Raw genomic sequence first — 57,318 nt, forward strand, 5'->3', positions numbered from 1 at the left:
GGAATCATTAAGATTCTAGGCGGACTCATCTTTTTGCCACAATCCGCAGCCCGTGTTCAATTAAGATTTTGAGCCTAGGTCTCAAAATCTCCGAGAGGCAGAAACTCAATGTTTCTGCCTCTTTTGCTACATCGGAAAGTATCGGATTAGGCTTTGATCATTTCTATATCATCTTACAAAAGCGAAAAGTGATACAATTCTATGATGAAATTTTAGAGAGAATTTAGTTTTGGGAGTTTGTCTACAACCTGATCACTATGTTTTTACTGCGGTAAGAAACAAGTGCCAGGACACAAAGAGCAAGCAAGACTAAAATGAACCGAATTATGCTCATAAACTAAGATCACCTTTTCTAAAATTTGTGCTGATACTTTTAAATGAATTCAATATACACCTGCTTTGGTCAGTGCACCACCAAGCTAATTTATTATTTTTTTCGATTCTTTAGATTTAAGAGCGTTAATACAAGCAGTGCTGTAATTGCTCCAACGATAAAGTACTCCATATTGATATCCTATCATAAATATTCATGGGCTAAGTAGGTCACCCCACCACCAATTGCGCCAGTTACAGCTCCTATAAATCCTTCTCCTACACCACATGCCACTGCCCCTGTTACAGTCCCTACACCAGGACAGACCGAGGTACCGCCAATTGCACCAGTATATATTCCATGAGCTGCTCCAGCAGCTGCTCCTCCAAGTCCACCCACACCAATTGCGTCGCTGAAACCTCTCTAACTAAAGCTTCCACCATCAACAATAGACAGATAATCCAGACCTATTGCTTCAAAGTTATCAAAAGCCATTGAATTCAAACTTGATGTATGCATAAAAATCTCCTTTTTGAAATTACGTGAATATTTTAACGTTTATATTTTTCTTTCACAAGATATTTTGTAACATTTAACACAAATAACAACACTGCGAAACAAACCGTAATTTTTCGAATCATTATTATTGTTTTTTAATAAAAGTTAACCTACATTCTCATTCTAAAAACCAACCCAAAAAAGCACTGGCTCTCCTTGACACTGCTGAAAAGGAGGGTTCAGTGCTTTTTATCAGCTCAACTGCTGTTTATTTTGGAAAAACTTTAGCTAAGCGCTCACAGGCTTCCTGCAGGACAGCTGTGGGAGCAGCGAGGTTGAGGCGGGCATGGCCTGCTCCTTCCTTGCCAAAGGTCGATCCGACATTGAGAATAAGCTTGGCTTCTTCTTTGATTTTTTGGTGAAGTTCCTCGTCTGATAAGTTATAGGCTGAGAAATCCAGCCATACGAGATAGGTTCCTTCCGGCTTCATGACCTTAATCTTAGTATGCTGCTCCAAATAGTCTGCGAGAAAATCGCTGTGTTTTTCCAGAAGCTCCTTTAATTCCGTCAGCCAAGGTTTGCCGTAACGAAAGGCGGTTTCTGTTGTTATAAGGCCGATAGTCGGCACTTCATGCTGATTATTGGCTAATTGCCGTTTTTTGAACTGAGCTCGCAATGCCGGATTTTCAATAATGACAAAACTATTTTTCGTTCCGGCTACGTTAAAGGTTTTAGTCGCACTGGAAAGAACCAGACTGAACTGACCAAAGTCGCCGACGGTATTGATACTGTAGTGTTTATGACCAAACAGGGCTAAATCCTGATGGATCTCATCAGAAACAAGAATAACACCATACTTTTGGCAGAGCTCAGCTACTTTTCGCAATTCTTCAGGTGTCCAGACCCGTCCCCCTGGATTGTGGGGACTGCAAAAGAGATAAAGTTTGACTTGATTTTCTACGATGTCTTTTTCTAATTGGGTAAAGTCAATTTCAAAATGGCCGTTTCTTTCCACCAAAGAATTTTCAATCAAGCGGCGGTTGTTGAGCTTGACAGAGCGGGCAAAGGGAGGATAAACCGGCGTATTAATGAGCACTGCATCCTGCTCTTGGGTGAAAGTCTGAATGGCTACTGATATAGCAGGGACGACGCCTTCAATAAGGACAATAGCTTCCTTATCCACCTGATAACCATGTTCTGTTTTTTCCCAATCCTGAATCGCTTCAACTACACCATCCCAAACATAAGGATAGCCGTAAACGCCAAAATCGGCATAGCGCTGAATAGCAGCCTGCATTTCCGGAAAAGCTAAAAAATCCATATCTGCTACCCATAAAGGCAGCAGCTCCTTGTCCTTTTGGACTTCCTGCCATTTTACCGAGTGCGTTTTGATGCGATCAGGCAATGTTGTAAAATCAAATTGACTCATTTTTATCTCCTATGTTTCTAAAACTGTTTTTAAATCATTGATCAAGTCTTCTGCGTCCTCAATTCCGATTGACAGCCGCAGTAAGTCATCCGTCAGACCGTAAGAATGGCGGACCTGAGCAGGTATATCCAAGTGTGTCTGCGTTGCCGGATAGGTAATCAGGCTTTCGATACCGCCCAAGCTTTCCGCAAAAGTAAAGACCTCTAAGCCGTTAATAATCTCCGGTATCCTGTCTTCGTCAGCTACTTTGAAAGAGACCATGCCTCCCTTGCCGGTGTAGAAAACATCTTTGACTGCGGGTGATTGTTCCAAATAGGCTGCAATCGCCTTGGCATTTTGTGTTGACTTTTCCATGCGCAGTTTTAATGTTTTGAGACCGCGCATGAGCAAATAGGCATCAAAAGGCGACAGTGTTGGTCCCGTTGTGTTTTGATCATAAAACAGTTTATCATAAATGTCCTGATTGCTGGTCATCAAAACACCGGCTAAGACATCGTTGTGGCCCGACAGGTATTTGGTAGCCGAATGCAGGACAACATCCGCCCCTAAAGGGATGGGATTTTGATAAATCGGACTGTAAAAGGTATTATCAACAATCACTTTGGCACCGTGAGCATGTGCAGTCTGGGCAATCTTCTTGATATCAAATTCAATCATCAGCGGATTGGTCGGTGTTTCAATATAAACATAATCTGTGTCATCTGAAACAGCTGCAATCAGCTCATCTTCCGTATTGGCATAGGTAAAGGAAAATCTGCCCCTTGCTTCCTGCTCGTTAAACCAGCGAAAAGAGCCGCCATACAAATCACGCGCAGCAACAATTTTGCTGCCGGCAGGAAAGCCATTAAAAAGCAGCACCAGAGCTGCCATACCGGATGCTGTTACAATCGCATGGTCTGCTTTTTCAATCTTAGCCAGCGTTTCTTCTAAGACAGCGCGGGTAGGATTTTTAGTCCGCGTGTAATCAAAACCGGTAGACTGACCAAATTCCGGATGCTGGTAGGTCGTTGAAAAATGAATGGGCGCAATCAAAGCGCCTGTTGTTTTATCTGTATTAATGCCTGCATGGGCTAAAATGGTTTCTAATTTATAATCTTTATCATTGTCCGTCATAGTTTTTGCCTTTCAAACCTAATGAGTTTATTTTACCACTTATTCCTTGCTGCAGCGGCTTTTGCCGCTATTCTATTTCTTAATAGTCAGCTATAAAAAATAACTATAGCGGTCTTTAATTCTCCATGATAAGCAAAAATCTCCCAGCAGCCTGTGCTGCTGAGAGATAGGGAGGAAAGATTATTCCAGATGTAGTTTTTGGCGAAGAAGCTGAGCTTTTTCTCCCAGCATCTTATCCAGCAAATGGCTCATAAGGCCTAAAATACCATAGACGCCCACACCCACGCAGCCTATTAAAATCACGTAAATGAGGCTTGATACTCTGCCGCTGTCAGCCAAGAAGAGGCTGAGCAGCCAGACAGCTATACCAACAGCAAGGCTCATTAGAGCGGTTAAAATAAGCACCAACAGGCTTGTCCTTCTGACAGCCCTGCGGCTAAAGCCTGTAATCTTGTGAATGCGCAGATACATGAGCACAATAGGCACCAGCAAGGCAAGACTTGTTGAAATAATCGGGCCGTAAGCATGAAACAGATAAATCAGAGGAACTTGCAAAAGCAATTTGATGATGACCCCATAAGCAAAATATCTGATTGCTTTGCGATTTTCAAACAGAGCCTGCAGCATAGGCGCCAAAACAGTATAAATAGCTAAAATGACCGTCTGTAAAAGAGAGGCCGTAAACAAGCCCAAAGACTGCCCCTGCGGAATACCGTAAAAGACGGTATAGAGAGGCCTGGCCAAAATAACAGAGCCAGCAATAGCCGGAACAATAAAGGCCATCAGCATTTGCAGATTATTAACCACCAGACGGGCGGAAGCTCTTCTGTCCTTTTTGACAAAGTTTTCCGTCAGCAGAGGGATACCGACACCGGCAATAGCGGTCGCAACCGCAATCAAAATCATGGTTACCTTGCCCGGATTGGTTGAGAAATAAGCAAACATCACTTTTAATTCTCTATTGGAATAGGCGGTAAAGAGGGCCATGGTATTGCCAAAGGTAAATTGGTCAATCAGCTTGAAAACCTGAATGGCCGATCCCGTGATAATGAAAGGAACAGCTTCCTTGATCGTTTCAATAAGAAGATCTTTGGTATCAATCACGATGCTGTCAGGCTTTTTGCCAAAGAGAACTGTCAGTAAATCATTTTTCCACAGGAAATAAATGAGCACAGCAATACTGGCAAACATCCCGACAAAGGCAGCAAAGGTGGACTGCGTGACAGCTTCAACATAGTTGCCTGATCCCATTTTCATGATAAAAAAGGCCGTCAGCAGCATCCAGATGACACGGATAACCTGCTCAGCAATCTGGCTCATGGCATAGGGTTTTAGGTTGTTAAATCCCTGAAAAAACCCTCTTAGAACACTCATAGATGGAAACACAAGGACAGCCAGTGTCAGGCTTCTAAGAACCGGCACCAGATCCTTTCCTCCGCGGCTGAGAGACGCAAAAAAAGGCGATCCCAGATACATAATAAGTGCAAAAATCAAGCCTAAAAGCAGCATAAAATGCAGAATTTTACGGACAAGATAGGTACTCTTTTGCGGATCTCCCAGCGTGTTGTACTTGGAAACCTGCTTGGCAACAGCAACCGGAATACCAACCGTTGAAATCAGCAAAAACAGGGCGTAAATCTCATAGCCCATTCCAAACAGGGCATTGGCTTCAGCCGCATATCTTCCCATCCAGGCATACCAGGGAATAATGTAGACAGCTCCCAGAAGGCGGCTGATGAAGTTGCCGGCAGTCAGCCAGGCAGTTCCGCGAACCATCTGCTCCTGCTGAGTCATTTTTGTTTTTATTTCAGACATAGATTTTCTTTCTAGTTTTAATAAATTTATTATAAACTTTTGCTTGGTACTTGTAAAACACTAACTTTAAGTCTACAATAAAAGGTATGATTACATTAAAGAAGACACTCAGTATCCTCAAAGATGACGGTAACTTTCGTGAAATTATTGATGCAGATCATTACCAAAATGATTATCCTGATTTCACTTTCAGCCATATCTCTTATGACAGCAGAGATGTAAGTGACAGCACCCTCTTTTTTGCCAAGGGGCTTAATTTTAAAAGAGAATTTCTCACGGCTGCTGTGCAAGAAGGACTGCCTTTTTATGTTGCTCAAAGGGATTACCAAGTCGGTATTCCGGCAATTATTGTAAATGATGTAAAAACCGCTATGAGCCTCATTGCAATGGCTTTTTACGGCAATCCTCAGGAAAAGTTAAAACTTCTTGCTTTTACCGGAACCAAGGGCAAGACGACTGCGGCTTATTTTGCCTATAACATACTAAAGCAAAGCCACCGTCCGGCCATGCTTTCAACCATGAATACGACTCTCGATGGCCGCACTTTTTTTAAATCTAAATTAACCACGCCGGAAAGTTTGGATCTTTTCAAGATGATGGCTCAGGCTGTTGATAACGAGATGACCCATCTGATTATGGAAGTTTCCAGCCAGGCCTATCTGACCCGCAGAGTTTACGGTTTAACCTTTGATGTCGGTGTTTTTCTCAATATCAGTCCCGATCATATCGGACCGATTGAACACCCGACCTTTGAAGATTATTTTTACCATAAGCGGCTCCTGCTTGAAAACAGCCGTTATGTCGTTGTCAACAGTCAGATGGATCATTTTGAACTGATCAAGGCCCAGTTCGCTCACAAACCCCATGATTTTTACGGGCGCCAATCAAGTAATCAGATTGAAAACGCTCAGGCCTTTTCCTTTGATCTGACAGGAAAACTAAAAGGGCATTATGATATCCAGCTAATCGGTTCTTTTAATCAAGAGAATGCCTTAGCCGCAGGCCTTGCCTGCCTGCAGCTGGGAGCCAGCCCGCTCGATATTCAAAAGGGCATCGCCCAAACAAGAGTTCCCGGCCGCATGGAAGTATTAACACAGGGCAACGGTGCCAAAGTTTTTGTTGATTATGCACACAACGGTGACAGCCTCGAAAAGCTGCTGTCAGTTGTAGAAGAGCATCAAAAGGGCAAACTCATTCTGATTCTCGGAGCTCCCGGAAACAAGGGCGAAAGCCGCCGCAAAGATTTCGGCCGCATCATCAATCAGCATCCTGATTTGACCGTTATTCTGACAGCTGATGATCCAAACAGGGAAGATCCTTTTGCTATCTGCCAGGAAATCGCCGGCTATATCAAGCGTCCTGTAGAGATCATTGCTGACCGAGAAGAAGCCATTCAACAGGCTATGACCTTGACAGAGTCTGAAAGAGATGCTGTGATCATAGCAGGCAAGGGAGCAGATGCCTTTCAAATTGTCAACGGTCAGCGCTCTGACTATGCCGGTGACATTGAAATTGCTAAGACCTATCTTTGATGTTCAAAGATCTCCTGACAAAGCTTAACGAGAATCATTTTAAGCAGTAATTTGAACGATTCTAAACAAGCAGCCGCTTCGTTAAAAAATTCTGATTACCTGTCTAAAAAGGCTTTTTTAAGCCTTTTTTCTATGCTATAATAATCATAATTTTGAAGAAAGGAGGTTAGACATGTCTGATATTCGTGCTGAATCCATTCAGGTTGCTTATGACCAAACGACTGTGATTGATGATTTATCACTGCAGATTCCTCATCAAAAAATCACAACCATCATCGGTGCCAACGGCTGCGGCAAATCAACCTTATTAAAGGCTCTGACCCGCATTCAGGCCATCAACAAGGGACAGATTCTTCTTGACGGTCAAGCCATCGCACAACTCCCGACCAAAGAAGTAGCCAAAAAACTGGCCCTGCTTCCTCAGGTTTTAGAAGCAACCGAAGGGATTTCAGTCTATGAATTAATCTCATACGGAAGATTTCCCCATCAAAAATATCTGGGAAATCTTACTAAGCACGATAGGGATAAAATCCACTGGGCTATGGAAGTCACTAAAGTTGTGGAATTCGCTAAACTTGATGTTGACAGTCTTTCCGGCGGTCAAAGGCAGCGTGTCTGGATTGCCATGGCACTCGCCCAAGATACCGATACGATTTTTCTTGACGAGCCGACGACTTACCTTGATATGAACCATCAGCTGGAAGTTTTGGAACTCCTGCAAAGACTCAACTGTCAAACGCAGAAAACAATCGTCATGGTTTTGCACGACTTAAACTTATCCGCCCGGTTTTCTGATTATCTTATTGCCATGAAAAATGGCAGTATCAAATACCAAGGAGATGTCAAAGAAATAATGACCGCTCCTATTTTAAGGGATATTTTTCAAATAGATGCTCAGATTATTGAAGACCCTATCCACAAACGTCCTGTTCTGCTGACTTATCAGCTAATATAGATTTTTTAGGAGATAATATATGAACTTTAAAAAAGTTTTCGCCCTTTTGATGACATTTGCTGCAGCACTTATCCTTACTGCCTGCGGCAATACTTCAAAATCATCCGATAAAAAAGCTGCTGTTTCCAGCATGCCCAAAATTTCCGGTGTTACTTATTACGGCGATGTGCCTCAATCACCCAAGCGCGTGGTCAGCATCACCTCTACTTATACCGGCTACCTTTTGAAACTCGACCAAAACCTTGTAGGGGTTTCTTCCTATGATAAGAAAAATCCTGTTCTTAAAAACAAGGTCAAAAAAGCTAAACAAGTGACCTCTTCAGATCTGGAAGCCATTACTGCCCTCAAGCCTGATTTAATCGTGGTCGGCTCAACCGAAGAAAAAATTGATCAATTAAAGGAAATTGCTCCTGTTATTTCCATCGAATACGGCAAGCGCAATTACCTTGATGTTTTCTCTGACTTTGGCAGAATTTTCAATAAAGAAAAAGAAACCAAACAATGGCGCACTGCCTGGAAAGTAAGAACCGCCAAAGCCAAGAAAAAATTGACCAAGGCTGTTGGCAGCGACGCTAAATTTACGGTCATGGGACTCTTTGAAAAAGAAATCTATCTCTTCGGCAACAATTGGGGCCGCGGCGGCGAAGTGATCTACCAAGCCCTCGGTTTTAAGGCACCTGACAAGGTCGTTAAAGAAGTCTTCCCGGAAGGCTACTTGTCTGCTTCTCAGGAAGTCATCGGTGACTATATTGATGATTATGTCATTGTCGCTGCAGAAGATAAAAAGACCGGCGCGTCGCTCTATGAAAGTGATCTTTGGAAAAACATTCCCGCGGTCAAAAAAGGTCATGTTATCAAGGTGAACGCCAATGCCTTTTACTTTAACGATCCACTGACACTTGAGTATGAACTGAAGACTCTTCAAAAAGGTATTTTGAAGGCCGCCCAATGAGGTTGAAAATGCTTATGACATCAGTTACTCAAGAAAATAAGCCAAAAAACTTTTGGCTTGTTTTTTTCATTATTTTACTGTTTTTTTTCGGCGGCTTGTATTGCAGCCTGAAATTCGGCGCTGTCAGCTATTCCAATCAAGCCTTAATAAAAGTGCTGAGGCACCCCTTTACCTCATCTGCTGTTCAGGATGTCCTTATTGATGTCAGAGTTCCGCGGATAGTCGGCGCTCTCCTTGTCGGCGCTGCTATGGCAATAGCCGGCAGTATCATGCAGGGAGTGACCAGAAACCCAATTGCAGATCCCGGATTGCTCGGTATTAATGCCGGAGCAGGGCTGGCCTTGGTTATCGGCTATGCCTTTTTCAGGCACCTGCATTACAGTCTTATCCTGCTTATCTGTCTGCTGGGAGCAGGGCTTGCGGCTGTTCTTGTTTTTTCCCTGTCCTATACCCCCAGAAAAGGCTACAATCAGCTGCGCTTGATCTTGGCAGGAGCTATGATCTCAACGCTTTTCAATGCCTTTGGCCAAGCCGTCACTATTTATTTCAATTTATCGACAGCCATTGTCGGCTGGCAGGCCGGGGGCTTGGTCGCTACTAATTGGTCTATGATCAGCATCATTGCTCCCTTTATCATTATCGGCTTGATTCTAGCACAGGTTTTTTCCCATCAGCTGACGGTTTTAAGTCTTAATGAAACGGTAGCCAAATCACTGGGACAAAGAACCTTTTTGATGACGCTGTTCCTCTTGGGAATCGTTTTGGTGCTGTCTGCCTCTGCTGTTGCCTTGGTCGGCTCTATCGCTTTTGTTGGTCTGATTATCCCGCACTTTATCCGAATGTTTATCGGCAGAAATTACCGCTATCTTCTTCCTTTAACTGCCTTTTTAGGAGCAGTTTTCATGCTCTGGGTTGATTTTGTCTGCCGAACTATTAATCCCGGCTATGAAGCACCCTTAAGTGCTGTTATCAGTATCATCGGCCTTCCTTGCTTTTTATGGCTGATTAGAAGGGGGCAGCATTTATGAAAAAACAGTTGCAGACAAAGCAGATTTTTATACTGCTGATTCTTTTGCTTCTGCTAGTAACAGTATTGTCACTGGCCATCGGAGAGAGCAGCTTTTCTATTTTTGACGTTCTGAATGTCTTTACAGGCCGGGCCAACAGTGCTTTGACGATGATTATTGTTAAAGTGCGGCTGCCTAGGATCCTTGTTGCTCTGTTGGCAGGTGCTTCTTTGGCTTTAAGCGGTATGCTTTTACAAACGCTGACGCATAATCCCTTAGCCGATTCAGGCATTTTAGGAATCAATACCGGAGCGGGCATGGTTATCGCCCTGACTATTTCTTATGCCAGTCTGGAAGAACGCTGGGTTATTACCTTTCTGCCCTTTTTTGCCATGCTGGGGGGCTGTCTGACCATTTTAGCGGTTTATTTAATGGCCCGCAAGAAAAATAATAATATCAGCCCTGCCCGTCTTATCATCACGGGAGTTGGTGTCTCTACAATGCTGTCAGGAACCATGGTTTCTATTGTCGGCAGTATTGATCGCTACAAGGTAGATTATATTATCAGCTGGCTGAGCGGCCGCTTCAGCGGTGACAACTGGACAACCTTAGCAATCCTCTCTCCTTTCTTACTGCTTCTTTGGACAGGCAGCTACAGCCGCAGCCAGACCCTCAATATTATGAGTTTAAACGATCACACAGCTCTGGCACTGGGCTTAAAGCTGCAAAGAGAACGTCTGATAACGCTGATTCTGGCTACAAGTCTGGCAGCCCTCAGTGTCATATTAGTCGGCAACATCACCTTTATCGGCTTAGTCGCAGGCCATATTACCAGAAGAATTCTGGGGAATAATCACTTTATCAGCCTGCCAGGTGCCATGCTGGTCGGAATGATTATTTTGCTTCTGGCGGATACCATTGGACGTGTTTTTCTGATTGGTACAGGCATTCCGACAGGCCTTATCGTTTCTATCCTAGGCGCTCCTTACTTCCTTTACCTGATGACAAAGGCTGACGTGCACAGTTAAGATAATCAGCAATTCACGACTAAAAAATAAGTGGAACAGACAGCTCTAGCAACTGTTTGATCCGCTTATTTTTAGTTCTCATTGACCACAATTAAAATTATATCCTATTTTATCAGCCAAAACTGGCAGTCATAAAACTCAGCGCTCTGCCTTACAGCAGCTGTTGATAGGTCAGCAGCAAATCAGATGAATAGACTTTTGCTCTGTCAGTCTTTTTAATTTCCTGCCATAAAATGGCTGCCTTTTGTATCTTATTTTTGCGTGATCTATTTTGCGGATCAGCACAGAAATCTTTGTAAAACTGATTCCATTGACAGGCACGATTATCATAAGGAGCATAATCCGGATTCTTTTTCCCATAGTAAATATCCAGCATATCTTGAATAGTAAAATTCGTATCGTTGTCAGCCTTGACCTTGCGCCATGCCGCCATATCAGCCGTGAATTTAAAGGGATGGATGCCGGTTTGCCGAGCAAAATAATCCCGAAAGGCCTGATTAAATGAGAAACCGCAGCTCAGCAAAGGGCTGTCTAAAGCAACCGATGATTGCTTTGGGGGGAGTTTATGGCGAGAAGGCTTAACCTTAGTTCCCCTAAAGTAAGCAGCAATAACACCATTTAATTCCTGCTTGGTTCCTGTATGAGCCAAACCGAGCTGCCGGAAAATCTGTGACAGCTCCTTTCGATACCAATAATAGCGGCTAAATTCCTCATAACTCTGTATCTGTGAAAATTCCGGATGTTTCATAACACCTCACCTTTGCTTTTTTCCAAATCTCCTGTACCAAGGCCAATATACTCATCACAGCGCTTTTTTAGCTTTCAAAAACCAATTTATCCTTATCAAAAGACAGCTTCAGCTCATATTTGCCCTGCTGATTTTTTTCAATATAGCCTAATAATTCCAAAGCTTGAACAAAAATATCGGGGCGCTTTTGAGCGACTTCATCCTTTCTGCCGAATTTCAGCAGAAAAGCCGTCAGGTATTTGAGAGCATATTCCGGATTAACATCCCCCAGCAATTCATAGAGAAGTTCCTGCGGCGGCGACAAAGGCAGCTTTTCTTTCAGCTTAAAAAAGTAGTTGGACAGTGTCAGACTATCTCTGGTAATGGTCGTTTTTTCAAGCAGCACAGCTTCATTGGTCTGATTGGTTAGACGGGTTTCAAAAGTCACAGCCAGCAAATCACGATAAACAGTCGACTGATCATCCACAAAAATCTGGCTGTCCAGTGTCAGACCATCCAGACTTTCCAAAAGCTCGAAGGCATTGCTATAGCGCTTATTTTCCCGCAAAATATAGCCTGCCTGGACGTAATTTTCAATCGAGCGCTCTAGGTGTTGCTCCTGCGGAAATTCCCTTTTAATCTGGCGCAGACTCACATCGTCATGCTCCTCCAGGTATTGAATGAGCTCTTGAAAAAATGGCTGACGCGTTAATTTGCTGACATTATAAATTTTAATCATCAAGCTCTCCTACATAAGCTAAACGCTCAGACCGAGCCAGCTGGCTGGGATTGGTCCCCGCCTGATTCAGGGGCACAGCCAGTCCCAAATCATCGTAATAGGCCTGCCAGAAATCAGAAACAGGCTTTTCCTCATCGCCAAACTGCATGGGAATGGTCTCAAAAATCGGCAGAATTGCCGCAATGTACTGCGAGCAGTAAAAAGCCTGAGCTGTCGGATAAAAGCTGACATTATAAGGCTTGCCCAGATGTTTTTGGGCTTCAAGGTAAACGGCCTGTGTGTCAATTTGCGGATAGCGGTAAACAAAAACAGTTTGGTCTTCGTCAGCTAAAAACGCGGCTAAATCCTCTTTAATAACCCCGTCTTCTCCTGTTGCATGGTAAACCTCACCAGCTAAATAAATAGCAACATGATTATATTTTCCCGTTGCCGCCTTAATGGCCTCAGCTATATCAGACTGATCTGCCGTAAAAAGCAAGTCTCCGCTTTGTAAATCTTGAATTTTCATAGTTCTATTGTATCATAAAATAAACTGTTGGCAGAAAAAGCAACGCTGCTGCCATTCAGTGTTTTACAAAGTAAAAAAGCCAAAACATACGTTCTAGCTTTCTTATCTATTCTACTATTATACTAAGCATTGAAACTTTCAGTCAGCTGAGGCACCACTTGTTTCTTACGCGACACAGCTCCTTCAAGAAAAGCATGATTATTTTCAAGCTTAAAATTGAAAGCTGCTTCAACCTTATCTGTGTTGGCACCCAGAGCTAAGATTTCTGAATTTGAATTGATAATATCAGTAATCATCAAGACAAAATCGGAATAGCCATGGGCAGTCTGTGAAGCGGCAATCGCGGCTTCAATTTCGGCCTGACGGTCTAAAACTTCAGGAATATCAACTGTATTCACCTGTGCAACACGTACCTGATTGCCGTTCAACTCAAAGGTTTTAGCATCAATGTCAATCAATTCTTCCGCAGATTTGCTGGCCAAATTGGTACCGGCTTTAAGCATCGCCAGACCATACTCCTGCAGATTAACACCGGCAAGCTTAGCCAAGTCTTCAGCAACAGCCGGATCGCTGGCATGAGTCGTTGGAGATTTCAGCAAAAGAGTATCTGAAATCAAGCCTGACAGCATCAGCCCGGCAATTTCTTTAGGAATAGCCACATCATTTTCCTTATAAAGGCGGTAAACAATAGATGATGCAGACCCAACCGGCTCTAAACGCATGTAGAGAGGATTTGCTGTTTCAAAGTTGGCAACACGATGGTGGTCAACCACTTCAATCACTTCAACATCACGAATATCAGCGATAGACTGCTGAAATTCATTATGGTCGGTTAAAATGACCTGTTCTGCCCCTTCTGCTTTAGCAGACGTAACCACACGCGGTGCTTCAACACCAAAATAATCAAGTACAAAAGCTGTCTCTTCATTAGGAGCTCCAAGAGCAACAGCTTCAGTGTCAAAACCAAGCTGAGCTTTTAAATGAGCATAAGCAACTGATGAACCGATAGCATCTGTATCAGGATTTTGGTGACCAAAAACTAAAATTTTAGACATAATATTACCTCGTTTTTATTATTCATCTCATTTTACCAAATTTGATGCCATTAAGCAAAAGAAGCTTGGGGTTGGATATTGAAGCATCTACCAGCTGGTGTTTAAAATTTTAGTATCTACACATTATTGTTTTTTCATGAATAAAAATGCTTCATCAAACGATTTACATTTACTATAAGGAAGTTCTTGAAACGCCTTTTTCTCAATATTATTACCATTTTCTGAATTAAAATTTACTAAATTGTTTTCATAAAACATATTTAAAATAGATGTATCAAAAATACTAGAATCATTACCTTAAATCTTCTTTCAAAATCTTCTTTATCTTAGCTTCCGAAAATTGGTACTTATGCGCAATCTCACTCAATCTCTCCTTAAAGTTAAGATAGCTTACCATTCTGTCAATTAGGTTTTCATCTTCAATAATGCTATAAATTGACTCAATCATAGTGTTTTCCCTTTCTTACCCGTCACACCTTTTATTGTGAGAAAATAAACCAACAATGAAAAAATAAAATTAATACTAAAATTCAAAAAAAGAATGTTAGCATTTGTTAAGTTTAAATAAAAATAATCATTTGTTAATTCGATAATTGAAACTTCAAATAATAAAACTAATTGAATAAAAAAATAAACAAATTTATTCAGATTTTCTCTAAGCATATCCCTGTATACAGAAACAATCCCTAAGCTTGTTGAAAGAATAATAAACAAAATCAATTCTTCAAAAAACAGGTAATCAATTTTTAAATACACTCCATAATATACAAGTATATATACAAGACAAGCTACTATAACTTTTAAAAAAAGCAGGATATATTTTGATTGTACCTGCTTTTCAATTGTTATCGGGAATAGATTTTCTAAAATATTTGCCTTTTCTCTTTCAACCTTATTTCCAGCATATATTCCAGAAATTAGTACAATCATTATCAATAGTGTTAGTTCAGGAACTCTTTCAACAAAACTTAAAATCATTGTTATGCCAACTAACATTGCTATAATTTTCAAATTCTGAACATCTCTCAACAAAAGTAAACGACACATTGAGCGCATGACCTTATTGCCTCCTAAGTCTTTTTGGGAAACCTATCAATGATATAAAAAATGAAATGATATATACAACTATTGAAGTAATAATTAAAAGGAAAATCAAAAATCGGTACCTGTACACATCAAAAACATTATTCAATTTTAAAAAGTATTTACATAATTCCATAAATATTCTAATTGGGATTAATGTTAATGCGAAGCTAGCAATTCCTATTGTTTTTATGTTCTTATTACCCAAAACAAAAGAACCTGCTAAAACAAAAGATGCAAAAAATAATGCTACTGCAACCCCCAAACTTATTGTATTAACCTGATATTCTTGAAGTGATTCTCCTAATACCACTTTTCGAACATACGAAATTCCTAATATATAGAACAACGAAAGAGTTGTAATAAATGCATAAGTAATATAACGTGATAGGACTACTTTATATATTTTTATTGGAAAAAATAGTTCAGACTTATAGTAATCAATCTCGGTATAATTAAAAATATTTAAAAAATACATTAATGGTGCCAGAATTAAAATTAAATATGAAATTACTGGAAAATAATCCCCAAGTTTAAATACAGTTAAAGCTATTGATAATATTAAAAAAAATATACTTATCCACTGAAAATCCATTCCTGAGCTTAATAAATCTTTTTTGAATAAATTTTTCACACTATCACTCCTTTAGAATAAATACTCATAATATCTTCCAAATTTGGATAGTCGATGACTAAATTGCTATTTGATAGTATTTTATCATCTCGAGTAGATATCAAAATATCATATCCATGTGGACGTTTTTGGTATGCGAGAATCTTTTCTTGATTAATTAATTTAAAATTTGCTTCTGAACACCTAACTAAAGCATACTCATATAACAGCTTCGTGATAGGTTCAATAAACTCAATTTCCCCTTCTCTAATGTACATAACAATATCAGCTATTTGTTCAATATCTGTTGTTATATGACTTGAAAATAGAATCGATCTGCTTTCTTTTAGTACAAATTCCTGAAAAATATTTAGGATGTCTTTCCTTTTTACTGGATCCAAACCACTTGTTGGTTCATCCAATATAAGAAATTCAGGATTTGCAGCTATGGCAAGTACAATAGTAAACATTTTTTGCATTCCTTTGGAACAGTCACTAATTTTTTTCGTGGGAGAAATATTAAATTTTTTTAAAGTTTCATAAAAATAGTCTTTATCCCAGTCTTTGTACATGTCCCGATATATTCTTTCAACCTGAGATATTTTTAAATTCTTAGGTAAGTATATCTCATCAAAGCATACTCCTATTCTATTTTTCAAATCAATATCATTTATATCAAAAGACTTGCCCCAATATTGAATTTTTCCAGAGTCAATTTTTTTTAATCCTAACAAAGAATTAATAATAGTTGTTTTTCCAGAACCATTTTCTCCAATTAATCCAACAATACAACCTTTTGGAATGAAAAAGGAAAGGTCTGAAATTGAAAATCCTGAATTTTTATAAGTAGTTGACAAGTCCTTTACTTCTAGTATATTTAATCCATCTTCCATCATGACCTATTCCTTTCATCAAAAATTCGTAGACAAATATTTTTTATTTCTTCTTCAGTTAAACCATTATCTTTACTAAATGAAATCAAATCTCGTATCTTACTTTCAACAGTCTCCTCAATATTTTCCCTAATTAGCTGGCTGCTTATTCCAGAGACCACTGTCCCCTTCCCCACAACAGATGTTATTAGCTTTTCAGATTGTAATATCTCATATGCTTTTTTCACAGTTATAATACTAACACTTAGTTCTTTAGCAAGTACTCTGATAGGTGGGATAGTTGTCCCTGCCACTAATTCCCCATGTAAAATTTTCGATTTAATTTGTATTACAATTTGTTCATATATTGGTTCCTTTGAATGATAACTAATCAGTATATCCAAACAATTTTCCTCCATACAAAATTATTTACCACTTTATTATAGCAAATACTTCTCTAATCTCTTTTATAGAATGGTAAATAATATAAAACAATGTATTTTAAGAAGTTTTTATTAATACAATAAGCTTAATAATTAATACAAATTTAAGAGTTATTTACAGCCCCATCCACAAGATTTATTACATGATAAAAATGTTGTTACCGCTGAAACTGTAGGCACACAAATTTTAATAGTTGCTGAGACAATTGGTGATACTGCTTGTGGTTGACTTTGACCACGGTCAGCTCCACCAAATGCAGACATACGTTCTAGTTCGGAAAAATCAATTTTATTATTTTGTTTCATAGAACTCTCCTTTCTTCTTAAAATACATTGTACTTATTGTATAGATACATTATACACTTTGTGTTTTGTCTTTGCAACCCCTTTCAAAGAAAACTAACATTTTTAGATATTTTTTTGAATACTTTCTGTTACTGATCTTTTATTGGGGAAATTTATGATTATCCTTGGTTAGCTTCCTCCCTTTTATTTGGTGATTCTTCTCAGAACTCTCTTTGTTATAAGCAAAGTATGATGAAGTTTCTTGAATATAGTTTTTATATTTCTTATGATAGTTTTCTTCAGTAATATCCAATTGATAGTTAGAATAAAAATAAGTCCACTCCGCTTCATTCTGAAAAGTTGACTAAATCGGACACCGCCAAAAGATGTCATATCTCAGTTTTTGCTATGCAAGGCAAAGCAGTTTGCTTTAAAAGAAAGTTATGACAAGCTCCCTAAAATCTTATGCTAGGATGAATTTTCCAGAAACAAAGAGTAAACTAGCCGTTATTGCTCAAAAATTTTCATCGCTTTAAACATTAGAAAGGAACACTGAAAAGACCGGAAACTGTCATTCCGGTCTTTTGTAATCACTTATAAGCATCAAATACGTTAAAAAGCTGTTCTTTGTCTTCAAAACAGCTGCGCAGTAATAGCGACTTACTGCTTTTTAGCTGTCAGCACTGGATTTTTTAACCATTGATTCTGCGCTTGTATTCTTCATAGGTTTCTGTGTGCATGAGTTCTTTGGCATTGCGGACGCGGTCCGGCGTTGGCGGTTTGACACCTTCCAGAGCATAGGGAATACCCAGTTCATGCCACTTGAAGATTCCCATGGTATGGTAAGGCAGCACTTCAAAGCGCTCAACATTTTTCAAGGTCTTGACAAACTCACCCAGCTTAATCAAATCCTCATCGCGGTCTGTCAGACCGGGCACTAAAACGTGACGAATCCAAACAGGTTTGCCGATATCCGATAAATAGCGGGCGCAGGCCAGGATTGTTTTATTGCCGTGACCGGTAACAATCTTATGCTGTTTGGGATCAATTTCCTTGATATCCAAAAGCACCAAATCAGTGACTGCCATCAGCTTATTATATTTTTCCAGATAGCTGGGCGTATTCCTGAAGGTCAGTGCACAAGTATCCAGAGTTGTATGGATTCCTTTTTCTTTTGCCAAGGTAAAAAGGGCAATCAAAAAGTCAATTTGAAGAGTGGCCTCACCGCCTGAGACTGTGATACCGCCCTTATCGCCCCAAAATCCCTTGAAACGCAGGGCTTCCTCCAAAACATCTTCTGCTGTTCTTTCGGTTGCTCTGTCATTGGTCAACGCCCAAGTATCCGGGTTGTGGCAATATTGGCAACGCATTTGGCAGCCTTGCATAAAAACGACAAAACGTACGCCCGGACCGTCAACAGAACCAAATGATTCTGTTGAATGAACAAGTCCGGTTACCTTCCTGTAGTCAATTTCTTCTGTCATAATATTCTTTCCTGTAAACGTTTTTCTTATTCTTATTATAACACTTTAAACGAAAAAAAGACTAACATTCTGTTTAGTCTTTTTCATCTTCTGCTTCTTCAATTTCGGTTACCAGCAATTTCAGTTTGGTTACCCGGCCGTCTTTGACCTTGTCGTTAATCAGTTCCAAGTGCTTATTGTTGCTGTCAACAGTGAAATGTTCTTTTTCATCCTGACTTGGAATCGTTCCGACACCAGTCAGGTAAAAGCCGGCAATCGTATCAACATCATCGCTTTCAAGGTCTGTTTCAAAATATTCATTGAAATCATTAAGCGTCATCGTTCCAAGAACGATATAAGTATTGTCGGCAATCTCGCGGACAGAGACCGCAGCCTTGTCCGTCTCGTCATCGATTTCACCGACAATTTCTTCCAAGAGATCCTCAAGCGTCACCAAGCCTGCCACACCGCCGTACTCATCCAGCAGAATAGCCATTTGATTTTGGGTGTTTTTCAGAGCTGTTAAAAGGTCATTGACAAAAATAGTTTCCGGCACAAAAAGCGGTTCCTGTAAGATCTTGCGAAGATTAATATGGTCAAATCCTTCTTTAAAACCAGCATCTAAGAGCCTCTTTGTATGAATTAAACCAATAATCTTATCTTTATCCCCATCATAAACAGGAATACGGGAAAATCTCTCATTCAAAATAGATTGAATAATGTCACTGGTATCGTCATTGATATCCACCATGAAGGCATCAGTTCTAGGAACCATAACTTCACGCGCCATCAGCTCATCAAGTGAAAAGACGCCCTGCAGCATTTCAATTTCATCAGCATCCAGTGTTTCTTCACTGTTTGTCAGCATGTATTCGATTTCATCACGCGTCATTTTTTCATCAGCATCATCAAAAGTCATGGGCGTTATACGGCTCAGCAGATTCGTTGAAGCTGACAAAAGCCAGACAAAAGGACTGACAAGCTTACCCAGCAGAATGATAATCGGAGCTGAATAGACGGCCAAATTATCCTTCAGATTCATGGCAATACGCTTGGGATACAGCTCCCCTAAGACAATTGAAATATAGGTCAGAAAAGCAAGGGCAATGACACTGCCTGCCGTTCGTGCGGTCGCCGAATTGCCAAACCATGAAGCAACTTCACGCCCCAAAGAATCTGCCAAACTGGCCCCAGATAAAAGGGTGATGAGGGTTATGCCAACTTGAATGGTTGAGAGAAAATGATTCGGTTTTTCTAAAACCTTCAAGAGACGGATGTACTTTTTTTCACCTTCTTCAGCTTTTTGTTCAACGCGCGCACGATTCAAAGATACCAGAGCCATTTCGGTGGCCGAGAAAAAAGCATTGCAAAGCGTCAAAATAAGCAGTATTAAAAATTGTAAGATTAAGGATTGACTACCCGGGTCTTCCATTCGTTATCTTTCTCCTAAATTATATATAGTCAGTCTATTATAACACAATTTTGTTTTTCTTGTGATACTCATAAACACCAGCGATGAATTTGACGATTTCTTTGATGATAGCATAGGCCGGTACTGCAACCAACATACCAACGAGCCCGGCAATATTGCTGCCTAAGACCAAAAGCACCATGATGGTCAAAGGATGGATTTTCATGGCACTGCCAACAACACGCGGATAAACAATATTGCCATCAATTTGCTGCAAGGTCATGATATAGATAATAGCAATAATCATTTTTTTCGGATCACTGGCAACATAGGCTAAAACGACCGGTGTCAGCCCCAAATAAGGACCAACATAGGGTACAACATTAGTAATTCCCGCAACTAAGGCAAAGAGGAAGGCATACTGAATTCCCATGAAATGGTAGCCGATCAGGGCAAAGACGAAAATAAAGGCTGCATCAATGGCAACACCGCTGATATAGCGTGAGATGGTCTTATTCATCTGTCCCATAAGCTTGCTGATATTGTGGGTGTCGTTCTTTAGAATAGAGCGCTCCAGCATGGGCAGGAGCCCTTCGCCATCCTTTAACAGATAGAATAAAACAACCGGTGTCAGAATCAAAATCATCACAGCATTTGTAATCATGGAAACAATACTGGAAACACTGACGGTTACGCTGTTGAGAACATTTTCCAAAATATCCACATAGGACAAGTTGAATTGTTTCAAAAGATCGTTAATGTCAATATTTTTAAAGGCCGGGTTATCCTTCCATTCATTAACCAAATCCTGCAGTCCTACATAGATATTTTGACTGGCCGATATCAAATCCGTCAGCTGATTAATCAGATTGGGAATCAGGCTGGTAATTGAGAAAACCATCAGGGAAATTAAGGCGATAAAGATAATCAAAATGCCCCAAATCCGTTTTATTTTAAAATGCTTTTCTAGGAAGGTCACAATGGGATCAGTAATATAATAAAGAAAACCGCCCAGTAAAAAGGGCATAAAGAATGTCTTAGCAACACTGAAAAAGGGCTTAAGCAGGCTCCCCATCTGCCGCCAGGTAAAAAGAATCAGGGTCAGCAGCAAAACTTCTACTGTCCAATAGAATAGTCTGTTGTTCTTAAACATAATCCCTCCTTTTGCGCTTATTTTATCATATTTTTGTGTTATAATAAATAACAATTAAACGACAAAGAGGTAAAAGATGGCACTTATTTCAATGGAGAATGTAAGCTTGAAAAGACAGGGTAAGACGCTGCTGAGCAATCTGAACTGGCAGGTTAATAAGGGAGAACACTGGGCCATTTTGGGACTCAACGGCTCCGGCAAGACAACCTTACTGAAACTGATTATGGCTGAGTACTGGTCTTCTGACGGTCAGGTTGAAGTTTTAGGTACCAAATTCGGACAGGGAAACATCCCCGATATGCGGACTAAAATTGGTGTTGTCGGCTCCTTTATTGCTGAGCGCCTGCCTAAAAATATGCTGGCTGAAAAAATTGTTCTGACCGGAAAATACAAATCCAGCATCCTCTATAAAGCATACGGTGACAAGGAGCTGGATGAAGCGCGTGACATGCTGAAATCAATCGGCGGAGAACACCTGCTCGGCCGCACCTATGCCGGCCTGTCACAAGGCGAAAAACAACTCCTCTTGATTGCCAGAAGCTTAATGGAAGAGCCGGAAATCATCATCTTAGATGAAGCAACGAGCGGGCTTGATCTCTTTGCCAGAGAAAAACTGCTCCAGCAAGTTGACCTGATTGCTAAACTGCCGCATTCTCCCCTAATTTTGTATGTCACCCACCATGCTGAGGAAATTACCGGCACCATGGATCATATTCTGCTTTTGAAGAAAGGCAAAATTGTTGCCCAAGGCAAAAAAGAAGACATCATCACCCAAGAAGTTCTGTCAAACTTCTACGATAACCATGTCAAGATTATTCCCATTGATGAGGAGCGCTTCTTCATTAAGCCGGAAGTCTCAGTTAAATAAAGTTTAAAATACCCATTGCTTGAATTGCAATGGGTATTTTTTTAGCAACAGATTAAACATTAACAGGTATTATTAATCCCCATTTTTATTTTGAACAGTTACTGTATTATACAAAGCTTCACCAGCTTTAACATCTTCCCATGTCCCAATTTTAACACCTTCTGAATAGTAACCATCCAGTACACCTTTATGTTGTAAAACAGTTTGTTCATACGCTACTTTAGAATTCCATTCTGTGATATCAACATCTGCTAAAGATTTATGTAAAGCTGTAATTGGATCCATATTTTTCCCGCCAGATGTAAACAAAGTACCGTGAGAATTTAATAAGAAGCCATTTCGCAAGGCTTTGTCGCCAATTTTTTTAATCTCTTCAGCAACATATTCTGCCAATTCTTCAGAACACATAGGGTGCCAGTCTAATGTCCGAATTTCTTTCAATTTTTGGGTTGCTTCTGTTAAGTTTGGCATACTTAACCCGATAGTAGCCCAAAACATTGATTGATCAGCGTGTGAATGGAATACACATTTAATATCTGGATTAACATCATAAATCGCTTCATGCATATTAATTTCACGAGTGACCTTACCATTACCTGAAAGGACTTTGCGCGTATGTGGCTCAATTACTAAAATTTGATCAGCCGTTAAATGACCCAAATAAGCCTCAGACATCATTGTAGGAGTCATTACGTAGTATTCTTTTCCTTCTTCGTCCGTCACACGAATACTGATATTTCCTCCAACAATATTAGTATCACGGCGATCCATAACTGTTTTTACAACTTTTGCCAAATCTTCACGTTCATATTCAAATGGAATACGACCTGCTGGATATCTCATAACTAATCGACCTTTCTATTTTCCTTTAGATTCACGTATCGCGTTCATTTTTCTGACGCTATATTTTTCTTTTCTAAATATTTTTTAGGGAACAGAATAGACATTCCTTGCTTGTTTACTAATAAGCCTAGCACAATCACAAAAATATTCAGCCAATATAACTTTGTATAAATAGCCGTTATAAACAATAGAAATGCTAAGAAACTTAGGAAAGTCCAAAACATTTTAGATGTTACATTCATACTCAGTTCCTTCTAAAAATTTACTAATCTTTGTATTTATTTGTTGGGATTGGATTTTTCATAAATCCTCTGTACAAAATATAGAACAAGGCTAACAGTGCCACAAAACCAACAATTGCCATTACATTACCACGGCCCGCCCAAGCTGCTAAGAAACGGAAATCTGGTGCTTCAATAGAACTCCACGAAACTTCTGCCCCTTTAGGAACATTTATTGCTCCAGTGCTCTTGGCCAATTTTGTAAAGATACCTGCAAAATAAGTTGATCCATATAAAAACAGTGGTTCATAGATAATACCTAGGACAAGCATTCTCAGTAAATTGCCACCTGTCAGCAAAAGACCGCCTACACCTAGGCAATAATTAATAACACCAGCAAGAGGCAGAATTTCATTGCCTGGCAAAACCGCAGCAAACAGAATAGATACAGGAATCAAGAGCACCATTGTTACCCAAAGTTCGGTACTTTGACCAACAATTGGCCAGTCCAAGCCAATAACAAACTCACGACCTTTGACATGTTTTTTCATGAAGTCACTCATTGTAGTACCAAATGGCGTCAATGCATCCATAAAGAATTTAGCCATTACTGGAAAAATTGCCATTACAGCACCAGTTGTGACTGCAAGATTCAATGAATTAGCAATCCCATACTGTCCAATCAACCCTAGAAGCAAGCCAATAATTGCCCCCATCACGACAGGTTCACTCAAAATACCAATTTTACGTTTTAACGCATCCGCATCCCATTTTTTATTAAACACAGGGATATAGTCCATTAACTTATTTACAGGACTCATAATAACAGCAGTGAATGTTTCAATGTGTGTTACAGTTACACCTTCATAACCTAGCATATCTTTAATTTCATCTGCCCACATATCTCCCAATTTCAGAGAGATAATGACCTGAATACCAGCAACAATAAATCCCCAAACAAGATTATCAGAGAATTGATACACAATGTAACCAGTCAGAGCAACTCCCCATACATTCCACATATCTGCATTTAATGTTTTGGTCATTTTACTAAGTAGCATAACTAAATTAATTCCAAGTTCAACCGCAAAGAATGTAAATGCAAGCGGCCAAGCCCAAGTGATTGCTGAAGCTCCTGTCCAACCAAAGTCAACAACCGGCAAATTAATTCCTGTGTTTTTCGCTAAGGCTTTTGCGGCTGGGCTAACTGCTGCAGTTAACTGATTAATAGCTAAGCTCATACCAATAAAACCAGTACCTAAATAAAGTCCTGATAGCAGAGCTTTAGAAGGCTTCATCCCAAAGATCAAACCTAAGATAGCAATAAAGATAGGAATAAGAACAGTAGAGCCAACTCCCAATATTGCTTGAACAATGTCATTCCAGTTCATAATAAATTCCCCCTGAGAATTCTATATTTTTAGTTATGCTTGCTTATATTTTTCAACAATTTTTTTAATACGATCGTTTGCCTCATCTTGTCCCATACCTGTCAGCCACGGCAAGCCAACCATTCCAACGACATCATGTTCATCAAGTACCCCTTGAAGTTCTTTATTCGCTGGTGCAATTCCAATATATACAATAATACTTGGATCACTTTCGATAGTTGATTTAGCTGTTTCAATCGGTTTAGGGGTTGCTTTAGCATATCCATCTAATCCTACTGAAACCAGATATTCATTTACTTTATTTGTTACTTGAGGGCTTGTGGCAACACCCGAACCACAACACACTAAAATTGTTTTCATAGTAATACTCCTTTTTAATTTTCAAAACGACTTACAACCAAATTGTACATTTCTTCGTTAGTTGTAATGTTTTTAAATTTACTTACAAATTCACTATCCTGAAATGCTGCCATCATATTTGCTAATAATTGTGGCTGTTTAGACCCATCTTTGATTCCTAAAAACAGGAAATCTCTGGCAGACATTTCAGCTGCATCGCCCATTTGCCTAATATCCAGAACACTGTTGTTCCTTGCAATATAGATGAATGGTTCTTTAATATACTTACTATCTACATGAGGAAATGCAACTGATATTTCAGGAAATTGTAATCCTGTCGGGTATGATAGCTCTCGTTTCTCTAAACCAGTAATGAATCCTAATTCCGCAACACCTTTTTCTATAACCCTCATTCCTATTAGGTCAAACAGCTGCGCTTCATCGGATACAATGACGTCCAAGTCAATCAAATCTTCTTTGAACATTTCACTAATCATGACAATCCCTCCTTTCTAATGTGATATCGCTTACACTTCTAATTATAATCAAAATAATTCATAAGTCAATCATTTTCGAAACTTTTTTGAATGTTTTTTTCGAAATAGATTATTTATTGATTATTACTTAATTGTATACTATAATAAAAACAAATATAAATAGCGAGAGGTATAGATAGTGATAAAAAATATTCGATGGAATAAAATCATTGATTTAATCAATATGAACGGAGGAATGATGACAACCTCTGAGATTGCCGCCATAACTGGGGTGTCTGAAGTTACAATTCGCCGTGATTTAAAACAATTAGAAGAACATGGAAAACTAAAACGGGAGCACGGTGGAGCACTATCTGTTGATCGTTCAAGACACATTGAATTTTCAACAGATGAGAAACTGCTGCTTAATGTCGAAAAGAAAAATATTATAGGAAAAAAACTTGGTGATTTAATTCCCAGCAACTCCACCGTATATCTCGGTGCAGGTACCACACTTCTTTTGGCAATTCCTTATTTAGCAAGCAAAAACATACGATTTGTCACAAACAGTTACCCTGCTTTTCAAGCGTTGCTGGAATATGACAATCAAATCATATTAACTGCCGGTGAGTTTTATAAGAAAACCGGTGAGTTTCTCGGACCGATTGCCGAAGCTTCCTTTAAAGACCTGAACATTGATTTTGCTCTCTGTTCAACAAATGGTATCAGCAAAAATAGAGTAACCACAAGCAATTCTACACAGGGAAGCATACAGTTAACAGCTATGAATTGTGCGGATAAAAAAATCATTGTAGCAGATACATCAAAAATTGGAATATCTGATATGATAACATTTGCTCCTCTGGAAGCATTTGATATTTTAGTCAGCGATGATAACTGGGATCCCATAAAAAAAGAAGAGTACTCAAAATATATAAATATACTATAATGTTTGGAAAGGAAATTTTATATGATTATCACACTTACTATGAACCCTTCTGTAGACTACCTTTATAAAGTTGATAGATTATCTCCGGGGAAATTAAACAGGGTAAATTTAATAACCAAAATGGTGGGAGGAAAGGGAATTAACGCTGCACGAGTTTCTGCAATACTTGGCACAGAAACCACTGCAATCAGCATTATTGGCGGAATGAATGGAGATTACATCCTTTCCCAAACAAAAAATGATAAGTTCTCATCAGATTTTATCCGTACAAATGATGAAACCAGAAACTGCTATGTCATTTTAGATAAAGAAAATATGAAAACAGAAATAAATGAATTAGGAGCAGCCGTTGCTCAATCTGTTTTAAATGAACTTGATTCAAAAATTGAATCTTACGTTAAAACCAAAAATATCACAGCAATTTCAATTAATGGCAGCCTGCCACTAGATTGTCCGCGTTATTTTTATTCTGATTTAATACAAAAAATAAGAAAACTAAATCAAAATATAAAAATTTTGTTAGATACTTCCGGTAGTGCGTTAAAAGATTGTTTAAATTCAGGTTTTCTACCAGATATCATTAAACCTAATGAAACTGAAATTGCTGAATTACTAAATACGAAAATAACCACTGATGCGGAAACACTGCAAAAAAACATCATGGCTGATGAGCTGCTTTCTAATATTCCTATCATTTTTGTATCATTAGGAGCGAACGGATCACTTATCAAATACGAAAATGAATTCTATCAAATCACATTTCCAAAAGTTAACGCTATTAATACACAGGGATCCGGTGATGCGACAGTTGGTGGTATCCTATCTGCCATTGATAAAAATAAATCCTTTGTTGATGTATTAAAATATGGTTCCGCAGCAGGAACTGCTAATGCATTAAATGTCAAAACAGGATTCCTGAAAAATAGTGTATTTAATTCAGTTTATCAAGATGTTTCAGTAGTAAAATCGAAATATTAATTTGATCAAAGTGTGCCAACGTGTACGCTTTTTCTGTTTTCAATCAATAATAAAAAGCTATCATACTCTTATTAGATAAGATTGGCCTTTGATATACTGAGTTGTGAAGCATCTTGAAATGTTCCAATGAAAAAGTGTTTTCGAATATTTCAAAACAAAACTTCACCACTACAAAAATTTTAAGGTTTATGGACAGTTAGAATTTGACGACCGATTTTAAGATTCTGAGCGTTTCTAGAGAAAAAATGAAAAGACCTGATTCCCTTACAATTTAGGAATCAGGTCGCTGTTTCATTTTACTATTCAATTGTTTAACAGAAAAGGAATTCATTACCTTAATTAATTGAACTAGGATTTTTTACTGTTCTTTAGTCTATTTATCTTTAGAACTACCAATTAAGAGCTAATTGTTCACTCATGCCCTACTCTTTCAACTTCTCCACCATCACCAAAAACGGCGGGGTGTTGATTTGATTGACCGGCTGGTAGAGCATGGCTGTAAAGAGGTGCTGGTCCAGTTGACTGATGAAGTCAAGCACAGCGTCTTTTTCCATATTGCCGCCTTCATGCCCATAGTAAATCATGAGAGACAGGCGGCCGCCAATTTCTAAGCGGTTTAAAATTTTTTCAATAGCAGCTAAAGTTGTGTCTGGCTTTGTAATCACAGATTTGTCCGCACTCGGCAGGTAGCCTAGGTTGAAAATGGCTGCGCGAATAGGCTCAGAGACGTACTTATCCAGATTTTCATGACCGTCCAAGATTAGCTCTGCATTGGTGAAGTTCTGATTAGCCAGGCGTTCCTGAGTTTTAGCGAGAGCCTGCTCCTGCACATCAAAAGCATAGACTTTTTTAGCCAGCCCTGCTAAAAAGGCCGTATCGTTGCCATTTCCCATTGTCGCATCAACGACGATACTGTCTTTATCTAAAACCTCTGCCAAAAACTCATGGGAGAGCTGAATGGGCTTGATCATGCCATCACCTCCGTCTTACATCCCTGAAATGAATTTCGTCTTTCCATCTCCTCATCAATGGCGTTGAGGACTTCCCACTTGTTGAGGCTCCACATAGGACCAATCAGCATATCGCGCGGTGCGTCTCCTGTGATTCGATGAATAACAATATCTTTAGGAATAATTTCTAACTGGTCACAGATAATATTGACATACTCATCTTGGCTGAGCAGCTGCAGGCGTCCCTCGTGGTAGTCGCGCTGCATGCGGGTATTGGTCATGAGGTGCAAAAGGTGAAGCTTAATGCCGTTAATATCATTGTCCGTCACACAGCGGCGGACATTTTCAAGCATCATCTCATGGGTTTCACCGGGCAGGCCGTTGATGAGATGGGAGACAATTTCTGCTTTGGGCGCTAACTGCCGCAGACGTTCAACCGTCTCCACATACAGGTCATAGCTGTGCGCCCGATTAATCAGCCGCGAGGTCTCTTCGTAGGTTGTCTGCAGCCCCAGCTCAACTGTCACATGCATCCGTTCAGAAAGCTCTGCTAAATAAGCAATCGTCTCATCGGGCAGGCAGTCCGGACGCGTTCCAATGTTAACACCAATCACTCCCGGTTCATTGATTGCTTGCTCATAGCGTTCACGGATAACCTCCACTTTGTCATGGGTATTGGTGAAATTTTGAAAATAAACCAAGTACTGCTTGACCTCCGGCCACTTACGATGCATGAAATCAATTTCCTTGTAAAATTGGTCGCGAATAGGTGCTTCCGGAGCCACAATCGCGTCACCAGAACCGGACACCGTGCAAAAGGTACAGCCGCCATGGGCCACCGTGCCATCACGGTTAGGACAGTCAAAGCCAGCATCAATAGGCACTTTAAAAATTTTTTCGCCAAAAATCCTGCGATAGTAGGCGTTTAAAGTATTATAACGTTTTTCCATACTTTTCATTATAACATTTTCAGCTATTTTATATAAGGACTGTGGTGCAGGTGCTGGAAGGTTGAGTGATCGCATTCAACAGCCGACTCCACAATATGATAGGCCTGAAACAGATGATGAACGCGGTCTTTTAACAGCTGCTCATTGCAATCAGGAGCAACCAGCAGGTGAATCATGGCAATATTTTTGCGGCCGTCTAAGGACCAAAGGTTAAATTGGTTGATGGCCTGAACCCATTCCAGTGCCAAAATTTCCCTCTCCAGCTCCTGAACATCACAATTTCCGGGAGCATGTTCCAAGAATACAGACAGATTCCTGATAAATTTAGGCAGGGCCTGACTCAAAATAAAGAGGGCAATCGCCACAGACAAGAGCGGATCAAGAATATACCAGTCCGTCACTCTCAAAACCAGTGAAACAATAATAACAGCCACCCAGCCTAAAGTATCTTCAAGAAAATGCAGGCTTAAAATGGACTCATGCTCAGATTCCTCCCCATTTAAAACACGGCTGGCCACAACATTGACAGCAATAGCAATCAAACCGAGGATCAGCATCCCATTGTAGTTAACCGGCTCAGGATGCATTATTTTTTGGACATTTTCAAATAAAACTAAGGCAGATCCAATAATCAAAATAACGGCGGTCATCAAAGCTCCCAGCAGGCTAAAACGCCAATAGCCCAGCGTATACCGATAGTCACTTCTGCGCTTGGACAGGCGCTCAAAATAATAAGACAGACCAATAGCCAAGGCGTCGCCAAAATCGTGGACAGAATCAGCTAAAATGGCACTGGAATTAAAAATACCACCGAAAATCATCTCAACAATGGCAAAAACAAAATTGGACATAAAAGCGATAAAAATGCGACTGGTTGACTGATTAGAGATATCATGGTGATGCCCATGATGGCGGTGCTTATGCACGTTCATTAATAGCTCCTTTCAATTTGTTAGCAGCTTTGCGGCTAAAGCCGCTAAAGCCACTAAGGCTGCTGCGCAAAGTCCTAGAGGACTTTTAAATCTATTTTTTCAAATACAGCTCTGCTATATTAACTTTATTATAGCAGAATTGCTGCAATTACTGGAATTTTTTTAAGCAAAAAGAGCTGTTCCGCAGATACGTTTACCGTACCATGAACAGCTCCTCTAGATTATTAAGACTAATTTTCTGCTACTTCTGCCGACCTTGAAAACGCCATTCAAACCGTTTTTGATCGTAAAAAGGATAGACAAAGGCGGCAATGGCAGCGGCAAGCAGCCAGCCTCCCACTATATCAGAAGGGTAATGAACCCCCAAATAAATCCGCGACAGGGCTGTTAAGACCGCCAAGAGAATCAGTATTGCCTGTGCAATCCGATTAAGCTCTTCTTTTATCATCCGCTGCTGAACAATTAAGGCCAAGCTCAGGGCAACAATCATGGTCGATGCCGCATGCCAGCTAGGAAAGGACGGCCCCATCGGTTTGGCAATGAGGTAGTAAAGGTCAGGTCTTGCACGATGATACAAATATTTAAAAGCCGTCGAAAAAATGCCCATTAAAACAAGATTGCCAGCTAAAAAGCAGGCTTCTGCCTTCCATTTTTTCCAAAAATAAAAGATCAAGGCGATGAAAAAGACATAAACAAAAATATAAGTCTCATGTCCCAGATGAGTTACCGCTTTAAAAAACATCGTTGCGCCTTTAGGCAAATCGCCGCGTATTGCCTCCTGCACACTGCTGTCAAAAACTTTTAAAGCATCAGGATAAAATTTAACCGTATATCCCAGCAACAAAAAGAGTAAGGCAGCAAAAGAGGCTCCCAAAAGATAAAGTTGTTTATTTCTCATGAATTCTATAATTTTTCAAAATCGGCTTAGCTGCTGCATAGATGACCGCAAAGCTGACTGCAAAAATAACTCCCTCAAGAAGATTAAAAGGAATAACCATATTGACTAAGTATTTCCCAACACCAATGAATTTAGCAATATCAAATCCGGCAAACTTGGCATAAAGCGGAATGGCATAAACATAGTTCAAAACGACCATGACAGCAGCCATGGCAACTGTTCCGACAGCGCTGGCAATGACAAATGCTTTCTTCTGCTCTTTGTTCTTCCAAATAAGACCAAAAGCTAAAACAAAGACACCAAGCGCTGCTATATTCATCGGCAGACCAATGATACCGCCGGGCCCGCCATTATCCAGTAAAAGCTTGAGCAGACTTCTCACAAAGAGAATGGCATAGGCACTCCGTAAATCAAACAGCACTAATCCCAATAAAATCGGAATGATACTAAAATCAAGCTTCAAAAAATCAACACCCGGAATAATGGGAAAGTTGAAAATCATGAGCACAAAAGAAAGTGCTGATAAAATAGCAATAATAGCTAAGCTTTGTGTTTTTTTCATAAAAAAATTCCTCCAATTTTTACAAATCGAAAGAAGCTGCAAAGAGTATCAACTGCCAAGCGCAAAAACCCTTTGTCTTCTCCCATCCAGACTTTACTGTCGGTTGTGGAGTCGCACCACATCAGCTTTGCGCTCGCGGACTTCCATTGCTGGAGGATTCATGAACATCGCTGCTGAATATACAAGAAAGCATATCCAGACAAAAGCTGCTCAAAAATCATTCAGAACGGTCACCGCCGGTCGGGAATTGCACCCTGCCCTGAAGACACTTCTAGCATATCAAAAAATAAGGCCAATAACAAGTTTTCTTGCTTGATTCTGCAAAAATCTTTAGGCTTAGCTGTTTGCTTCAAATAAAATTAATTTTCTGCCAGCTATTGACAAATCGCAGGAATAGGTTTATATTTTATATATAAAATATTTATATATTATTTTTTTATATATTTAGGAGGTGTGCAGATGTATTATCCTGTCTCCGCTGTTTTGATCGAATTTCTTATTTTGTCCATCGTCAAACGGCAGGATTCCTACGGCTATGATATCAGTCAAACCATCAAACTCATAGCCAATATCAAGGAGTCCAGTTTATATCCAATTTTAAAAAAACTGGAAAAAGCCGGCTATCTCACGACTTATACTCAAGAATACCAAGGACGAAAGCGTAAATACTACCATATTACCAGTTCTGGGAAAAATCACCTTACCTTTTTAATGAGTGAGTGGGCAAGTTACAAGACAACTATTGACGGTATTGTAGAAGGGAGAATTCGCCATGACAAAAGCTGAATACCTCAGTCAGTTAGAGCATTATTTAAAAAGACTGCCACAGGCTGACTATGAAGAAGCCATGGATTACTTTACAGAATATTTTGAAGAAGCGGGTCCTGAACGCGAAGAAGAAATTATCAGGGAACTGGGAAGTCCTAAGGAAGCAGCCCATGATATTTTAAGCCAGCTGATAGAAAAAAATCAGTTGATTGGCAGCAGTCCTAAACAAACCATCTGGCTGACAATCCTTGCTGTCCTAGCAGCCCCAATGGCTCTGCCCCTGACTATTGCAGCGCTGGGTGTTATTCTTGCCATTATCATTACTGCTCTGTCAAGCATTTTAATTACTGTCAGTTTTAGTTTTGTCGGTTTTGTTTCAAGTCTTGCTTTCCTCTGGGAGGCACTCACAAAACTGTCCGACTCACTATCAACCCTGAGTCTTGGTTTAGGAGCCAGCTTCCTATCGTTGGGTATCAGCCTGCTGTTTGCTGCTGCTACTATTTTGCTGGCCCGATTGTTTAAGTTTATCTTTCTTAAGTTTAACCAATGGATTGCAAAGCGAGGTTATAAATCATGAAAAGATCATTCAAAATTACCGTAGTTCTCGGGCTGATTTTAAGCATTTTAGGAACCGTTTTGCTGGGGTTCGGTCTGTCATCCGGAGGTCTTGAGAAGCTGCAAAATGATAACCAAGCAGCTCACAAAAAGGAAATTCAGTTAGACAATGTTCAGGTGCTGGACTTTGACTTTGATGTCAAGGATATTAAGGTCAAATCTTCTTCAGATAAACATTTCAAGCTGACTTATTATGAAAAACCTAAAGAAAAAATTGCTTACCGTTTTACCAAAGGCCAATTATCCCTAAAACAGCATCTGCGTACCGGTGTCTTTCATATTGACCTTTTAAAATTAAGTGATTTCCCTGACTGGTTCAATGAGGATAACAAGCACTCAGTCATTTTGACCGTTCCTAAAAATCTGACTTTGAAGAAAGTTTCCATCAGCAATAAAGTCGGCAATATCAGTATTGAAAATCAGCTAATTTCAGCTATTAACCTGCAAGGCAGCACAAATGATCTGTCTATCAAAAACAGCAGACTGGCGCAAGGGCGCATTGCCAGCAATGTCGGCAATATCTATCTCAATAACAGCACTCTGATTAATATTAAGGGAGAAACCAATACCGGCAACATTACTGCTAAAAATGTGACTGTCTTAGACGCTGTCAGGTTAAATAATAATATCGGTGATACTAGGGTTGCACTATCTGCCAAAAGCCTTAAAAATACAGCTGTCAATGCTAAAACAGATATTGGCGATACGGACATTGCAGATAATGTCTCAAGAGGCAGTATTTTTAAAAATCAGTTAACCATTAAGGTCAACACCGGCAGCGTTAAGGTTGAATAAAAAGAAAACAAATAAGATTTAGCCTATCTTTCAAAACAGAATTACGATGCTAAAAGACTGCCCCTAGCGTAATGCCAGAGGCAGTCTTTGTCGTATCCCAAAACAAGCAACTTACTTTAATTTATCAGCAGCATAGGTATGGCTGAGCTCTAAACCAGCGAATTGCTGCTGACGAAGAGCCTCATAGACTATCATGCAAACCGTATTTGATAAATTAAGGCTTCGGACATGCTGATCATTCATCGGAATGCGCAGGGCTTTTTCAGCATGCTGACGCATAAACGTTTCTGGCAGCCCCTTATCTTCACGGCCAAAGATAAAATAATGCGCTTTATCATCATGATAATGCTCATCCGAATACGTTTTTTCAGCAAACTTGGTAATCAGATGCAGCGTGCCGGAGCAGCTATCCATAAACTCTTCCAGACTGTCGTATAAGTGCACGTCCAGTTTGTCCCAATAATCAAGACCGGCTCGCTTCATTTTCCTGTCATCAATAGGAAAGCCCATAGGGCGGATAATATGAAGAGGGCTGTTGGTCGCCGCACAAGTACGGGCAATATTGCCGGTATTGGCAGGAATTTGCGGTTCAAACAAGACAACGTGATTTTTCCCCGAAGCCGGGGAATGATTTTCTTTTTCCAATGTTTCAATATTCATCTTAGACTAACTTTCTGATGGTAGGTTTATCACAAAAAAAGAACCACGAAACCCGGAGTCATGCTCAGCAGGTAACGTGGTGTGTGGGGCCTCATTATCTTAAATCATAACAGGTTTGATTTAAAACAATGAGTAGCTTGATATATAGTATAACACTTTTGTCAAAGATGTCAATAAAATGTTAGAAAAAATTTTAAGATTTTTTTCAGAAAAGAACACTCTTTTTTCAAAAAAATAGTATCGTGTCTCAAGGGCTTTCCTCCCTTGTTTTTCTTTTGATTTTTCATAGAAAAATAGTGCATTTTCTTCTGAAAAGAGGTATGATAGTTATTATAATTTGGAGGTAAATCATGAAAATTATTGTCGTTGGCGGCGGTAAAGTCGGAAAGGCTCTCTGTCGCTCTCTGGTCGATGAAAAGCACGATGTTATTCTCATTGAAGAAAACGAAACGGTGCTTAATCATGTGACAAAACGCCTTGATATTATGGGAATCGTTGGCAATGGCGCTAATTTCAGAATTTTAGAGCAGGCTGATGTTCAAAACTGCGATATTTTCATTGCCATTACAGATAAGGATGAAGTGAACATGGTAGCAGCCGTCCTGGCTAAAAGGATGGGAGCTAAAGAGAATATCGTACGGGTTCGCAACCCTGAATATTCGAATGCTTATTTTAAAGACAAAAACTTTCTCAGTTTCTCCTTGGTGGTCAATCCAGAACTGCTGACAGCCCGTTATATTGCCAACATGGTTGATTTCCCTAATGCGCTGTCTGTGGAACATTTTGTCAATGGCCGTGTCATGCTGATGGAATTTAAAATTCTAGACAGCAACAAACTCTGTCAGATGTCTTTGAATCAGTTCCGCAAAAAATTCAGCAACATTGTCATTTGTGCTATTGAGCGCAATCATGAATTGATTATTCCTGACGGCGATGACATTATTCAGCCCGGCGATAAGATTTTTGTAACCGGCAATCGTATGGACATGATTCATTTCCATAACTTTGTCAAAAACAAGGTTATTAAAAGCTTGATGATTATCGGAGCCGGAAGGATTGCTTATTATTTGCTCAACATCCTCAAAGCGACAAACCGCCATCTGCAGGTCAAAATCATTGAAGTTGATCCTAAAAAGGCAGAACTTTTCAGTCAGGAATTCCCGCATATTCACGTGGTTCAGGGAGACGGCACGGCTAAGGATATTCTTTTGGAAGAAAGTGCTGCCAACTACGATGCTATTGCTACTCTTACCGGTGTTGACGAAGAAAATATCATTGCCTCCATGTTTTTAGAAACACTGGGCGTGCAGAAAAATATTACCAAAGTCAATCGCACCAGCCTTCTTGAAATTATTAATCCCGAGCAGTTTTCAAGTATTATTACACCTAAAAACATCGCAGTGGACTCCATGATGCATTTTATCCGCGGACGCGTTAATGCCCAAGATTCTAATCTGGACGCTCTGCATCATGTAGCTAACGGCCGAATTGAAACCTTGCAGTTTGAGATCCGTCAGGCTAATAAAATGGCCGGCAAAACCTTGTCCAATCTAAAACTTAAAAGCGATGTTTTAATAGCTGCTATTATTCGCCGCGGAAAGACCATTTTCCCAACCGGTGATGATGTTTTTGAAGTCGGAGACAAAATCGTTGTCATCACACTGCGCAAGAACATCACGCATATCTATGATTTATTGAAGAGGTAAGCTATGAATAAAAGTATGGTACGCTTTCTCTTATCAAAATTACTGCTGATTGAAGCTGCGCTTCTGATTGTTCCTTTGATTGTCGCTCTTATTTATCAGGAAGACCGAACAATTATGTTCAGTCTTTTAGGCACTATGGCTATCCTGATTCTCCTTGGAAGCCTCGGTATTGTTTTTAAACCTAAAAACCAGCATATTTATACCAAGGAAGGACTGCTGATTGTTGCTCTTTGCTGGGTTCTTTGGTCTTTCTTTGGAGCGCTGCCTTTTGTTTTCACCGGTCAGATTCCTAATATCATTGATGCTTTTTTTGAAGTCAGCTCAGGCTTTACAACGACAGGGGCCACTATCTTGCCGGATGTGTCTGTTCTTTCTCATTCACTGCTGTTCTGGCGCAGCTTCACTCACCTGATTGGCGGGATGGGAGTACTGGTTTTTGCACTTGCCATTATGGAAAACAGCAAAAACAGCCATTTAGAGGTCATGCGGGCAGAAGTTCCGGGACCTGTCTTTGGCAAGGTGGTCTCTAAGCTAAAAGACACAGCCCAGATCCTCTACATTATCTATTTGGCTATGTTTGCCATCTTTACTGTTGTTCTGTGGTTTGCAGGCATGCCGCTCTATGACAGTCTGGTTACTGCGATGGGAACTGCCGGTACCGGCGGCTTCACTGTCTTTAATGACAGTATTGCTCACTACCACAGCTCACTGATTACAAACTTGGTTTCAATAGGCATGCTGGCTTTTGGTGTCAACTTTAATCTCTATTATTTGCTGCTGATGCGCAAGTTTAAATCCTTCTTTGGCGATGAAGAATTACGGACCTATATCGGCATTGTGCTGGCTGCGACCATCTTAATCTGGCTAAATGTCAGCGGTCTCTTCTCTTCTGCAAAAGAAGGTCTGGAAACCTCGTTTTTTGAAGTTTCTACCATCATGACAACAACAGGCTTTGGTCTTACCGACTTAACCGTCTGGCCGCTTTTCTCTCAGTTTATTCTGCTCTTATTAATGTTTATCGGAGGATCGGCCGGATCAACAGCCGGCGGCTTGAAGGTTATGCGGACCTTGATTATATCAAAGATTACTAAAAATCAAGTCCTCTCCAGCCTCTACCCTAATCGGATAATGTCCCTGCATATCAACCATCAGCCGCTTGATAAGCGGATACAGCACAGTGTTCTTAAATATTTGGCTATTTATCTTGCTATTTTTATCGGTTTGGTCTTTATTCTGACACTTGACAGCAACAAGTTTATGGTCGTTGTCAGTGCAGCTGCCAGCGCCTTTAATAATATCGGACCAATGTTAGGAACAGATAAGACTTTTGCTATCTTCAGTCCCTTTTCAAAATTAGCTCTGTCCTTTGCAATGATTGCAGGACGGCTGGAAATTTATCCAATGCTCCTGCTCTTTATTCCAAAAACTTGGTCTAAAACTTAAGTATTGCCGCCATCAGTCTTTATACCTGCAGCTCCACTGCTGCTTAATACGAAAAAAAGCCCTCACTAAGTGAGGGTTTTCTGGTTGATATGCATTCAATTTTTCAAAATAGGTTAAACCTGCTCCAAACTATTGCCAAAACTGCGGAAGTTACTGACAAAAAAGACGCTGTCCCATTTTTGACAAACTGAAATCTTTAGAGCTGCCAGCGGCAAAACTAATTTACTTCTTTTTACCATTCCTCCGCAAAGTAAAATGATCCGGCACCGGATCTTGACCGCCCTTTACAAAGGGATGGCAGCGCAAAATCCTGGCAATTCCCATAAAGACCCCCTTTAAACCATGCTTTTCAATGGCTTCTATCATGTAAGTCGAACAAGTAGGGCGATAGCGGCAGGAAGCAGGAAAAGCAGGTGAGATAAACTTCTGATAGAATCTGACTGGCGCAATGAGCAATTTTTTCATCTGCTTGTTTGATTAACAGCCGCATTGTAGAGCTGACTGACTTCCTTTTTATTTAATCGTCTTGACTCTCCCGGATGAAGTCCTGATAAATCAAGCGTACCAAAGCGTGTCCGTGACAGCTTATCAACCTTTAAGCCCACTGCTTCAAACATTTTTTTAACTTGGTGATTGCGCCCTTCATGGATAGTCAGTTCAACAACTGAACGATTTTTTTGTCTGTCTGTTTTTATGATATGATAGCGAGCCGGTTTGGTGACTTTGCCATCAATACGAACACCTCGTGTTAAGGGCCGCAGATTATTCTTATCCGCAATCCCTTCCACACGCGCCACATAGACCTTATCAATTTCATTTCGCGGATGAATCATTTTATCTGTGAAATCACCGTCATTGGTTAAAATCAAAAGGCCTGACGTATCCCAGTCCAAACGTCCGACAGGATAAATTCTTTCTTTAACTTGAGGCAGCAAGTCAATAACTGTCTTTCGGCCCTTGTCATCGGAAACGCTGGAAATCACTCCGCGCGGCTTATTGAGCAGGTAGTAAACTTTTTCCTCGTTATAAATAGGCTGGCCGTCAATTTCAACCACATCACCTGATTTTACGGTTGTTGCCAGTTCAGTGACTGTTTGACCGTTAAGGGTCACAAGTCCTTGTTTGATCAGCTCTTCAGCCTTACGGCGGCTGGCAACTCCTGCATGTGCAATATATTTATTAATTCTCATTTTCTTCCTTTGCTTCTGCTTCTTCAAGCGATTCTTCTTTGCTGCTAAAAAGCGTAAATTCTTCGTCTTTCAATTCGATACCGGAAGCATCCGGCAATTCTTCCAGACTGTTAATTCCCATGTAATCCAAGAAATAATCCGTCGTTACATAAAGATTCGGCCGTCCCAGCACTTCTTTTTTCCCGTTTTCACGAATCAAATCAAAGGCCTGAAGTTTAGAAATGGCACCGCTGGAATTGACTCCCCGAATATCATCAACCTCGATCCGAGTGATGGGCTGTTTGTACGCAATAATTGACAGCACCTCAAGACTGGCTCGGGATAGGCTCTGATTAATAGGTGTTCTGGAGTACTGGCGCAAAAGCTCTGCGTATTCCTTTTTAGTGACCAGTTTATAAGTTTTTGAAGACTCCATCAGGCAAAGAGCGGAGCTGTCATCTGCTTCGTATTTCTGAGATAGTTTCTCCAGCTGCTGCAGCAAGGCCGAAACAGGCATATCCAGCAGTGCGGCCAGCTGGCGCAAACCAAGTCCATCCTCACCTGCTACAAACAGCAGCGCTTCTATCTTTGACAGAGGGGTCATGCTTTTTCCTTTCTTAAAATAATATCACTAAAATTACGTTCCTGCCGAACCGAAACACGGTGTACTTTGATTAATTCCAAAGTTGCCAAAAAGATAGTAATCATCTCATTGATCGAAACGGCTTCTTTAAACAGGAGCGACAAATTAGTCTCTTTTTGGCTGGCGACTTTTTCTTCGACAGCCAGCATCATATCTTCAATATGGTAATCATCGCTGTCGATTGTTGTATGGCTGTTTTTGATTTCTTCCTGCTTTTCAGCCATCACCTTTGAAAAGGCCAGAAAAATATCCACAACTGATTTATCCTGCCGCAGTTCAACATCATCGTAAATCAGCTCTAATTTCGGCTTAGAAAAGTGCTGGGCCCGCTCACCGTGCTTCAGCGCCAGCTGTTCTCCTAACAGCTTATAAGTCCGATATTCCTCAATTTGCTGTAATAACTGCAGTTCCGGATCTTCCTCAGGTTCAAAACTTTCGACAACTTTGGGAAGGAGCTTACGGCTTTTAATCAGCATTAATTGGCTGGCCATCACCATATATTCCCCGGTCACTTCAAGCTTCATCGCCTGCAGTGTCGCAATATAAGCCAGATACTGCTCAATCACATCAACGATTGGAACATCATAAATATCAACTTCATATTTAGAGACCAGGTGCAAAAGCAAGTCCAGCGGTCCTTCAAAATCTTTTAATTTAATATCCATCAGTTTTTAAAATACTTTTCCAGTGTTACAGGGCTTTTAAGACCGAGATGCTTGGCCAAATCCATCATGCTGACACCCTTATTTTTAGCCTTGATAATGTATTGCTCCCGCAATTTCTGAGCCGTCATTTCCTTCAAACCCACGGTCGCCAGATAATGGCTCAATTTGTTAAAAAGCCACTGACGCGAATAGGTCTCTCCCTTATTATCAAACAAGTAGACAGCTCCTTCTTCTTTTTCCGGCAGGTAGGACAGCAGCCGATCGGATAGCTCTAAAACTCTCATGGATTGGCCGCTCATGACCGTCATTACTTGAAAATCCAAGGCAATATTGTCCCATTTCAGCCGGGCAATGTCACTTGGAGAAAGCCCTAATTCCACAATTAACATAGCAATAAGCTGTCCTGTATGATCAGCAGTCTTCTCATAGAGGACAGATAAGTCTATTTCTTGATATGCAGGTCTTACAAGAGGCAGTTTTTCCTTATTTTTAATCTTGTAAAAATGATCCAGCTTCTCATGCTCATACAAAAAGAAGAGAAACTGATTGACAGCTGAAATTTTACGCTTTTTTGCTGAAACTTTTAAGTCTGCCAAAGACTGCTCATAGAGCTTAAGTTTGTTTGGATTGACTTTTCCCTTAGTAATTTCTGCAAATTGCTGCAGATCATAGAAATAAGATTTTTGTGAATTTGAAGATAAAGATTTACTGGCGATAAATTCTGGAATAAGTGTTATCATTTTTTTGTCAGTGTGTATTCGTTTGTAAATTCATGAAGCAGGCTGTTCAGTGCTTTTAAAATAACTTTTCGTGTAATGATACCCAAAAAGGTTCCATCGGCTTCAACGACCGGCAGAAAATTAGCATCCACTAATTTGTGCATCACCTCTGTCAGATCAGCTTTGGGTCCCACAGTCGCATAGCTGCCGTTCGTCATATAAGAGATGTCCAGTGCGGCCAGCTTTTCATCGTCAATGTCTTCTTCCTGCTGGTATCTGACAATATCTGACATACTGATGGTCCCAACGTATTTTTTATCTTTGGTAATGACAGGCACCCGTGAAAAGCCGTTATTAGCAAGAAGCAGCATAACATGGGCTGTATTATGGGTATCAATAAAGATTGCCAGCTCTTCAGCCGGAGTCAGAGCATTTTCCAAAAGCGGTTTTAAGAAATTTTCAAATTCTTTTGCTATCATCGTTTTATTTCCTGTGAAAGTGCTGGGTAGATCTCATGATCCCGTGTGAAATAATCTACTCGAATGCGGTCTTTACTAAAATTCACCTTCGCATAAAGACGCTCATTGATATCGCCGCGCGGCTGAGATACACTGCCCGGATTAATAAAGACAGTTTTGCCATTTTTCCAGACGGCCGGCCTGTGAAGGTGCCCATAAGTACAAATATCGGCATCTTCCTCCTGTGCCCAAAGATCCAGACGTTCAAAGCCAAAATTAATACTAAACAAATGGCCGTGTGTCTGAGCGATTGTTAAGTTGGGCAGCTCGGTCACAAGAGAATCAGGATACTCTCCAAAGTCACAATTGCCGCGGACCACCTGAATGCCTTCCCAAATGGGATCGCTCACCGGCAGCTCAGAGTCGCCGTTATGAAAAATAGCATCTACCTTGCCTAAATAGCGGTCTTTAATTTCTTTTACAATTTGCCGATCACCATGTGAATCACTCATGATAATCAATGTGCCTTCTGCCATGCCGGGAATACCTCCATAAGCTTTTTAACAGCTTGTCCTCTGTGAGAAATGTCATTTTTTTCCTGAGCCGAGAGCTCAGCTGCGGTCTTTCCGCTCTCTCCTACAATAAACAGCGGATCGTAGCCAAAACCGTTGCTGCCCTTAGGTTCCATGCCAATATAACCGGGCCAGTCCGCCTCTACAACTAAACTTTCCTTATCAGGAGCAGCAACCACTAAGGTCGTGTGAAAGTGAGCAGAGCGATCTTTGAGTTCAAAGACCATAGCTAATTCATGCAGGAGCTTGGCATTATTTTTTTGGTCTGTGGCATCAGGACCTGAAAAGCGAGCCGACCAGACACCCGGCAAACCGCCTAGGATGTCTACCTGCAGGCCCGAATCATCAGCCAGCACCATCTTACCCGTCAGCTTAGAAATCGTTTCTGCCTTCAGACGGGCATTTTCTTCAAAGGTTAATCCCGTTTCTTCTACCTCAGGAAGTTCAGGATACTGATTAAGGTTTTCAACCGTCATTCCCAGCTTTGAAAACATCTGGCTGAATTCTTGCGTCTTTCCTTCATTGCGGGTTGCAATCAAGATACTGTCTCCAAGAGCGGTAAGATTACCATCTGCTTCACCAAAGAATTCACTGACGGCCAGCCCTTCTTTAGGCAGACAGACTAAAACCAAGCGGTCTTCTTCTGTAACCAGTATCGCACCCTTATGGCTGCTGGCCTTATAGTTATGCTGCTGCTCATTATTGATAATGTCTAACAGAAACTGAACCAAGGCCATGCCTGATGCAATTTTGACAACGGTCAGCATCAAAGCACTTCCCTCGCCAAGTAAACTTCTTAGATTTTGCTCAAGCAAGGCATAGTTTTTTTCTGCCTCGGCCTGATAATAAGTTGATGAGTTTTCCTTGGAACATTGGCCAATAAACCAATTTTGCTCATCTTTGTATTCATATAGTTTTTGCTTCATAAGCTAACATGCTCCACTTCAATAGTCAAGGGCAGCCAATCATCAGCAATTTCCTTAAAACTGGTGATGCTGGCAGTTGTATAAAAACGATGTTCCAGCTGTTCTAAGCTGCGGCTGCGGTTAATTTCAAAATAATTCAGCAGTACCGAAATATCGCGGACACACTCTGCTCCGCTGTCAATCAATTTGACCGAAGGCCCCATAACATTTTGAATAATAGGCTTTAGAAGCGGATAATGGGTACAGCCCAGAACAAGCGTATCAATCTTGCCGGCTAAAGGAGCCAGATTTTCATAAACAATTTTTTTAGCGACACTTGAATGAATTTCATTGGACTCGACAATCGGAACAAACTTGGGGCAGGCCAGACTGGTCACACTCATCTGCGGTGATAAATCCAATATCTTCTTTTCATAAATATTCGATTTAATAGTCATCGGTGTCCCGATAATACCGATTCTGCCGGACACAGTAGACTTAATCGCCGCGCTTGATCCCGGCAAAATCACGCCCAGAACGGGAATGTCAAGCTCTTCCTTGACCTCTTCCCAAGCGACAGCTGTCGCTGTATTGCAGGCAAAAACAATCATTTTGACGTTTTTAGTCAAAAGAAAATTTACCAGTTCCCATGTATATTCCTTGATTTGCTCAGCCGGACGCGGTCCGTAAGGAGCACGCGCTGAATCCCCGATATAGACGACTTCTTCATGGGGGAGCTGGCGCATAAGCTCGCGCACAACGGTCAAGCCGCCCACGCCAGAATCTAAAAAACCGATAGGTCTGTTATCCATAGCTGTCTTCTTTCTAAAATAAGACTAGGAAAACCCAGTCTTATCAAAGATTTATTTCTTCTTTTTAGCCTTTGCTTTAGCTGCTTTTTGCTGTTTATTCACTTGACGGACAACTTGCTGCACCTTGGCTTCACTTGGTTTTTGTCCCATTTGGCTCATCATATTGCGAATAACATCTTCATTGAGCGGCGGATTTTCTTCTAAATATTTTTCCATTTGCTTACGAGCAATAAAAGCGCCTCCGACAAGTCCTGCCAATAGGGCAATAATAACTAATAAAATCCAAAGAATAGTGTTCATTTTTGTTCTCCTAAATTTTTTACATGAATATTATATCAGATTTGAAACCCTTTCACAAATAAAATAGCACAAAAAAGACCAGAGCAAAAAGACAAGTCCTTTCACTCTGGCTCTCAAATCGTTAGCGATCAAAATTAAAACCATAAAGTGTTGCGAAATAATCCTCAGGCGTTTCTGCACGGCGAATCATTTTTGCTGACCCGTCTTCCCGAAGGAGAATTTCAGCCGAGCGCAGGCGGCCATTGTACTGATAACCCATGGAGAAACCGTGAGCTCCCGTATCATGAATAATCAGCGTATCCCCCACACGTGCTTGAGGGAGCTCCCGCTGCTTGGCAAACTTATCATTATTTTCACACAAACTGCCAACAATATCTACCATTTGCAGCTCTCCGTCAGGGTTACTGATGTTGGTGATATGGTGATATGCATCATACATGGCAGGGCGAAGCAAATTGACAGCACTGGCATCAACGCCGACATAGTGGCGGTATGTATCTTTCAGATGAAGAACTTTCGTGACCAGATGCCCGTGCGGAGCCAGCATAAAGCGTCCTAGTTCAGTGAAGATCCGAACTTCTCCCAAACCGTTGGGAACAAGAATCTGATCAAATTTTTGATGAACCCCTTCGCCAATTACCGCAATATCATTTTGCCTGTCAGCTGGTGAATAATCAATCCCGATCCCGCCCGACAGATTAATAAAATCAAGGCTGATACCTAAATTATCTTTTAACTCCACAGCCAATTCAAACAATTGTCCGGCTAAGGTCGGATAGTAGTCATTAGTGACGGTATTGGAAGCCAAAAAAGCATGCAGGCCAAAGGACTTAACCCCTTTTGCTTTTAAGTCCTGATAACCCTGAAAGAGCTGCTCTTTTGTCATTCCAAATTTTGACTCTTCAGGATGATCCATAATATCTGTTCCCAAAGCAAAAACACCGCCCGGATTATAACGAAGCGAGACCGTTTCCGGAAGTCCTGCCGCATCTTCCAAAAAGGCAATATGCTCATAAGCATCCAGATTGATCGTCGCATTGATCCGGCGCGCTAAGCGAAATTCTGATGCCTTGGTATCATTGGAGGTAAAGCTGATAGCCGAACTGTCAAAATGCAGTTTGTCAGCCATTTGCAATTCAACATCAGTTGCACAGTCAACCCCGCAGCCTTCTTCCTGTAAAATTTTAAGAATGGTCGGATTAGGGGTTGCCTTAACAGCAAAAAATTCCTTAAACCCTTGATTCCAAGCAAAGGCCTTATTAACAGCTCGGGCTGTCTCACGGATACCCTTTTCATCATAAAGATGAAAAGGGGTCGGAAACTGTGCCGTTATCTTATCTAACTGTTCTTTTGAAATAAAGGGTGTTTTCATAGCATCTCCCAAATTAATATTTTTATCATTATACCATAAAAAAGAGCGGGACAAAACTCTGTTTCCCCGCTCATTTCAAGTTTCGTTTTGCTGTAATTAATCCAGATGATAATCAAGGGCCGCAGAACAGACAGCCAGCTAAAAATGTAAAAGGAGAGTGGGACAAAAATCGGTAAATCGTGATAAAGTCACGATTTTGATTTTGTTGTCCCACCTCCGCACAGTTGATTAGGGGTTGACATGAACTAACGTTCATATAATTGGATATCCTCCAACAGTTCCCCAAACTGTTGGAGCTATCACTTGCGTAGCAAGGGATAAGGACCGCCAATCAACCACTGCGTCAATCTAGTAAATCTGGAATAATGCTAAAGAGTTTGAGACTTTTGTCCCAAACTCTCTTTGCCTTGCTGATTTAATCATTTCTGCCAAAGATACGCAGTAAATTGAGGAATAAATTGATAAAGTCTAAGTAAAGATTGAGTGCCATTGACACTGCCCAACCGTCACCGACATTGCCGCCAGTATATTCGTAAACACGTTTAATCATCTGGTTGTCATAAGCAATGAGGCCTGAGAAAATCAATACTGAAAGAATACTGATAATATAGCTCATAGCTCCGCTACCAATAAAGATATTGACTACGCTGGCAATGATGATGCCGATTAAAGCGGCTATCAAGGCCTTAGCCATACCTGACAGATCTTTTTTCACTGTCACACCGATCAGGGACATGGCAAAGAAAACAGCTGCCGACGAGACAAAGGCCTGCAGAACGGTCGTCTGCGTATAAAGGGCGATGATAAAGCTAAGCGTAAAGCCGTTTAAGGCCGAGTAAGTAAGAAACAGCGGCAGGGCTGCAGGACTGTTCTTACGGGCAGCGCTGCTTGCAACAAAGACAAGAGCCAGTTCCCCAAAAATCGCCAGATAATAAATCCAGGAAGCATTTGACATAATGGCTATCATATTATCCTGAAAAACATAGAGCATCAGATAGGAAACCAAGGCTGACAAACCGATTCCCATTCCGACCAAGCCGTAAATTTTGGCAAAGAAACTGCTTATGTTGCTGTCGCTTTGTGTATAAATTGTGTTATTATCCATTTGTTGTTTCTCCTAAAATATTCTAATGATTGTGACTGCCCAGAAACTTACGGCGCAGAATACGGCGCTTCTGCCACTTATTGCGCAGAGGCGTTATCGCTTCCTTAACAGCCCAGTATTTATCAACCATCGTCACGATATAGCCTTCTTTATAGCGGGGCGGAGCAATCGTAGCTCCCCACATATGCTTTAAGATAATATCTTCTTCTCTTTTATTGAGCTTGGTCACTTTGCGGGCATTTTTAACAGCGATTCTGGGGTGCACCCATGCATGTCCCTTATTAAATTTGGTATCACGCCAATCATAATAAAACAAATCGTGCAAGAGCCCTCCGCGGGCTGTGCTTCTGGCATCCCAGCCAAACTTTTTGGCAATCTTATAACTGGTATAGCTGACATTAATGGAGTGCTCTGAACGCGTTGAATGCTGATGCTGAACAATCCCATCCAGTTTTTTAAAGCGCGGATGATCAATTAAATGCCCGACCAGTTTCATGAATTCTTCGTCCTGTTCGTATTTCTTCATGACTGTCACCTCTTTATCTATTATATCATACCAGCTTAAATTAAGCTAAAAATAATTACAGCAGCAGCGATAGCAACATTCAGGCTCTCTGCCTGGCCGGGCATGTCAATATGAGCTAAAATATCTGCCTGTTCAGCCATTTCGCGAGAAATTCCCTGTCCCTCATTTCCCATGATAAGCGCAAAGTTTTCTTGCTGATCTAACCTTCTGTAATCCAGTGAATTTCCCGACAACGTCGTAGCAATGGTTAGCGTTCCGGCTTCTTTCAGGAGTACCATCACATCTGACAGATTAACCCTGTAAACAGGTAGATGAAAATGGCTGCCCTGCATGGAGCGAAGGGTCTTTAAATTGTAAATGTCAGCCGTTTTTTCAGAAATAAAAACAGCATCAAATCCCGCTGCATCAGCTGTCCGAATCATGGTGCCTACATTTCCGGGATCCTGAACATCTTCTAAAAGCAAGTATTTCCCGCGAAGATTTTGCGGCAGTTCCGGCCTTGGTAAGGCTATCTCAGCGACAATTCCCTGAGGGGTTTTCGAAGCTGACAGATCTTTTAAAATGTCCTCTGAAACAATAAAAACATTAGCTAAACCCTCAGTCCTAAAAGCATATTCCTGTAAGACAAAAATATTTAAAATCACAGCCCCATGAGCCTTAGCTTCTTCAAAAAGGTGCCAGCCCTCAATCAAGTAAGACTGTCTGCGGTATTTTTTTTGTAATAATTTTTTAGTTTTTTTAACCAAGGAATTGGCTTTTGAGGTTATAATAGTCATAAGGATATTATAGCAAAAAAGGAGGCAGAAGTATGCAAAAAGTCAGGTTAGTCGTTTCAGGCCGTGTTCAGGGTGTCGGCTTTCGCTATTCGACTTACAGCCTTGCCTTGGAAATAGGTGATATTTACGGCCGTGTCTGGAACAATGATGATGGAACGGTTGAAATTTTAGCACAGTCTGAAAGTCCCGAAAAAATGGCTAAATTTATTCAGGAAGTCAGAAAAGGTCCTTCCCCTTTTTCCAAAGTAACCTATGTAGACGTCAATATGGCTAATTTTGCTGATTACCACGACTTTAGAATGGCTAATTAATTTGCCCAAAAATCATGCTTAAGAACTATTGAGAATTTTCTTAAAAAACAGTAAAATAGATAGGTATTATTAAAACAAAGGAAGATTATCGTGAAAAAAACTTATAGACGACTTTTATTTTCAGGCTTAGCGCTGTCCATGCTCCTTTTCCTATCGGGCTGTGTACAGACTAAAAACGGCAAACCAACCGGTGAGGGCTGGGTTTATAACCTCTTAGTTGAGCCTATGGGCAATGTCATCAAGTATCTGGCCAATGATTTAGGAATCGGTTTTGGCTTTGCAATCATCATTGTGACGATTGTTGTCCGTCTGCTCATCTTGCCGCTGGGTCTGAGTCAAGTCCGAAAAATGACCTATCAAACCGAAAAAATGGCCTATCTCAAACCTGTTTTTGATCCCATTCAGGAGCGAATGAAGAAAGCTGAGACACAGGAAGAAAAGCTGGCTGCGCAGACTGAACTGATGGAAGCTCAGCGCCACTACGGCATCAACATGTTTGGCGGTTTCGGCTGCCTGCCTATCCTGATTCAAATGCCTTTCTTCTCGGCTCTTTTCTACGCTACCCGCTATACTAAGGGAATCTCCTCTCACAGCTTCCTTGGTATAAACCTTGGCAGTCCAAGCTTACTCATTACAGTCATCATCGGGATTCTTTATTTTGTCCAGTCATGGCTGTCAACGCGAAGCGTCTCTGAAGCACAGCAACAGCAAATGAAGGGAATGATGCTGGTCATGCCTCTTATGATGGTCTTCATCTCCATGAGTGCTCCTGCCGGAGGCGCTCTCTACTGGCTGATCAGCGGTGTCTTCGGACTCATTCAGCAATTACTGACCAATCACATTATTAAGCCAAAACTGCGGCAGCAAATTGATGAGGAATTTGAAAAAAATCCTCCTAAGCCATTTAAATCCAATGCTCGCAAGGATGTTACTCCCCAAAAAGCAGCGAACACCCAAGCCCAAGCTATCACAGCTCCTAAGAAGCATAAAGCAAAACGTAACGCCGGCAAACAGCGCAGCCGAAAATAAGACTGCCGCAATATCCTAAAAAAATGCTTGAAATCAAGCATTTTTTTGTGTCGCTAAATTTATTTTACATACTTTCTTTTTGAAGGATAAAACCAGATAGAATATATTATCGGTAGAATAAGCCATATAGAAAATGAAATCACTATTGCTGTTTGCATATCAAAGAAGTTAGAGAGAATCAAAAGCAGACAGCTGATTGGAATACTTAAATTTGCTAAAACTTTATGAGTTGCTTCCCAGTTGGCAGCATCATTTCGCGTTGAGAAAATCCTTATCCCAATAAAGGGATTGTAAGGAATATGAGAGCACAAACCACTAATAAAAATCATGCTGCTGCACAACAAGAACAAAAAAAGTTTACTCTCTGCATCTATTTGCGAATATACAAGGCTTAAAATCATAGTGAGATCAAGAGTCACTGTTGACAGCCATTTAAGCTTTTTCTTATATTTGCTGCCCGAGTAAATGTCTGATACTAAAATCTGAAAAGTAATAAAAGCAGTATATAATAAGCCAATTATCTTGGAATATTGAGAATAGGTTAGATAATAAATAAAGATAAAAAGGGGAAAAATGGCTAACATGGGGACAATTCTTTTATTCTTTTTTAACATAGATGCCTCTTTTACTATGTATTTACTGTAATTATAGCTCCTATCTTTTTATTTTTCAATAAAAGATAAGATCTATAGTATATGTAACTAAAGTATTATGAGCATAAAATTTTAGTCGCAGCAAATCATAAATATTACACTGCTACTAATTTAAAAAAATTTGTTTGAAAATATAAAAAAGGATGGAACAAAACGAACCACAGCGGCTGTCTGTCTCATCCTCTTTTTGACTATTTCTTCTTTTATTTTGATTTTCTTACTTTGATAATTTCAACGTCATAACTGCCTGCAGGTGACTCGATGGTTACCTTATCGCCGATTTTCTTGCCAATCAGGGCTTGGGCAATAGGACTTTCGTTAGAAATTTTTCCGGCAAAAACGTCAGCACCGGCAGCTCCGACGATTGAATAAGTATCTTCGTCGGTTGTACCGACTTCGCGGACAACGACAGTTTTACCAATAGCTACTTCATTTTTAGCAACAGCATCACTGTCAACAATCTCAGCATAACGAATCTTTGTTTCAATGCTTGAAATCTGTCCTTCAACAAAGGCCTGCTCATCTTTAGCAGCTTCATATTCACTGTTTTCTGATAAATCACCGTAAGAGCGGGCAATTTTAATGCGCTCAATAACCTCTGGACGGCGAACTAATTTTAAATCTTCAAGTTCCTGCTCAAGCTTTTCTTTTTCAGCAAGGGTCATTGCATACGTTTTTTCTGACATAGTTAATCTCTCTTTTCTATATGATAAATAATTTTAGACATGAAAAGGGAGTGGGACAAGCTCCTGCAAACGCTCAAGCTGCAAAGCTTGCCGTCCACCCCTGCAAAGCTGACAAATTCCCAAAAGTCATAAGACGATTTGGGAAAATAGTTCTAAAAAGTCAGCTGCTGCTGTCTTAAGGTAAGACTGTTAATATTTTAAAGCTGGAATTAAACATTCAGCAGTTCATTACTCACTGTTTGAGTCATCAATTTTCTTGTTGATATATTTTTCAACATTGGCAGAATGTTCTTCATAAGTTTTGGCATAGTATACTTCACCTGTGGTGACGTCTGCCACAAAATACAAATCATCCGTAGATTCCGGCTCTACTGCTGCTTTAATAGCCGACAGGCCGGGATTGTCTACTGCACCGGGCATCAAGCCTTTATTGGTGTAAACATTATAAGGCGACTTGATTTTGGTATTGATATTGGCATCCTCTTTCAAGGTTGTCTTTTCACCTAATTTTCCCATTGCATAAAGAACAGCAATGTTAGACTGAAGAGGCATGTCCTGATCTATACGATTATAGAAGACACCTGCAATTTTCTTGCGGTCATCATCTGTCGAACCTTCTTTTTCAACAAGAGAAGCCATCGCTAAAATTTCATTGACCGTTTTACCTTGTGACTCAATGGTATCATAATAATTTTGCATATTGGCATCCATAGCAGCCAGCATGCTGTCAATTAAATCTTCAACACTGGTCTTCTTCTCGTAATTATAAGTGGCCGGAAACAGATAGCCTTCCAACTGATAGGTCACCTTAGAAGAATCCGGCAGACTGCCTAAGAGTTTAGGATATTTCTTTACCATTTTGCTGATAAAATCCTTGTCCTGAACGGTCTTTAAAAATTCCTTGGAGGTAAAAGGCGTCTTATCCGTTTTTTTCTTAGTGTTGGCATTGCTCGTAACAGCCTTGGCAATCTGTTTGATGGTGTACCCTTCAGGAATCAAAACCTTGCCCAAAACAGGAGCCTGAGGTGTTGTTGTTCCGCCTTTTTGAAGAGCTTTAGCGATGTCATCTAAGGACATGCTCTTTTGTAAATTATAGTAGCCGCTCTGTAGATTGCCGTAATTGCGGAATTTGGTATAGTAATTGAAAACAGCTGCATTTTTGATAACGCCGGCTTTTTCAAGAATTTTACCGATCATCCGATTGCCGGAACCGCTTGGAATCTCTACCTGAACATACTTAGTAGATTTAGCATCCAAAGGCTTGAGAGCACTGGAGACATAATAATAACCAAAGAGACCTGTTCCTATCAGTAAAATAAGGATGAAGGTAATTAAGACAGTTGAAATCTTTCTTGCCAGTCTGTTGGTTTTCTTATGGCGCTGCTGCCTTCTCTGATTCAGATTGACTGCTGTGTCCTGAGGAGTCTTTTTATCTTTAGATTGCTGAGGTTTCTTAGTAATTTTTTGCACCTCCTCCTCTTCTTCTAATTTAGGAATTTCCTTATCTTTGACTGCCTTAGCTTCCTCTTTAGGCTGAGTCTTGGTTTCAGCCTTAGATGTTAAATCGGATACAGACAGCTCTTTGGTGTCTTCCTCTATGCTGCTTTGATGCTTTTCTACAAAATCAGCAGGCAGCTGCCAGTTTTCTGCTTCTCCGTCATCAAACCAAGTTCCTGTAGATTTCACTTTTACTTCTAAATTATTAGAAGGGTCATTGGCAATCAGTGTTTCTGAAACAGATTCAGCAGGGTTTGGATTAGCTGTCTCATTTTGGACAGATTCGGAAAGCTGAGATGCTTGGGCAGGAACCTCAGCTGTTTGAGGTGTTTTTTGATCAGTTGCTTTTTTCTCGGACGGATTGCTCGAATCAGGTGAGAAAACTTCATCTAAGTTGGCTAAGACATCATCAACCACTTGATCTGTAATCTTTCCCTCGGGGACCGGCATAACAGCCGCCGCATCCTCTTTGACTGCTGGCTGACCGGATGGCTCTTTAGAAAGCTGAGCATTATCGACAGAATAATCCTCAGAACTTTCGTTGCCCGACTGCTTGGCTTCGCGTTCTCTGCGCAAGCGGCTGGCTTTCTCCATATCTGCTAAAATTTGTTCTTTAAAACTTTTCGTCTGTTGAGCTTTTTTCTTCTCTTTGTCATTAAAGATATCATCAGTCAAAGCTTAACCTCCTAATGTTTATCACAGGCTATTATAACCTAAAAACGCTTTAAAGGCAATTTTATCAATTATTTATTACAGCTAAGTAACAAAAAGTTAGATCTCAGGATTCTCCCAAACCATATTGTACCAAGTGCTGCCGCCATGATTTGACAATGAAAGCCCCTCATCTGTAAAACCATTCATTTCATAATAAGAAATTAAATTATCATGACATGTCAGACTAATACCTATACGCTTCTGAGCCACAGCCAAGTCCTTAAGCGCTGCCAGTAAAGTTGTGCCAACTCCTTGTTTCTGAAAAGGTTTAGCGACAGAAAGACTGGTTACGGCAATGTAGCCGGACTGGTTTGGATTAGGCTGAACCCTTTGAAATAAATCATCCGTCAGGTAGCGGCTGGCAACGACAGGGCCTTCGATATAGCCCGCAAGCTGCCCGTCCTGTTCAGCCACTAAAAAAGTATCGGCTATGTTTTCAATCCGCTCTTTTATGACTTTCGGAGTTGCTGCCTCAGCAGATGAAAAATTTTCAGCTTCAATGCGGCTGACTTCCGCTAAATCAGCTAACTGAACTTGTCTAATCAGCATTTTATCTCCTTTCAGAAAAAAGGTCTTTACTAAAAAGTAAAGAAACCTTTATATTATTGTGTATTTTTTGTCAAGTTAGATAAGAGTTCTTCAAATGAACGCTCGTAAAGCTGGATATCTCCTGCTCCCATAAAGACATAGACAGCATTGTCATGGTCCAAAAGCGGAGACACGTTCTCAACAGTGATTACTTTGGCAGGTTTAACAATCTTTTCTGCCAAATCTTCTACTTTGACATCGCCATGATCTACCTCACGGGCAGAACCGTAAATCTGTGCCAAATAAACACTGTCAGCTTCATTTAAGGCTTGGGCAAAGTCATCTAAGAGCGCAATAGTCCTTGTAAAGGTGTGCGGCTGAAAAATGGCAACAATTTCTTTTGAAGGGTACTTTTGCCGAGCAGCATCAAGCGTTGCAATGATTTCAGTCGGATGGTGTGCGAAGTCATCAATGACCGTCGTATCATTAATGCGTTTTTCTGAAAAACGGCGTTTGACACCAGAGAAAGTCTTCAAATGCTGAGCCACCAATGCCATGTCAACACCGGCAGTGTATAAATTCGCGATAACAGCTGTCGCATTAAGCACATTGTGACGGCCAAAGGCTGGTATATGGAAACGTCCAAGCTCTTCTTGGCCGTGTTTGACCTTGAAATCAGAGCCCTTGGTATTTCTCATAATATCATAGGCAATAAAATCATTATCGTCCTTAAAGCCATAATAATAAATCGGTGCAGGCGATGTTATCTTACGCAGGTAAGGATCTTCTCCGTAGACAAAAAGACCTTTTTTAACTTGTTTGGCATAATCGTTGAAGGCATCAAAAACATCTTCAACACTTGTAAAGTAGTCCGGATGGTCAAAGTCAATGTTTGTGATAATAGAATATTCCGGATGATAAGGCATAAAGTGACGCTCATATTCATCAGATTCAAAAACAAAGTACTGACTGTTAGCCAAGCCGCGTCCTGTACCATCACCAATCAGATAGCTGGTGTCTGTAATATTTTTCAGCACATGAGCCAGAAGGCCTGTTGTGGATGTCTTGCCGTGAGCTCCTGCCACACCGAGGCTGGTAAATTGACGCATAAAGCCGCCTAAAAACTCATGGTAGCGTTTAAACTGATAGCCGTTTTTGACAGCATAGGCAACTTCAATATTATTGTCTTCCCGAAAGGCATTTCCTGCGATAATTTCCATATCATCAGTGATATTAGCTTCTGCAAAAGGCAGGATGGCAATGCCTGCTTTTTCAAGACCGTGCTGGGTAAAATAGTACTTATCCACATCACTTCCCTGCACCTTATACCCCATTTGATGGAGCATCAGTGCCAGGGCACTCATCCCTGAGCCTTTGATTCCAATAAAGTGAATGGTTTTAGACATGTTTTTAATTTCTCCTCTAGTTGACATCTTCAAGACGTTCCAAGTTTAACTCCTGAGCTACATGGCGCTCACGGTGTTCTTGTTTTTCTTTTTGATTATAGATCTGGCTGTTTTTTAAAAAGTCGTAATTATTCTTTTTAACATCTTTTCTTGAAGGATTTTCCGGCTCTGAATAGTTCTTGGGCAGCTCAGCCAAAATATAAAAATCCTGATGTAAATGATTTGAAAAACGGCCTAATTCAGTCTTGGGAGCCGGCACCTCTTTTTCAGATGTCTTGATCATCCCTTTAGAAACTGGTCTGCTATAATCATTTGCAATGAAAGACTGACGCTTTTTTTTCAGATCTTGACGCGCTTTTTCACGGGCAATTTCAGCATAGGTTTTTCCTGCCTTTTGCGTCTTAATCCGCTCCGAAGCCACTTCTTGAGGATTGGGGTTATCAGGAATAAACTGATAACCTTGAGTTACATCGTCATAAACCTTATCTTCATAAGGACCGTGAATATTAGTGATCAGGTCTTCATTTTCATATAAACGCATTATCTTAGCAATTTCAACGACAGCCTCATCATCCGCAACCAAGGGAAATTTTCTTTTACGACCCATTAACTCACATCCTTTCTGAAACATTCCTATTATAAACTAAAAATAACATTTTTGAAAGACATCACACAGAAATTCCTAAAATTTCTTTGATTTCTTCGATGCTCATGCTGGCGCGTGTTTCATTTCCGTCTAAAACAGTGGTCACCAGATTTTTTTTGCTTTCTTGCAGCTCTAAGATTTTTTCTTCAATCGTTCCCCGCGTAATCATGCGGTAAACTTCAACATTTTCCTTTTGCCCGATACGATGGGCGCGGCTGATTGCCTGCATTTCCACAGCGGGATTCCACCATAAATCAATCAAAACAACAGTATCTGCTCCTGTCAGATTGAGGCCGACACCACCTGCTTTTAGGGAAATTAAAAAGATATCTTTGCTGCCATTGTTGAAGGCGCGTGTCATCTCCTGACGCTCATTAGCCGGGGTAGAGCCTGTCATTTTATAGCTGGTCAGACCAAGAACAGCCATTTCTTCTTCTGCCAAATCCAGCATATTGCGGAACTGAGAAAAGATTAAGGCCCTATGACCGCTTTCTTTGATCTGCTGCAGGAGTTCCCTCAGACTGGCCATTTTCCCGCTGTCTCCATCATAAGACATAAAGAGTTTTGGCGTATCGCAAATCTGACGCAGGCGTGTAATGCCGGAGAGAATCTCAATTTTCCGGCGATTGATTTCAGCATCAGAAGACTGCCGGATATTGTCCTGCATCTGGCGGAGCTGTGCCAAATAAATGGCCTTTTGACTGTCTGCCAGTTCATTGTGATAATTAATTTCAGTTAAATCCGGAAGCTCCGGCAAGACATCTTCCTTGCGGCGGCGCATGACAAAAGGCTTGATATAGCGGGCAACCCTTTGAGGCTCCATTTTTAAAAATGTTTTCTTTGCCGGCAAAAGACCCGGCAAAACAATCTGAAAAATGGACCAAATTTCTAACAGCTTATTTTCAATCGGTGTTCCAGAAAGAGCAAAGCAGTTTTTAACTTCAAAAGCACGAAGGCTCTGTGCAATCTTAGTCTGGGTATTTTTCATGACCTGTGCTTCATCTAGTATTAAATAATCAAAGCGTCTTTTTTGGTAAAGGTCAAAATCCTGGCGGAAGGAAGCATAGCTGGTAATTGTCACCTGATGGTTTTCAGCAATAACCTCATCTCTCACTGCCTTGAGGCCGTAGGAGACAGCCACATCTAAATCAGGCGTAAATTTTTGACATTCGTCCTTCCAGTTATAAATTAAACTGGACGGTGATAAAATCAAAACCTTGGAGTCCTTAGTGAGACTGCTTGTCAAGAAGGTCAGGGTCTGCAAGGTCTTTCCCAGTCCCATATCATCGGCTAAAATACCGCCAAAACCGTACTTATCAAGCATAGACATCCATCTCACACCTTTGAGCTGATAATCGCGCAGGCTGGCATTAACCTTGAAATCCGGCAGTGAAAATTCTTCCGGATGACGCAAATCCTTGACTAACTGAGCAAAATCTTGGGAGAATTGGACATTTCCTACATCCTGCAAGGCATCAGAAACTTGATAGGCAGCAATCTTACTGACCTCAAGATGGCCGTTATGGCGTTTTTTCGCACGCAGATTTTGCAGAGCCTGACTGACCTTTTGAGTTTCTTCATCAAAAAGAACCAATTTCCCAGACTTGCTGACAAAGTAGGAACGATTTTCAAAAAGAGCTGTCAGAGCATCATCAATATCACTCTCAAAAATACTTGAAAAATCAAAGGAAATATCCAGCAAGCCTTGATTCGTTTTAATATCAATCCTTGGTTTTTCCAGATAGCGCAGGGCCTCAAGCGACGCAGAAAGATTAACCTTGCCGATACGTTCAAAATGGTTCAGCGTTTCCGTGAAAAAGCTGTAAAGTTCCTGAGCTTTCAGAGGCGGGTGATAGGCAGTAAATCCCTTTGAAAAACCATAAAGTTCAAGAAGGTTGGCAATTTTCTTTTCCTTTTTAAAATGACTGGCAAAAGGCAGAGCTTCTTTTTCTTCCTGACTGGAAACTTTAACTTGTCCGTAATCAAATACCAAATGCAGCACAAGTTCTTGATTGCTTGACAGATCAAAATTAAAAATAACCTCAAAATCACGGATATCAAAACTGGCAGGTGCTTCAACCCTGCCCAGCTTTTTAAAATCCAAAAGACTGGTCGCAAGCTTTGCCTGATCTTCAAAATCAAAGTAGATATGCTTAGCCAGATCTTCTTCTAAAGGCAGGCTTTTAATGGCAGCAGCTACTTTTCTTTGCTTGGAATCGAGGTGATAAAAGGTGTTATGATAAAGCAAATACTGATTATCAAAGAAAAATTTTACAGGCTTTTCATTGATAATCAGCTCAATAGACTGACGGTGAACCGTCACCTTAAACTGATACAGCTGCGCTGAACTGTCTAATTCCTTGAAGTTCAAATCGTGATAGGTTTGCGACTCGCCTTCAAAAGAGAACTCATAAAGATCATTTAAGAGACTGACACCTTCTTCAAAAAAACCGCTTGGCAAGGCCAAATTGCGAGCATGATTGGGCAG

63 protein-coding genes and 1 riboswitch (1 of these 64 cut by a window edge) are annotated in these 57,318 nt (G+C 40.6%); of the genes, 15 read left to right on the forward strand and 48 right to left on the reverse strand.

Annotation, left to right across the window (positions count from 1 at the left end; translation table 11 throughout):
* Positions 1-1,079 precede the first annotated feature (1,079 nt).
* The 3 genes from G573_RS0109780 to G573_RS0109790 form a co-directional block, all read right to left on the reverse strand.
* Positions 1,080-2,240, reverse strand: coding sequence for a MalY/PatB family protein (locus G573_RS0109780; RefSeq protein ID WP_027976559.1), 1,161 nt, complete (start codon positions 2,238-2,240; stop codon positions 1,080-1,082).
* 9 nt (positions 2,241-2,249) lie between these two features.
* Positions 2,250-3,353 (reverse strand): cystathionine gamma-synthase, encoded by a 1,104-nt coding sequence (locus tag G573_RS0109785; RefSeq protein ID WP_027976560.1) that lies wholly within the window; start codon positions 3,351-3,353, stop codon positions 2,250-2,252.
* A 180-nt stretch (positions 3,354-3,533) separates the two neighbouring features.
* Positions 3,534-5,168 carry a putative polysaccharide biosynthesis protein gene (locus G573_RS0109790; RefSeq protein WP_027976561.1) on the reverse strand — a complete coding sequence of 545 codons (1,635 nt, stop codon included), beginning with the start codon at positions 5,166-5,168 and terminating at the stop codon, positions 3,534-3,536.
* Between the two features lie 86 nt (positions 5,169-5,254).
* On the opposite strand from G573_RS0109790, the gene G573_RS0109795 reads away from it, so the two are divergent.
* The 5 genes from G573_RS0109795 to G573_RS0109815 all read left to right on the forward strand — a co-directional run bounded on the left by G573_RS0109795 (position 5,255) and on the right by G573_RS0109815 (position 10,642).
* A complete protein-coding gene (locus tag G573_RS0109795) occupies positions 5,255-6,700 on the forward strand; it encodes a UDP-N-acetylmuramoyl-L-alanyl-D-glutamate--L-lysine ligase (protein ID WP_027976562.1) in 1,446 nt (481 codons plus the stop codon).
* Between the two features lie 172 nt (positions 6,701-6,872).
* Positions 6,873-7,655: an ABC transporter ATP-binding protein gene (locus tag G573_RS0109800; RefSeq protein WP_027976563.1), complete on the forward strand. Its 783-nt coding sequence runs from the start codon at positions 6,873-6,875 to the stop codon at positions 7,653-7,655.
* A 19-nt stretch (positions 7,656-7,674) separates the two neighbouring features.
* Positions 7,675-8,607 carry an ABC transporter substrate-binding protein gene (locus G573_RS0109805; protein ID WP_037586892.1) on the forward strand — a complete coding sequence of 311 codons (933 nt, stop codon included), beginning with the start codon at positions 7,675-7,677 and terminating at the stop codon, positions 8,605-8,607.
* An 8-nt stretch (positions 8,608-8,615) separates the two neighbouring features.
* Positions 8,616-9,635 (forward strand): FecCD family ABC transporter permease, encoded by a 1,020-nt coding sequence (locus G573_RS0109810; protein ID WP_027976565.1) that lies wholly within the window; start codon positions 8,616-8,618, stop codon positions 9,633-9,635.
* Positions 9,632-10,642: a FecCD family ABC transporter permease gene (locus tag G573_RS0109815; protein WP_027976566.1), complete on the forward strand. Its 1,011-nt coding sequence runs from the start codon at positions 9,632-9,634 to the stop codon at positions 10,640-10,642. The genes G573_RS0109810 and G573_RS0109815 overlap by 4 nt, the downstream gene beginning before the upstream one ends.
* A 151-nt stretch (positions 10,643-10,793) precedes the next feature.
* On the opposite strand, the gene G573_RS0109820 is transcribed toward G573_RS0109815, so the two are convergent.
* The 13 genes from G573_RS0109820 to G573_RS0109880 all read right to left on the reverse strand — a co-directional run bounded on the left by G573_RS0109820 (position 10,794) and on the right by G573_RS0109880 (position 20,994).
* Positions 10,794-11,390, reverse strand: a complete 597-nt coding sequence (locus tag G573_RS0109820) for an SAP domain-containing protein (protein ID WP_027976567.1) — start codon at positions 11,388-11,390, stop codon at positions 10,794-10,796.
* 67 nt (positions 11,391-11,457) lie between these two features.
* Positions 11,458-12,108, reverse strand: coding sequence for a DUF1803 domain-containing protein (locus tag G573_RS0109825; RefSeq protein WP_027976568.1), 651 nt, complete (start codon positions 12,106-12,108; stop codon positions 11,458-11,460).
* Positions 12,101-12,616, reverse strand: a complete 516-nt coding sequence (locus tag G573_RS0109830) for a YiiX/YebB-like N1pC/P60 family cysteine hydrolase (protein ID WP_027976569.1) — start codon at positions 12,614-12,616, stop codon at positions 12,101-12,103. Before G573_RS0109830 ends, G573_RS0109825 begins: the two co-directional genes overlap by 8 nt.
* 122 nt (positions 12,617-12,738) lie before the next feature.
* Positions 12,739-13,671, reverse strand: coding sequence for a manganese-dependent inorganic pyrophosphatase (locus G573_RS0109835; RefSeq protein WP_027976570.1), 933 nt, complete (start codon positions 13,669-13,671; stop codon positions 12,739-12,741).
* A 444-nt stretch (positions 13,672-14,115) separates the two neighbouring features.
* Entirely contained in the window at positions 14,116-14,727 is a 612-nt protein-coding gene (locus G573_RS0109845; RefSeq protein ID WP_027976571.1) for a hypothetical protein, read from the reverse strand.
* A gap of 4 nt (positions 14,728-14,731) precedes the next feature.
* Entirely contained in the window at positions 14,732-15,388 is a 657-nt protein-coding gene (locus G573_RS0109850; protein WP_027976572.1) for an ABC-2 transporter permease, read from the reverse strand.
* Entirely contained in the window at positions 15,385-16,263 is an 879-nt protein-coding gene (locus G573_RS0109855; RefSeq protein WP_051175742.1) for an ABC transporter ATP-binding protein, read from the reverse strand. The genes G573_RS0109850 and G573_RS0109855 overlap by 4 nt, the downstream gene beginning before the upstream one ends.
* A complete protein-coding gene (locus G573_RS0109860) occupies positions 16,260-16,643 on the reverse strand; it encodes a GntR family transcriptional regulator (protein ID WP_027976574.1) in 384 nt (127 codons plus the stop codon). The genes G573_RS0109855 and G573_RS0109860 overlap by 4 nt, the downstream gene beginning before the upstream one ends.
* Before the next feature lie 150 nt (positions 16,644-16,793).
* On the reverse strand, positions 16,794-16,988 hold the full coding sequence (locus G573_RS0109865; RefSeq protein WP_027976575.1) for a hypothetical protein: 195 nt from the start codon (positions 16,986-16,988) through the stop codon (positions 16,794-16,796).
* Between the two features lie 139 nt (positions 16,989-17,127).
* The gene (locus G573_RS11745; protein ID WP_425423400.1) at positions 17,128-17,280 is read right to left on the reverse strand and encodes a hypothetical protein; all 153 of its coding nucleotides are present in this window, start codon (positions 17,278-17,280) and stop codon (positions 17,128-17,130) included.
* Between the two features lie 379 nt (positions 17,281-17,659).
* Positions 17,660-18,451 (reverse strand): pyruvate formate-lyase-activating protein, encoded by a 792-nt coding sequence (gene pflA, locus G573_RS0109870; RefSeq protein ID WP_027976576.1) that lies wholly within the window; start codon positions 18,449-18,451, stop codon positions 17,660-17,662.
* Between the two features lie 73 nt (positions 18,452-18,524).
* Complete coding sequence (locus tag G573_RS0109875; protein WP_027976577.1) at positions 18,525-19,862, reverse strand: hemolysin family protein; 1,338 nt, start codon at positions 19,860-19,862, stop codon at positions 18,525-18,527.
* Positions 19,863-19,899: 37 nt separating this feature from the next.
* Positions 19,900-20,994, reverse strand: a complete 1,095-nt coding sequence (locus G573_RS0109880) for an AI-2E family transporter (protein WP_027976578.1) — start codon at positions 20,992-20,994, stop codon at positions 19,900-19,902.
* Positions 20,995-21,070: 76 nt separating this feature from the next.
* Here G573_RS0109880 and G573_RS0109885 point away from each other — a divergent pair, with 76 nt between their 5' ends.
* Positions 21,071-21,862: an ABC transporter ATP-binding protein gene (locus G573_RS0109885; protein ID WP_027976579.1), complete on the forward strand. Its 792-nt coding sequence runs from the start codon at positions 21,071-21,073 to the stop codon at positions 21,860-21,862.
* 72 nt (positions 21,863-21,934) lie between these two features.
* Here the strand turns inward: G573_RS0109885 and G573_RS0109890 are convergent, their stop codons facing one another.
* The 5 genes from G573_RS0109890 to G573_RS0109910 are packed head-to-tail and all read right to left on the reverse strand — an operon-like array spanning position 21,935 to position 25,153.
* On the reverse strand, positions 21,935-22,705 hold the full coding sequence (locus G573_RS0109890) for a class II aldolase/adducin family protein (protein ID WP_027976580.1): 771 nt from the start codon (positions 22,703-22,705) through the stop codon (positions 21,935-21,937).
* Positions 22,706-22,749: 44 nt separating this feature from the next.
* Positions 22,750-22,947, reverse strand: a complete 198-nt coding sequence (locus G573_RS11095; protein WP_037586895.1) for a hypothetical protein — start codon at positions 22,945-22,947, stop codon at positions 22,750-22,752.
* 23 nt (positions 22,948-22,970) lie between these two features.
* Positions 22,971-24,317 (reverse strand): PTS galactitol transporter subunit IIC, encoded by a 1,347-nt coding sequence (locus G573_RS0109900; protein ID WP_027976581.1) that lies wholly within the window; start codon positions 24,315-24,317, stop codon positions 22,971-22,973.
* 33 nt (positions 24,318-24,350) lie between these two features.
* Positions 24,351-24,677, reverse strand: coding sequence for a PTS sugar transporter subunit IIB (locus G573_RS0109905; protein ID WP_027976582.1), 327 nt, complete (start codon positions 24,675-24,677; stop codon positions 24,351-24,353).
* Between the two features lie 14 nt (positions 24,678-24,691).
* Positions 24,692-25,153 (reverse strand): PTS sugar transporter subunit IIA, encoded by a 462-nt coding sequence (locus G573_RS0109910; RefSeq protein WP_027976583.1) that lies wholly within the window; start codon positions 25,151-25,153, stop codon positions 24,692-24,694.
* Between the two features lie 178 nt (positions 25,154-25,331).
* On the opposite strand from G573_RS0109910, the gene G573_RS0109915 reads away from it, so the two are divergent.
* Both G573_RS0109915 and G573_RS0109920 read left to right on the forward strand, forming a co-directional pair.
* Entirely contained in the window at positions 25,332-26,081 is a 750-nt protein-coding gene (locus tag G573_RS0109915; RefSeq protein ID WP_027976584.1) for a DeoR/GlpR family DNA-binding transcription regulator, read from the forward strand.
* A 21-nt stretch (positions 26,082-26,102) separates the two neighbouring features.
* Positions 26,103-27,059: a 1-phosphofructokinase family hexose kinase gene (locus G573_RS0109920; RefSeq protein WP_027976585.1), complete on the forward strand. Its 957-nt coding sequence runs from the start codon at positions 26,103-26,105 to the stop codon at positions 27,057-27,059.
* A 422-nt stretch (positions 27,060-27,481) separates the two neighbouring features.
* Here G573_RS0109920 and mnmM read toward each other — a convergent pair whose 3' ends face one another.
* The 5 genes from mnmM to G573_RS0109945 form a co-directional block, all read right to left on the reverse strand.
* The gene (gene mnmM, locus G573_RS0109925; RefSeq protein WP_027976586.1) at positions 27,482-28,030 is read right to left on the reverse strand and encodes a tRNA 5-(aminomethyl)-2-thiouridylate-methyltransferase MnmM; all 549 of its coding nucleotides are present in this window, start codon (positions 28,028-28,030) and stop codon (positions 27,482-27,484) included.
* Positions 28,027-28,959, reverse strand: a complete 933-nt coding sequence (gene mnmL, locus G573_RS0109930; RefSeq protein ID WP_027976587.1) for a tRNA modification radical SAM protein MnmL/YtqA — start codon at positions 28,957-28,959, stop codon at positions 28,027-28,029. The genes mnmM and mnmL overlap by 4 nt, the downstream gene beginning before the upstream one ends.
* Before the next feature lie 23 nt (positions 28,960-28,982).
* Entirely contained in the window at positions 28,983-29,891 is a 909-nt protein-coding gene (locus G573_RS0109935; protein ID WP_027976588.1) for a cation diffusion facilitator family transporter, read from the reverse strand.
* A gap of 241 nt (positions 29,892-30,132) precedes the next feature.
* The gene (locus G573_RS0109940) at positions 30,133-30,789 is read right to left on the reverse strand and encodes a phosphatase PAP2 family protein (protein WP_027976589.1); all 657 of its coding nucleotides are present in this window, start codon (positions 30,787-30,789) and stop codon (positions 30,133-30,135) included.
* Positions 30,779-31,351: an ECF transporter S component gene (locus tag G573_RS0109945; RefSeq protein ID WP_037586898.1), complete on the reverse strand. Its 573-nt coding sequence runs from the start codon at positions 31,349-31,351 to the stop codon at positions 30,779-30,781. The genes G573_RS0109940 and G573_RS0109945 overlap by 11 nt, the downstream gene beginning before the upstream one ends.
* A gap of 70 nt (positions 31,352-31,421) precedes the next feature.
* Positions 31,422-31,622: riboswitch (FMN riboswitch) on the reverse strand.
* Between the two features lie 188 nt (positions 31,623-31,810).
* Here G573_RS0109945 and G573_RS0109955 point away from each other — a divergent pair.
* From G573_RS0109955 to G573_RS0109965, 3 genes are read left to right on the forward strand one after another with little or no spacing between them, the layout of a single operon-like run.
* Complete coding sequence (locus G573_RS0109955; protein ID WP_027976591.1) at positions 31,811-32,137, forward strand: PadR family transcriptional regulator; 327 nt, start codon at positions 31,811-31,813, stop codon at positions 32,135-32,137.
* Positions 32,124-32,696, forward strand: a complete 573-nt coding sequence (locus G573_RS0109960) for a DUF1700 domain-containing protein (RefSeq protein ID WP_027976592.1) — start codon at positions 32,124-32,126, stop codon at positions 32,694-32,696. Before G573_RS0109955 ends, G573_RS0109960 begins: the two co-directional genes overlap by 14 nt.
* Entirely contained in the window at positions 32,693-33,529 is an 837-nt protein-coding gene (locus tag G573_RS0109965; protein ID WP_027976593.1) for a DUF4097 family beta strand repeat-containing protein, read from the forward strand. The genes G573_RS0109960 and G573_RS0109965 overlap by 4 nt, the downstream gene beginning before the upstream one ends.
* Positions 33,530-33,640: 111 nt before the next feature.
* On the opposite strand, the gene G573_RS0109970 is transcribed toward G573_RS0109965, so the two are convergent.
* Complete coding sequence (locus G573_RS0109970) at positions 33,641-34,189, reverse strand: tRNA (cytidine(34)-2'-O)-methyltransferase (RefSeq protein ID WP_027976594.1); 549 nt, start codon at positions 34,187-34,189, stop codon at positions 33,641-33,643.
* Between the two features lie 350 nt (positions 34,190-34,539).
* Here G573_RS0109970 and trkA point away from each other — a divergent pair, with 350 nt between their 5' ends.
* Positions 34,540-35,895 carry a Trk system potassium transporter TrkA gene (trkA, locus tag G573_RS0109975; protein WP_027976595.1) on the forward strand — a complete coding sequence of 452 codons (1,356 nt, stop codon included), beginning with the start codon at positions 34,540-34,542 and terminating at the stop codon, positions 35,893-35,895.
* Positions 35,896-35,898: 3 nt separating this feature from the next.
* Complete coding sequence (locus tag G573_RS0109980) at positions 35,899-37,338, forward strand: TrkH family potassium uptake protein (protein WP_027976596.1); 1,440 nt, start codon at positions 35,899-35,901, stop codon at positions 37,336-37,338.
* Between the two features lie 222 nt (positions 37,339-37,560).
* Here G573_RS0109980 and yidD read toward each other — a convergent pair whose 3' ends face one another.
* From yidD to G573_RS0110050, 14 genes are all read right to left on the reverse strand, one after another.
* Positions 37,561-37,803: a membrane protein insertion efficiency factor YidD gene (gene yidD / locus G573_RS0109985; RefSeq protein ID WP_027976597.1), complete on the reverse strand. Its 243-nt coding sequence runs from the start codon at positions 37,801-37,803 to the stop codon at positions 37,561-37,563.
* The gene (locus tag G573_RS0109990) at positions 37,800-38,528 is read right to left on the reverse strand and encodes a pseudouridine synthase (RefSeq protein ID WP_027976598.1); all 729 of its coding nucleotides are present in this window, start codon (positions 38,526-38,528) and stop codon (positions 37,800-37,802) included. The genes yidD and G573_RS0109990 overlap by 4 nt, the downstream gene beginning before the upstream one ends.
* On the reverse strand, positions 38,518-39,111 hold the full coding sequence (scpB, locus tag G573_RS0109995; RefSeq protein WP_027976599.1) for an SMC-Scp complex subunit ScpB: 594 nt from the start codon (positions 39,109-39,111) through the stop codon (positions 38,518-38,520). Before scpB ends, G573_RS0109990 begins: the two co-directional genes overlap by 11 nt.
* Positions 39,108-39,815, reverse strand: a complete 708-nt coding sequence (locus G573_RS0110000) for a segregation/condensation protein A (RefSeq protein ID WP_027976600.1) — start codon at positions 39,813-39,815, stop codon at positions 39,108-39,110. Before G573_RS0110000 ends, scpB begins: the two co-directional genes overlap by 4 nt.
* On the reverse strand, positions 39,815-40,555 hold the full coding sequence (xerD, locus tag G573_RS0110005) for a site-specific tyrosine recombinase XerD (protein WP_027976601.1): 741 nt from the start codon (positions 40,553-40,555) through the stop codon (positions 39,815-39,817). The genes G573_RS0110000 and xerD overlap by 1 nt, the downstream gene beginning before the upstream one ends.
* Positions 40,552-41,013, reverse strand: coding sequence for a cyclic-di-AMP-binding protein CbpB (gene cbpB, locus G573_RS0110010; RefSeq protein ID WP_027976602.1), 462 nt, complete (start codon positions 41,011-41,013; stop codon positions 40,552-40,554). Before cbpB ends, xerD begins: the two co-directional genes overlap by 4 nt.
* On the reverse strand, positions 41,010-41,528 hold the full coding sequence (locus tag G573_RS0110015) for a metallophosphoesterase (RefSeq protein ID WP_027976603.1): 519 nt from the start codon (positions 41,526-41,528) through the stop codon (positions 41,010-41,012). The genes cbpB and G573_RS0110015 overlap by 4 nt, the downstream gene beginning before the upstream one ends.
* Positions 41,510-42,490, reverse strand: a complete 981-nt coding sequence (locus G573_RS0110020; protein WP_027976604.1) for a nucleoside-triphosphate diphosphatase — start codon at positions 42,488-42,490, stop codon at positions 41,510-41,512. Before G573_RS0110020 ends, G573_RS0110015 begins: the two co-directional genes overlap by 19 nt.
* A complete protein-coding gene (gene racE / locus G573_RS0110025; protein ID WP_027976605.1) occupies positions 42,487-43,281 on the reverse strand; it encodes a glutamate racemase in 795 nt (264 codons plus the stop codon). Before racE ends, G573_RS0110020 begins: the two co-directional genes overlap by 4 nt.
* A gap of 51 nt (positions 43,282-43,332) precedes the next feature.
* Positions 43,333-43,581, reverse strand: a complete 249-nt coding sequence (locus G573_RS0110030) for a YneF family protein (RefSeq protein ID WP_027976606.1) — start codon at positions 43,579-43,581, stop codon at positions 43,333-43,335.
* Between the two features lie 121 nt (positions 43,582-43,702).
* Complete coding sequence (locus tag G573_RS0110035) at positions 43,703-44,953, reverse strand: diaminopimelate decarboxylase (RefSeq protein ID WP_027976607.1); 1,251 nt, start codon at positions 44,951-44,953, stop codon at positions 43,703-43,705.
* 415 nt (positions 44,954-45,368) lie between these two features.
* Positions 45,369-46,058 carry a Bax inhibitor-1/YccA family protein gene (locus G573_RS0110040; RefSeq protein ID WP_027976608.1) on the reverse strand — a complete coding sequence of 230 codons (690 nt, stop codon included), beginning with the start codon at positions 46,056-46,058 and terminating at the stop codon, positions 45,369-45,371.
* A 22-nt stretch (positions 46,059-46,080) separates the two neighbouring features.
* Positions 46,081-46,584, reverse strand: a complete 504-nt coding sequence (locus tag G573_RS0110045) for an HD domain-containing protein (RefSeq protein ID WP_027976609.1) — start codon at positions 46,582-46,584, stop codon at positions 46,081-46,083.
* Positions 46,585-46,619: 35 nt separating this feature from the next.
* A complete protein-coding gene (locus G573_RS0110050) occupies positions 46,620-47,360 on the reverse strand; it encodes a TrmH family RNA methyltransferase (protein WP_027976610.1) in 741 nt (246 codons plus the stop codon).
* A 32-nt stretch (positions 47,361-47,392) separates the two neighbouring features.
* On the opposite strand from G573_RS0110050, the gene G573_RS0110055 reads away from it, so the two are divergent.
* Both G573_RS0110055 and yidC read left to right on the forward strand, forming a co-directional pair.
* On the forward strand, positions 47,393-47,671 hold the full coding sequence (locus tag G573_RS0110055; protein WP_027976611.1) for an acylphosphatase: 279 nt from the start codon (positions 47,393-47,395) through the stop codon (positions 47,669-47,671).
* A 90-nt stretch (positions 47,672-47,761) separates the two neighbouring features.
* A complete protein-coding gene (gene yidC / locus G573_RS0110060) occupies positions 47,762-48,700 on the forward strand; it encodes a membrane protein insertase YidC (RefSeq protein ID WP_027976612.1) in 939 nt (312 codons plus the stop codon).
* A 59-nt stretch (positions 48,701-48,759) separates the two neighbouring features.
* Here the strand turns inward: yidC and G573_RS0110065 are convergent, their stop codons facing one another.
* The 7 genes from G573_RS0110065 to G573_RS0110095 all read right to left on the reverse strand — a co-directional run.
* Complete coding sequence (locus tag G573_RS0110065) at positions 48,760-49,314, reverse strand: SdpI family protein (protein ID WP_027976613.1); 555 nt, start codon at positions 49,312-49,314, stop codon at positions 48,760-48,762.
* Positions 49,315-49,556: 242 nt separating this feature from the next.
* Positions 49,557-50,039 (reverse strand): transcription elongation factor GreA, encoded by a 483-nt coding sequence (greA, locus tag G573_RS0110070; RefSeq protein ID WP_027976614.1) that lies wholly within the window; start codon positions 50,037-50,039, stop codon positions 49,557-49,559.
* A 228-nt stretch (positions 50,040-50,267) separates the two neighbouring features.
* Complete coding sequence (mltG, locus tag G573_RS0110075; RefSeq protein WP_027976615.1) at positions 50,268-52,211, reverse strand: endolytic transglycosylase MltG; 1,944 nt, start codon at positions 52,209-52,211, stop codon at positions 50,268-50,270.
* Between the two features lie 96 nt (positions 52,212-52,307).
* Complete coding sequence (locus G573_RS0110080) at positions 52,308-52,799, reverse strand: GNAT family N-acetyltransferase (protein WP_027976616.1); 492 nt, start codon at positions 52,797-52,799, stop codon at positions 52,308-52,310.
* A gap of 53 nt (positions 52,800-52,852) precedes the next feature.
* Entirely contained in the window at positions 52,853-54,184 is a 1,332-nt protein-coding gene (gene murC / locus G573_RS0110085) for a UDP-N-acetylmuramate--L-alanine ligase (RefSeq protein WP_027976617.1), read from the reverse strand.
* 16 nt (positions 54,185-54,200) lie between these two features.
* Positions 54,201-54,791, reverse strand: coding sequence for a divisome accessory protein ZapJ (gene zapJ / locus G573_RS0110090; RefSeq protein WP_027976618.1), 591 nt, complete (start codon positions 54,789-54,791; stop codon positions 54,201-54,203).
* A gap of 61 nt (positions 54,792-54,852) precedes the next feature.
* Positions 54,853-57,318: the 3' portion of a pilus expression-regulating Snf2 family helicase gene (locus tag G573_RS0110095; protein ID WP_027976619.1), read on the reverse strand. 627 nt of this gene lie beyond the right edge of the window; the window shows 2,466 of its 3,093 coding nt (coding positions 628-3,093); its start codon lies beyond the right edge, outside the window — the gene reads right to left on this strand; the stop codon is at positions 54,853-54,855.

It is taken from the genome of Streptococcus devriesei DSM 19639 (assembly GCF_000423725.1).
Lineage (GTDB): Bacteria > Bacillota > Bacilli > Lactobacillales > Streptococcaceae > Streptococcus > Streptococcus devriesei.

Coding starts and splice junctions, on each gene's coding strand:
- G573_RS0109780 (WP_027976559.1), bottom strand. CDS start 2,240: ATGAGTCAATTTGATTTTACAACATTGCCTGATCGCATCAAAACGCAC.
- G573_RS0109785 (WP_027976560.1), bottom strand. CDS start 3,353: ATGACGGACAATGATAAAGATTATAAATTAGAAACCATTTTAGCCCAT.
- G573_RS0109790 (WP_027976561.1), bottom strand. CDS start 5,168: ATGTCTGAAATAAAAACAAAAATGACTCAGCAGGAGCAGATGGTTCGC.
- G573_RS0109795 (WP_027976562.1), top strand. CDS start 5,255: ATGATTACATTAAAGAAGACACTCAGTATCCTCAAAGATGACGGTAAC.
- G573_RS0109800 (WP_027976563.1), top strand. CDS start 6,873: ATGTCTGATATTCGTGCTGAATCCATTCAGGTTGCTTATGACCAAACG.
- G573_RS0109805 (WP_037586892.1), top strand. CDS start 7,675: ATGAACTTTAAAAAAGTTTTCGCCCTTTTGATGACATTTGCTGCAGCA.
- G573_RS0109810 (WP_027976565.1), top strand. CDS start 8,616: ATGCTTATGACATCAGTTACTCAAGAAAATAAGCCAAAAAACTTTTGG.
- G573_RS0109815 (WP_027976566.1), top strand. CDS start 9,632: ATGAAAAAACAGTTGCAGACAAAGCAGATTTTTATACTGCTGATTCTT.
- G573_RS0109820 (WP_027976567.1), bottom strand. CDS start 11,390: ATGAAACATCCGGAATTTTCACAGATACAGAGTTATGAGGAATTTAGC.
- G573_RS0109825 (WP_027976568.1), bottom strand. CDS start 12,108: ATGATTAAAATTTATAATGTCAGCAAATTAACGCGTCAGCCATTTTTT.
- G573_RS0109830 (WP_027976569.1), bottom strand. CDS start 12,616: ATGAAAATTCAAGATTTACAAAGCGGAGACTTGCTTTTTACGGCAGAT.
- G573_RS0109835 (WP_027976570.1), bottom strand. CDS start 13,671: ATGTCTAAAATTTTAGTTTTTGGTCACCAAAATCCTGATACAGATGCT.
- G573_RS0109845 (WP_027976571.1), bottom strand. CDS start 14,727: ATGCGCTCAATGTGTCGTTTACTTTTGTTGAGAGATGTTCAGAATTTG.
- G573_RS0109855 (WP_051175742.1), bottom strand. CDS start 16,263: ATGATGGAAGATGGATTAAATATACTAGAAGTAAAGGACTTGTCAACT.
- G573_RS0109865 (WP_027976575.1), bottom strand. CDS start 16,988: ATGAAACAAAATAATAAAATTGATTTTTCCGAACTAGAACGTATGTCT.
- pflA (WP_027976576.1), bottom strand. CDS start 18,451: ATGACAGAAGAAATTGACTACAGGAAGGTAACCGGACTTGTTCATTCA.
- G573_RS0109875 (WP_027976577.1), bottom strand. CDS start 19,862: ATGGAAGACCCGGGTAGTCAATCCTTAATCTTACAATTTTTAATACTG.
- G573_RS0109880 (WP_027976578.1), bottom strand. CDS start 20,994: ATGTTTAAGAACAACAGACTATTCTATTGGACAGTAGAAGTTTTGCTG.
- G573_RS0109885 (WP_027976579.1), top strand. CDS start 21,071: ATGGCACTTATTTCAATGGAGAATGTAAGCTTGAAAAGACAGGGTAAG.
- G573_RS0109890 (WP_027976580.1), bottom strand. CDS start 22,705: ATGAGATATCCAGCAGGTCGTATTCCATTTGAATATGAACGTGAAGAT.
- G573_RS11095 (WP_037586895.1), bottom strand. CDS start 22,947: ATGAATGTAACATCTAAAATGTTTTGGACTTTCCTAAGTTTCTTAGCA.
- G573_RS0109900 (WP_027976581.1), bottom strand. CDS start 24,317: ATGAACTGGAATGACATTGTTCAAGCAATATTGGGAGTTGGCTCTACT.
- G573_RS0109905 (WP_027976582.1), bottom strand. CDS start 24,677: ATGAAAACAATTTTAGTGTGTTGTGGTTCGGGTGTTGCCACAAGCCCT.
- G573_RS0109910 (WP_027976583.1), bottom strand. CDS start 25,153: ATGATTAGTGAAATGTTCAAAGAAGATTTGATTGACTTGGACGTCATT.
- G573_RS0109920 (WP_027976585.1), top strand. CDS start 26,103: ATGATTATCACACTTACTATGAACCCTTCTGTAGACTACCTTTATAAA.
- mnmM (WP_027976586.1), bottom strand. CDS start 28,030: ATGATCAAGCCCATTCAGCTCTCCCATGAGTTTTTGGCAGAGGTTTTA.
- mnmL (WP_027976587.1), bottom strand. CDS start 28,959: ATGGAAAAACGTTATAATACTTTAAACGCCTACTATCGCAGGATTTTT.
- G573_RS0109935 (WP_027976588.1), bottom strand. CDS start 29,891: ATGAACGTGCATAAGCACCGCCATCATGGGCATCACCATGATATCTCT.
- G573_RS0109940 (WP_027976589.1), bottom strand. CDS start 30,789: ATGAGAAATAAACAACTTTATCTTTTGGGAGCCTCTTTTGCTGCCTTA.
- G573_RS0109945 (WP_037586898.1), bottom strand. CDS start 31,351: ATGAAAAAAACACAAAGCTTAGCTATTATTGCTATTTTATCAGCACTT.
- G573_RS0109955 (WP_027976591.1), top strand. CDS start 31,811: ATGTATTATCCTGTCTCCGCTGTTTTGATCGAATTTCTTATTTTGTCC.
- G573_RS0109960 (WP_027976592.1), top strand. CDS start 32,124: ATGACAAAAGCTGAATACCTCAGTCAGTTAGAGCATTATTTAAAAAGA.
- G573_RS0109965 (WP_027976593.1), top strand. CDS start 32,693: ATGAAAAGATCATTCAAAATTACCGTAGTTCTCGGGCTGATTTTAAGC.
- G573_RS0109970 (WP_027976594.1), bottom strand. CDS start 34,189: ATGAATATTGAAACATTGGAAAAAGAAAATCATTCCCCGGCTTCGGGG.
- trkA (WP_027976595.1), top strand. CDS start 34,540: ATGAAAATTATTGTCGTTGGCGGCGGTAAAGTCGGAAAGGCTCTCTGT.
- G573_RS0109980 (WP_027976596.1), top strand. CDS start 35,899: ATGAATAAAAGTATGGTACGCTTTCTCTTATCAAAATTACTGCTGATT.
- yidD (WP_027976597.1), bottom strand. CDS start 37,803: ATGAAAAAATTGCTCATTGCGCCAGTCAGATTCTATCAGAAGTTTATC.
- G573_RS0109990 (WP_027976598.1), bottom strand. CDS start 38,528: ATGAGAATTAATAAATATATTGCACATGCAGGAGTTGCCAGCCGCCGT.
- scpB (WP_027976599.1), bottom strand. CDS start 39,111: ATGACCCCTCTGTCAAAGATAGAAGCGCTGCTGTTTGTAGCAGGTGAG.
- G573_RS0110000 (WP_027976600.1), bottom strand. CDS start 39,815: ATGGATATTAAATTAAAAGATTTTGAAGGACCGCTGGACTTGCTTTTG.
- xerD (WP_027976601.1), bottom strand. CDS start 40,555: ATGATAACACTTATTCCAGAATTTATCGCCAGTAAATCTTTATCTTCA.
- cbpB (WP_027976602.1), bottom strand. CDS start 41,013: ATGATAGCAAAAGAATTTGAAAATTTCTTAAAACCGCTTTTGGAAAAT.
- G573_RS0110015 (WP_027976603.1), bottom strand. CDS start 41,528: ATGGCAGAAGGCACATTGATTATCATGAGTGATTCACATGGTGATCGG.
- G573_RS0110020 (WP_027976604.1), bottom strand. CDS start 42,490: ATGAAGCAAAAACTATATGAATACAAAGATGAGCAAAATTGGTTTATT.
- racE (WP_027976605.1), bottom strand. CDS start 43,281: ATGGATAACAGACCTATCGGTTTTTTAGATTCTGGCGTGGGCGGCTTG.
- G573_RS0110030 (WP_027976606.1), bottom strand. CDS start 43,581: ATGAACACTATTCTTTGGATTTTATTAGTTATTATTGCCCTATTGGCA.
- G573_RS0110035 (WP_027976607.1), bottom strand. CDS start 44,953: ATGAAAACACCCTTTATTTCAAAAGAACAGTTAGATAAGATAACGGCA.
- G573_RS0110040 (WP_027976608.1), bottom strand. CDS start 46,058: ATGGATAATAACACAATTTATACACAAAGCGACAGCAACATAAGCAGT.
- G573_RS0110045 (WP_027976609.1), bottom strand. CDS start 46,584: ATGAAGAAATACGAACAGGACGAAGAATTCATGAAACTGGTCGGGCAT.
- G573_RS0110050 (WP_027976610.1), bottom strand. CDS start 47,360: ATGACTATTATAACCTCAAAAGCCAATTCCTTGGTTAAAAAAACTAAA.
- G573_RS0110055 (WP_027976611.1), top strand. CDS start 47,393: ATGCAAAAAGTCAGGTTAGTCGTTTCAGGCCGTGTTCAGGGTGTCGGC.
- G573_RS0110065 (WP_027976613.1), bottom strand. CDS start 49,314: ATGTTAAAAAAGAATAAAAGAATTGTCCCCATGTTAGCCATTTTTCCC.
- greA (WP_027976614.1), bottom strand. CDS start 50,039: ATGTCAGAAAAAACGTATGCAATGACCCTTGCTGAAAAAGAAAAGCTT.
- G573_RS0110080 (WP_027976616.1), bottom strand. CDS start 52,799: ATGCTGATTAGACAAGTTCAGTTAGCTGATTTAGCGGAAGTCAGCCGC.
- murC (WP_027976617.1), bottom strand. CDS start 54,184: ATGTCTAAAACCATTCACTTTATTGGAATCAAAGGCTCAGGGATGAGT.
- zapJ (WP_027976618.1), bottom strand. CDS start 54,791: ATGGGTCGTAAAAGAAAATTTCCCTTGGTTGCGGATGATGAGGCTGTC.